The organism is Acinetobacter sp. JADD-222, from assembly GCF_049310645.1.
In genome coordinates this window covers 111364-169034 of record NZ_JBMOWI010000005.1, presented here as the reverse complement: position 1 = coordinate 169034, position 57671 = coordinate 111364, and the positions used below count along the sequence as shown (strand labels likewise).

At 39.0% G+C, this 57671-nt stretch carries 50 protein-coding genes and 2 pseudogenes (2 of these 52 only partly in view); 25 read left to right on the top strand and 27 right to left on the bottom strand.

Annotated features, from left to right (window positions below; translation table 11 throughout):
• From ACO6UW_RS06945 to ACO6UW_RS06930, 4 genes are all read left to right on the top strand, one after another.
• On the top strand, positions 1–80 hold the 3' end of the coding sequence (locus ACO6UW_RS06945) for an aromatic/alkene/methane monooxygenase hydroxylase/oxygenase subunit alpha (protein ID WP_057062321.1). 1447 nt of this gene lie to the left of the window's left edge; the window shows 80 of its 1527 coding nt (coding positions 1448–1527); the start codon falls outside the window, past its left edge; it ends in the stop codon at positions 78–80.
• A gap of 59 nt (positions 81–139) precedes the next feature.
• Entirely contained in the window at positions 140–502 is a 363-nt protein-coding gene (locus ACO6UW_RS06940) for a phenol hydroxylase subunit P4 (protein WP_057062320.1), read from the top strand.
• Between the two features lie 14 nt (positions 503–516).
• Positions 517–1578: an NADH:ubiquinone reductase (Na(+)-transporting) subunit F gene (locus ACO6UW_RS06935; RefSeq protein ID WP_057062319.1), complete on the top strand. Its 1062-nt coding sequence runs from the start codon at positions 517–519 to the stop codon at positions 1576–1578.
• A 184-nt stretch (positions 1579–1762) separates the two neighbouring features.
• On the top strand, positions 1763–2644 hold the full coding sequence (locus tag ACO6UW_RS06930; protein WP_065388102.1) for a SphA family protein: 882 nt from the start codon (positions 1763–1765) through the stop codon (positions 2642–2644).
• Between the two features lie 49 nt (positions 2645–2693).
• On the opposite strand, the gene ACO6UW_RS06925 is transcribed toward ACO6UW_RS06930, so the two are convergent.
• Both ACO6UW_RS06925 and ACO6UW_RS06920 read right to left on the bottom strand, forming a co-directional pair.
• Positions 2694–3653: a LysR family transcriptional regulator gene (locus ACO6UW_RS06925; RefSeq protein ID WP_017386346.1), complete on the bottom strand. Its 960-nt coding sequence runs from the start codon at positions 3651–3653 to the stop codon at positions 2694–2696.
• Between the two features lie 44 nt (positions 3654–3697).
• Positions 3698–3827: pseudogene (locus ACO6UW_RS06920) on the bottom strand (hypothetical protein).
• Between the two features lie 106 nt (positions 3828–3933).
• Here ACO6UW_RS06920 and benA point away from each other — a divergent pair.
• The 7 genes and pseudogenes from benA (at position 3934) to ACO6UW_RS06885 (ending at position 12095) form a co-directional block, all read left to right on the top strand.
• Entirely contained in the window at positions 3934–5316 is a 1383-nt protein-coding gene (gene benA / locus ACO6UW_RS06915) for a benzoate 1,2-dioxygenase large subunit (protein ID WP_057062317.1), read from the top strand.
• Positions 5313–5832: pseudogene (benB, locus tag ACO6UW_RS06910) on the top strand (benzoate 1,2-dioxygenase small subunit). Before benA ends, benB begins: the two are co-directional and overlap by 4 nt.
• Positions 5833–5884: 52 nt before the next feature.
• A complete protein-coding gene (gene benC / locus ACO6UW_RS06905) occupies positions 5885–6901 on the top strand; it encodes a benzoate 1,2-dioxygenase electron transfer component BenC (RefSeq protein ID WP_057062315.1) in 1017 nt (338 codons plus the stop codon).
• A gap of 18 nt (positions 6902–6919) precedes the next feature.
• Entirely contained in the window at positions 6920–7705 is a 786-nt protein-coding gene (locus tag ACO6UW_RS06900; RefSeq protein ID WP_057062314.1) for a 1,6-dihydroxycyclohexa-2,4-diene-1-carboxylate dehydrogenase, read from the top strand.
• 57 nt (positions 7706–7762) lie between these two features.
• Positions 7763–8956: a benzoate/H(+) symporter BenE gene (gene benE, locus ACO6UW_RS06895; protein ID WP_057062313.1), complete on the top strand. Its 1194-nt coding sequence runs from the start codon at positions 7763–7765 to the stop codon at positions 8954–8956.
• Positions 8957–9435: 479 nt separating this feature from the next.
• Positions 9436–10794 (top strand): aromatic acid/H+ symport family MFS transporter, encoded by a 1359-nt coding sequence (locus ACO6UW_RS06890; protein WP_057062312.1) that lies wholly within the window; start codon positions 9436–9438, stop codon positions 10792–10794.
• 44 nt (positions 10795–10838) lie between these two features.
• Entirely contained in the window at positions 10839–12095 is a 1257-nt protein-coding gene (locus ACO6UW_RS06885; protein ID WP_057062311.1) for an OprD family outer membrane porin, read from the top strand.
• Positions 12096–12200: 105 nt separating this feature from the next.
• Here the strand turns inward: ACO6UW_RS06885 and ACO6UW_RS06880 are convergent, their stop codons facing one another.
• Together ACO6UW_RS06880 and hrpA are read right to left on the bottom strand one after the other, a co-directional pair.
• Positions 12201–13307, bottom strand: coding sequence for a beta-ketoacyl-ACP synthase III (locus ACO6UW_RS06880; RefSeq protein ID WP_057062310.1), 1107 nt, complete (start codon positions 13305–13307; stop codon positions 12201–12203).
• A 95-nt stretch (positions 13308–13402) separates the two neighbouring features.
• Complete coding sequence (hrpA, locus tag ACO6UW_RS06875) at positions 13403–17260, bottom strand: ATP-dependent RNA helicase HrpA (RefSeq protein WP_057062309.1); 3858 nt, start codon at positions 17258–17260, stop codon at positions 13403–13405.
• A gap of 352 nt (positions 17261–17612) precedes the next feature.
• On the opposite strand from hrpA, the gene ahpC reads away from it, so the two are divergent.
• Entirely contained in the window at positions 17613–18176 is a 564-nt protein-coding gene (gene ahpC / locus ACO6UW_RS06870) for an alkyl hydroperoxide reductase subunit C (protein WP_003652649.1), read from the top strand.
• A gap of 194 nt (positions 18177–18370) precedes the next feature.
• Positions 18371–18586: a KTSC domain-containing protein gene (locus ACO6UW_RS06865; protein ID WP_005070287.1), complete on the top strand. Its 216-nt coding sequence runs from the start codon at positions 18371–18373 to the stop codon at positions 18584–18586.
• Between the two features lie 65 nt (positions 18587–18651).
• On the opposite strand, the gene ACO6UW_RS06860 is transcribed toward ACO6UW_RS06865, so the two are convergent.
• Positions 18652–19239: an O-methyltransferase gene (locus tag ACO6UW_RS06860; protein ID WP_032037833.1), complete on the bottom strand. Its 588-nt coding sequence runs from the start codon at positions 19237–19239 to the stop codon at positions 18652–18654.
• A gap of 45 nt (positions 19240–19284) precedes the next feature.
• Positions 19285–19503 (bottom strand): DUF1653 domain-containing protein, encoded by a 219-nt coding sequence (locus ACO6UW_RS06855; protein ID WP_032006575.1) that lies wholly within the window; start codon positions 19501–19503, stop codon positions 19285–19287.
• A 256-nt stretch (positions 19504–19759) separates the two neighbouring features.
• Here ACO6UW_RS06855 and ahpF point away from each other — a divergent pair, with 256 nt between their 5' ends.
• Both ahpF and ACO6UW_RS06845 read left to right on the top strand, forming a co-directional pair.
• Complete coding sequence (gene ahpF, locus ACO6UW_RS06850) at positions 19760–21325, top strand: alkyl hydroperoxide reductase subunit F (RefSeq protein ID WP_057062492.1); 1566 nt, start codon at positions 19760–19762, stop codon at positions 21323–21325.
• Positions 21326–21497: 172 nt separating this feature from the next.
• Positions 21498–21842, top strand: coding sequence for a hypothetical protein (locus tag ACO6UW_RS06845; RefSeq protein ID WP_002121546.1), 345 nt, complete (start codon positions 21498–21500; stop codon positions 21840–21842).
• A 60-nt stretch (positions 21843–21902) separates the two neighbouring features.
• Here the strand turns inward: ACO6UW_RS06845 and ACO6UW_RS06840 are convergent, their stop codons facing one another.
• Positions 21903–22514: a glutathione binding-like protein gene (locus ACO6UW_RS06840; protein ID WP_039757466.1), complete on the bottom strand. Its 612-nt coding sequence runs from the start codon at positions 22512–22514 to the stop codon at positions 21903–21905.
• A 206-nt stretch (positions 22515–22720) separates the two neighbouring features.
• Positions 22721–25159, bottom strand: a complete 2439-nt coding sequence (locus tag ACO6UW_RS06835) for an ExeM/NucH family extracellular endonuclease (RefSeq protein WP_057062491.1) — start codon at positions 25157–25159, stop codon at positions 22721–22723.
• Between the two features lie 145 nt (positions 25160–25304).
• Here ACO6UW_RS06835 and trmB point away from each other — a divergent pair, with 145 nt between their 5' ends.
• Positions 25305–26021 carry a tRNA (guanosine(46)-N7)-methyltransferase TrmB gene (gene trmB / locus ACO6UW_RS06830; RefSeq protein ID WP_032004018.1) on the top strand — a complete coding sequence of 239 codons (717 nt, stop codon included), beginning with the start codon at positions 25305–25307 and terminating at the stop codon, positions 26019–26021.
• A 59-nt stretch (positions 26022–26080) separates the two neighbouring features.
• On the opposite strand, the gene ACO6UW_RS06825 is transcribed toward trmB, so the two are convergent.
• Both ACO6UW_RS06825 and ACO6UW_RS06820 read right to left on the bottom strand, forming a co-directional pair.
• Positions 26081–26926: an ADP-ribosylglycohydrolase family protein gene (locus ACO6UW_RS06825; RefSeq protein ID WP_057062490.1), complete on the bottom strand. Its 846-nt coding sequence runs from the start codon at positions 26924–26926 to the stop codon at positions 26081–26083.
• Between the two features lie 5 nt (positions 26927–26931).
• On the bottom strand, positions 26932–27645 hold the full coding sequence (locus ACO6UW_RS06820) for a hypothetical protein (RefSeq protein ID WP_057062489.1): 714 nt from the start codon (positions 27643–27645) through the stop codon (positions 26932–26934).
• Between the two features lie 383 nt (positions 27646–28028).
• Between ACO6UW_RS06820 and ACO6UW_RS06815 the strand changes: the two genes are divergently transcribed.
• Positions 28029–28655, top strand: coding sequence for a glutathione S-transferase family protein (locus ACO6UW_RS06815; RefSeq protein ID WP_057062488.1), 627 nt, complete (start codon positions 28029–28031; stop codon positions 28653–28655).
• Between the two features lie 14 nt (positions 28656–28669).
• Here the strand turns inward: ACO6UW_RS06815 and ACO6UW_RS06810 are convergent, their stop codons facing one another.
• The 5 genes from ACO6UW_RS06810 to ACO6UW_RS06790 form a co-directional block, all read right to left on the bottom strand.
• Complete coding sequence (locus tag ACO6UW_RS06810) at positions 28670–29449, bottom strand: Rossmann-like and DUF2520 domain-containing protein (protein WP_057062487.1); 780 nt, start codon at positions 29447–29449, stop codon at positions 28670–28672.
• A gap of 93 nt (positions 29450–29542) precedes the next feature.
• Positions 29543–30970, bottom strand: a complete 1428-nt coding sequence (locus tag ACO6UW_RS06805; RefSeq protein WP_032056738.1) for an OmpA family protein — start codon at positions 30968–30970, stop codon at positions 29543–29545.
• A gap of 210 nt (positions 30971–31180) precedes the next feature.
• Positions 31181–32419: a dihydroorotase gene (locus ACO6UW_RS06800; RefSeq protein WP_057062486.1), complete on the bottom strand. Its 1239-nt coding sequence runs from the start codon at positions 32417–32419 to the stop codon at positions 31181–31183.
• A 12-nt stretch (positions 32420–32431) separates the two neighbouring features.
• Positions 32432–33448 carry an aspartate carbamoyltransferase catalytic subunit gene (locus tag ACO6UW_RS06795; protein WP_002121555.1) on the bottom strand — a complete coding sequence of 339 codons (1017 nt, stop codon included), beginning with the start codon at positions 33446–33448 and terminating at the stop codon, positions 32432–32434.
• A gap of 124 nt (positions 33449–33572) precedes the next feature.
• Positions 33573–33917 carry a hypothetical protein gene (locus ACO6UW_RS06790; protein WP_002121583.1) on the bottom strand — a complete coding sequence of 115 codons (345 nt, stop codon included), beginning with the start codon at positions 33915–33917 and terminating at the stop codon, positions 33573–33575.
• Between the two features lie 239 nt (positions 33918–34156).
• Here ACO6UW_RS06790 and rlmKL point away from each other — a divergent pair, with 239 nt between their 5' ends.
• Positions 34157–36367, top strand: coding sequence for a bifunctional 23S rRNA (guanine(2069)-N(7))-methyltransferase RlmK/23S rRNA (guanine(2445)-N(2))-methyltransferase RlmL (rlmKL, locus tag ACO6UW_RS06785; RefSeq protein WP_005076976.1), 2211 nt, complete (start codon positions 34157–34159; stop codon positions 36365–36367).
• An 18-nt stretch (positions 36368–36385) separates the two neighbouring features.
• Here rlmKL and ACO6UW_RS06780 read toward each other — a convergent pair whose 3' ends face one another.
• Positions 36386–36802 carry a hypothetical protein gene (locus ACO6UW_RS06780; protein ID WP_057062485.1) on the bottom strand — a complete coding sequence of 139 codons (417 nt, stop codon included), beginning with the start codon at positions 36800–36802 and terminating at the stop codon, positions 36386–36388.
• 268 nt (positions 36803–37070) lie between these two features.
• On the opposite strand from ACO6UW_RS06780, the gene ACO6UW_RS06775 reads away from it, so the two are divergent.
• Positions 37071–37565, top strand: coding sequence for a CinA family protein (locus ACO6UW_RS06775; protein ID WP_057062484.1), 495 nt, complete (start codon positions 37071–37073; stop codon positions 37563–37565).
• A 49-nt stretch (positions 37566–37614) separates the two neighbouring features.
• Here the strand turns inward: ACO6UW_RS06775 and clpB are convergent, their stop codons facing one another.
• Entirely contained in the window at positions 37615–40194 is a 2580-nt protein-coding gene (gene clpB, locus ACO6UW_RS06770; protein ID WP_017399356.1) for an ATP-dependent chaperone ClpB, read from the bottom strand.
• Positions 40195–40493: 299 nt separating this feature from the next.
• On the opposite strand from clpB, the gene ACO6UW_RS06765 reads away from it, so the two are divergent.
• Positions 40494–41303 (top strand): M23 family metallopeptidase, encoded by an 810-nt coding sequence (locus tag ACO6UW_RS06765; protein ID WP_057062483.1) that lies wholly within the window; start codon positions 40494–40496, stop codon positions 41301–41303.
• On the opposite strand, the gene ACO6UW_RS06760 is transcribed toward ACO6UW_RS06765, so the two are convergent.
• The 3 genes from ACO6UW_RS06760 to ACO6UW_RS06750 all read right to left on the bottom strand — a co-directional run bounded on the left by ACO6UW_RS06760 (position 41300) and on the right by ACO6UW_RS06750 (position 42443).
• Complete coding sequence (locus ACO6UW_RS06760) at positions 41300–41725, bottom strand: GNAT family N-acetyltransferase (protein WP_057062482.1); 426 nt, start codon at positions 41723–41725, stop codon at positions 41300–41302. The two genes, ACO6UW_RS06765 and ACO6UW_RS06760, sit on opposite strands and share 4 nt — an antisense overlap.
• Before the next feature lie 97 nt (positions 41726–41822).
• Positions 41823–42245, bottom strand: a complete 423-nt coding sequence (locus ACO6UW_RS06755) for an OsmC family protein (protein ID WP_002121528.1) — start codon at positions 42243–42245, stop codon at positions 41823–41825.
• A 78-nt stretch (positions 42246–42323) separates the two neighbouring features.
• Positions 42324–42443, bottom strand: coding sequence for a hypothetical protein (locus ACO6UW_RS06750; RefSeq protein ID WP_002121587.1), 120 nt, complete (start codon positions 42441–42443; stop codon positions 42324–42326).
• A gap of 240 nt (positions 42444–42683) precedes the next feature.
• On the opposite strand from ACO6UW_RS06750, the gene crp reads away from it, so the two are divergent.
• Together crp and ACO6UW_RS06740 are read left to right on the top strand one after the other, a co-directional pair.
• Positions 42684–43391, top strand: a complete 708-nt coding sequence (gene crp, locus ACO6UW_RS06745; protein WP_005070320.1) for a cAMP-activated global transcriptional regulator CRP — start codon at positions 42684–42686, stop codon at positions 43389–43391.
• A 159-nt stretch (positions 43392–43550) separates the two neighbouring features.
• Entirely contained in the window at positions 43551–44600 is a 1050-nt protein-coding gene (locus ACO6UW_RS06740) for an NADP(H)-dependent aldo-keto reductase (protein WP_057076950.1), read from the top strand.
• A 54-nt stretch (positions 44601–44654) separates the two neighbouring features.
• Here the strand turns inward: ACO6UW_RS06740 and ACO6UW_RS06735 are convergent, their stop codons facing one another.
• The 5 genes from ACO6UW_RS06735 to ACO6UW_RS06715 all read right to left on the bottom strand — a co-directional run bounded on the left by ACO6UW_RS06735 (position 44655) and on the right by ACO6UW_RS06715 (position 49870).
• A complete protein-coding gene (locus tag ACO6UW_RS06735; RefSeq protein ID WP_002121572.1) occupies positions 44655–45434 on the bottom strand; it encodes a M48 family metallopeptidase in 780 nt (259 codons plus the stop codon).
• A gap of 115 nt (positions 45435–45549) precedes the next feature.
• A complete protein-coding gene (locus ACO6UW_RS06730; RefSeq protein WP_057062480.1) occupies positions 45550–45867 on the bottom strand; it encodes a hypothetical protein in 318 nt (105 codons plus the stop codon).
• Positions 45868–45989: 122 nt separating this feature from the next.
• Complete coding sequence (locus ACO6UW_RS06725) at positions 45990–47309, bottom strand: adenylosuccinate synthase (protein ID WP_057062479.1); 1320 nt, start codon at positions 47307–47309, stop codon at positions 45990–45992.
• A 63-nt stretch (positions 47310–47372) separates the two neighbouring features.
• On the bottom strand, positions 47373–48539 hold the full coding sequence (locus tag ACO6UW_RS06720; RefSeq protein WP_057062478.1) for an ATP phosphoribosyltransferase regulatory subunit: 1167 nt from the start codon (positions 48537–48539) through the stop codon (positions 47373–47375).
• A gap of 311 nt (positions 48540–48850) precedes the next feature.
• On the bottom strand, positions 48851–49870 hold the full coding sequence (locus ACO6UW_RS06715; RefSeq protein WP_057062477.1) for a type I glyceraldehyde-3-phosphate dehydrogenase: 1020 nt from the start codon (positions 49868–49870) through the stop codon (positions 48851–48853).
• Positions 49871–50140: 270 nt separating this feature from the next.
• Between ACO6UW_RS06715 and alaS the strand changes: the two genes are divergently transcribed.
• Positions 50141–52777, top strand: coding sequence for an alanine--tRNA ligase (gene alaS / locus ACO6UW_RS06710; protein WP_057062476.1), 2637 nt, complete (start codon positions 50141–50143; stop codon positions 52775–52777).
• A gap of 286 nt (positions 52778–53063) precedes the next feature.
• The gene (locus ACO6UW_RS06705) at positions 53064–54266 is read left to right on the top strand and encodes a tyrosine-type recombinase/integrase (protein WP_068551110.1); all 1203 of its coding nucleotides are present in this window, start codon (positions 53064–53066) and stop codon (positions 54264–54266) included.
• Between the two features lie 258 nt (positions 54267–54524).
• On the opposite strand, the gene ACO6UW_RS06700 is transcribed toward ACO6UW_RS06705, so the two are convergent.
• A complete protein-coding gene (locus ACO6UW_RS06700; protein ID WP_348891843.1) occupies positions 54525–56171 on the bottom strand; it encodes a phosphoethanolamine--lipid A transferase in 1647 nt (548 codons plus the stop codon).
• A gap of 178 nt (positions 56172–56349) precedes the next feature.
• Here ACO6UW_RS06700 and ACO6UW_RS06695 point away from each other — a divergent pair, with 178 nt between their 5' ends.
• A complete protein-coding gene (locus ACO6UW_RS06695; RefSeq protein ID WP_068551112.1) occupies positions 56350–57123 on the top strand; it encodes a hypothetical protein in 774 nt (257 codons plus the stop codon).
• Between the two features lie 114 nt (positions 57124–57237).
• Here ACO6UW_RS06695 and ACO6UW_RS06690 read toward each other — a convergent pair whose 3' ends face one another.
• Positions 57238–57671, bottom strand: the 3' portion of a protein-coding gene (locus ACO6UW_RS06690; RefSeq protein ID WP_068551113.1) for a hypothetical protein. It continues 64 nt past the right edge of the window; only the last 434 of its 498 coding nucleotides appear in the window; its start codon lies off the right edge, out of view; the stop codon is at positions 57238–57240.

The window sequence follows — 57671 nt, the reverse complement described above, 5'->3', positions numbered from 1 at the left end:
ATGTCGGTGCCGACAATCTGGATATTGAAGGTTCACCAGACCAACAGCGCTGGAAAAAATGGAAAGGCAACGCAGCTTAAACACAAGGAATTGTTCAGGCAGTCATCAAGCTGCCTGATAGGAAATAAGGAGATTGAACATGACTGTTCGCGCGATACACAACAACTATCAATTTGAACCGCTTGATCTGCAAAAAAATTATGGTGATCAATTCTTACTTTACGTGGGTTGGGATCATCACACCCTTTTTTGCTCAGCACATGCCATGCTGGCCTCACCTCAACAAACTTTTGGACAGTTGATTGAGCAACAAATTACAGGTGGTTTTGCCCAACATCCAGATTTTGCCAAAATTGATTGGTCAAAAGTGCAATACACTTTAGATGGTCAAACAATTAGCCCAGAGAGTACACAAAGCTTGGCAGAGCTTGGTTTTGGTCATAAGTCATTACTTCGTTTCGTTACGCCAGAATTAAATGGCTATAACGACAGCTACGTTTAATTCGGAGGTGTGTCATGAGTTATCAAGTCACTATTGAACCGATCGGAACAACGATTGAAGTGGAAGAAGACCAGACCATTTTAAATGCCGCTTTACGCCAAGGCGTTTGGTTGCCCTTTGCCTGTGGACATGGCACTTGCGGGACATGTAAGGTTCAAGTCACCGATGGTTTTTATGATGTCGGTGAAGCTTCTCCCTTTGCGCTCATGGATATTGAACGTGATGAAAATAAGGTGCTTGCCTGCTGCTGCAAACCACAATCCGACATGGTTATTGAAGCCGATGTTGATGAAGACCCAGATTTCTTAGGTCATTTGGTTCAAGACTATCAAGCGACAGTCATTGAAATAAAAGACCTGTCACCAACCATCAAAGGAATCCGACTACAGCTAGATCGCCCAATCGAATTCCAAGCTGGCCAATATATCAATATCCAGTTTCCAGATATTGAAGGAACTCGTGCGTTTTCAATTGCCAATTCACCAAGTGAAGTCGGCATCGTTGAGCTGCATATTCGTAAAGTTGAAGGCGGTGCAGCGACGACTTATGTGCATGAACAACTTGCCACAGGTGATCAGCTTGATATTTCAGGCCCATATGGTCAATTTTTTGTACGCAAGTCAGATAATCAAAATGCTATTTTCATTGCAGGTGGTTCAGGTCTTTCAAGTCCACAATCGATGATTTTAGATTTGCTTGAGTCTGGAGATAGTCGCACGATTTACCTCTTCCAAGGAGCACGAGACTTGGCAGAGCTATACAATCGAGAATTGTTTGAACAACTCGTGAAAGACTATCCGAACTTCCGCTATATCCCTGCTCTCAATGCACCAAAAGTAGAAGATCAATGGACTGGATTTACCGGATTTGTGCATGAGGCTGTTGCCGATTACTTTGAAAATCGATGTGGTGGACACAAAGCGTATTTGTGCGGCCCACCCATTATGATCGACTCGGCAATTTCAACGCTCATGCAAAGTCGCTTATTCGAACGGGACATTCACACTGAACGCTTCTTAAGTGCAGCCGATGGTGCTGCCGGACAATCGCGTTCGGCCTTATTCAAACATATTTAAAGATAAACCTTTAAGCACTCGGCTTTTTCAAATGAGCTTTGTATTTGTAATTTAGAAAGAAAATACAAGGCTCACAGGAGTTCTGCATCCCAAATTTTTAGATTAAACAGACTTAAGTTTTTAAAGACCGTTAAGGAATAACGTTTTTTAGTGACAAGCCAAACAACACAGAATAGGACATTCTATGAATAACAAAATTGCTGCAATCATATGTGGTGTAATCAGCGCCCTTTACTTTCCTTCTGCATTTGCGACAGAAAATGGCTCAGACTCTTTTGCATTAGGTGCCGAAGGTATGATGGCGGGTGCCTTACCACCTGCTGGGGTCTATCTACTCAGTTATTATCAAAATTACCACGCATCAGAGTTTCAAAATGGTCCCGATCAGTTCCATGTTGATGTCAACGCCGTGGTTCCTCGTTTAGTCTGGATGACCGATAAAAAAATTATGGATGGACAACTCGGGTTTTATGCAGCCCAGCCATTGGTTGATCTAAGACTCAAAGTAAATGGAATGGCTGACTCAAACCAAGGTCTCGGAGACTTGATTTTGGGTGGCATGCTCGGCTGGCATCAAGGAAATCATCACTGGATTGCAGCCCTAGAAACTGTGCTCGGGACAGGAGAATACGACACTCCAAGTACGACACATCCAGTTGAAGCTAATCTCGGGAAAAACTATCACACCATTCGACCGATTATTGCCTATAGTTATGCCAACGCAGCAGGTTTAGACCTTTCTACTAAACTGTCTTATAGCTGGAATACGCGTAACGACGCGACTGACTACCAGTCTGGACAATACATTGCGGGTGACTATAGTTTGGGTTATCGCATTAACCCAAAACTCAAAGTTGCAGTTGAAGGCTATGCCTTTAGACAAACCACAGATGACAAAGTAAACGAAAGTGACATTGGGTTTAAAGGACAGGCTTTTGCAATTGGTCCAGGCATTCAATATGCCGATAAGAACTGGTCTATTGAAGCCAAATTTCTAAAAGAAACCGAAGTCGAATATCGTCCCGAAGGCCATACCAGCTGGCTAAAACTGATTTGGGCTTTCTAAAACACATCAACGCATAGCTTCAACTTTTGAGGCTATGCACTTCTCTTATTTAAAAATCGATACCGTTTGAATCATCTATCGGGTTTTGATCGAGTGTAAAGACAGTCCGTTGATAAGGTATCCCTTCTAAGTCATAAACCTGATAAATACAATCAAATAGTGACTGTAAATCTTCACTTCGGTCCATTGCCCGTGCTGTAATAAAAATTGGGCTGACCGCGCCGTTATCTAAAATCGGAATATAGTTTAGGTGTGGAAATCGAATGGTATCGGCACTTGCTGGAATAATGCAGATCCCTTCTCCCGCTGCAACTAAGCCCAAAGCCAGTTGAATTTCTCGTATTTCATGCATATTTTTTGGAACCAAACTATGCTCGGCAAAAATATTCAAAAGCTGAGTTGAAAAATTAGGCTTTGGCGAAGTAGGATACATAAACATCTTTTCATCAATGAGATCGGCCAGATATACCCCTTCCGTACGCTGTGCAATAGGATGACTCGTATGCGCAGCAACCACCAAGCGTTCTTTACGTAGCAAAATACGTCTCACAGCAGGATCACTAATTCTTAAACGTCCAAAACCGACATCAATACGTCCTTCTTTTAATGCCTGTAGCTGTTCAGTAGTACTTAACTCCATAAGCTGAATATTCAAATGGGGTTGCTGCTGGCGAAATAAATAAATAATTCGAGGTAACAAACCATAGAGTAAAGACCCAACAAAACCAATGGTCATACTTCTTTCGATGAGACCAATACGCTTGGTCATACTTTTTATTTCTTCAGCATTCGACAAAAGTTTAACGGCGTGCTGGTAAAAGAAATGCCCTGCTTGTGTAGTTTGTAAAGGACGACTTCCACGCTCAAACAGTTGAATGCCAAGCTCGCTTTCCAGATTTTGAATCTGTCTACTCAAAGGTGGTTGAGCAATAAATAGTTTTTCGGCTGCCTTTGTAAAGCTCTGTTCTTCAACAACAGCCACAAAATACCGTAAATGTCTTAGTTCCATAAGGTTTCCATACCTTTAAGATATAAAAAAATGCAAATTCAGTCTTAGACACAGTTTAACCATTCTTTTAAGGTATATACAAGCAACAAACCGATGAAGTGATGAATTGCTTTGTGAACAAGCCTTCTTGCCAATCTTCCAGTGATTCATCTTCATCAATTCACGGTTAAACACCTAGCGCACTCATGCGCTTCATTGACAATATTAGGATATCAAGACCTTGTAGATCGTAGCTAAGGCCTTGGTGACTTCCACACTTTTGGAAAGTCGGAGAACGGACATGCCACGTATTCCTGTAATCAATACTAGCCATCTTGACCGTATTGATGAATTACTTGTCGACAACATCGATACAGGTGAATTTAAACTTCATCGCTCAGTGTTTACTGACGAAGCTCTTTTTGACCTCGAAATGAAATATATCTTCGAAGGCAATTGGGTTTACTTAGCGCACGAAAGCCAAATTCCAAACAATAATGACTACTACACCACTTACATTGGTCGTCAGCCGGTCATTATTGCCCGCAACCGTAACGGTGAATTGAATGCCATGATCAATGCGTGTTCACACCGCGGAGCACAACTTTGCCGTTACAAACGTGGTAATAAAGCAACATATACTTGCCCTTTCCACGGCTGGACTTTTAACAACTCAGGTAAATTGCTTAAGGTTAAAGATCCAAGTGAAGCAGGCTATTCTGACTGTTTTAACCAAGATGGCTCACACGACCTTAAAAAAGTGGCTCGTTTTGAGAGTTACAAAGGTTTCTTATTTGGTAGCTTAAATCCAGATGTTCCTTCACTTGAAGAGTTCTTGGGTGAAACCACCAAAATCATCGATATGATTGTTGACCAGTCTGAACATGGTTTAGAAGTTTTACGTGGTTCATCTACCTATACCTATGAAGGCAACTGGAAACTCACTGCTGAAAATGGTGCAGATGGTTATCACGTTTCTGCTGTTCACTGGAACTATGCAGCAACGACTCAACACCGTAAAGAAACTCAAGCTGCTGATAACATTCGTGCCATGAGTGCAGGTTCGTGGGGTAAACAAGGCGGTGGCTCGTATGGCTTTGAAAATGGCCACATGTTGCTTTGGACACAGTGGGCAAACCCAGAAGACCGTCCAAACTTCCCGAAAGCAGACGAATACACCGAAAAATACGGTGAAGCGATGTCGAAATGGATGATTGAGCGTTCACGTAACTTGTGTCTTTATCCAAACGTTTATTTGATGGATCAGTTTGGTTCGCAAATTCGTGTACTTCGCCCACTTTCGGTTAATCGAACTGAAGTCACCATTTACTGTATCGCGCCTAAAGGTGAAGCACCTGAAGCTCGTGCACGTCGTATCCGTCAATATGAAGATTTCTTTAATGCCTCAGGCATGGCAACACCAGACGATTTAGAAGAATTCCGTGCTTGTCAGGCAGGCTATGCAGGGATTGCACTTGAATGGAATGACATGTGCCGTGGTTCAAAACATTGGATTTATGGACCAGACGATGCAGCGAACGAAATCGGTTTAAAACCAATGTTAAGTGGGATTAAAACTGAAGATGAAGGCCTGTATCTTGCCCAACATCAATATTGGTTACACACCATGAAACATGCGATTGCATTAGAGAAAGAAATTGCTGATCAGGGAGAAACAGCATGAGCACTCAAGACAAAGCAACTTTAGAAAATATTGCTCAGTTTCTCTATCGTGAAGCTCGCTTTTTAGATGATGAACAATGGGATGACTGGCTTGAATGCTATGCGCCAGAAGCTTCTTTCTGGATGCCAGCTTGGGACGACGACGATAGATTAACTGAAGATCCACAATCTGAAATTTCACTTATTTATTATCCAGACCGTCAAGGTTTAGAAGATCGTGTGTTTCGTATTAAAACTGAACGCTCATCTGCAACCATGCCAGACACACGCACAAGCCACAATATTGCCAACGTTGAAGTTGTTGAGCGCGATGGCGACAAAGTTACTGTTCGCTTTAACTGGAATACCTTGAGTTTCCGTTACAAGACAAATTACAGCTATTTCGGTATGTCACGTTATGTGATCGATTTTTCAGGTGATCAACCAAAAATCTTGAGTAAGTATGTCGTTTTGAAAAATGACTACATCAATCAAGTGATTGATATCTACCACCTTTAAGACATACCCCCTCAGTTAAACGGACTGTTGGCTGAGGGTAAAAGTTTCAAATATTTTGTAGGATACATGCCATGTCAAACCACAATGTTGCACTTCAATTTGAAGATGGTGTTACACGTTTCATTAACGTAGCTCAAGGCGAAACCCTATCTGACGCAGCCTATCGCCAAAAAATTAATATTCCTTTGGATTGCCGTGATGGTGCATGTGGAACTTGCCGCGCATTTTGCGAGTCCGGTAGTTATGACATGCCAGAAGAAACCTATATTGAAGATGCATTAACCCCTGAAGAAGCTGAGCAAGGTTATATTCTTGCTTGCCAATGTCGACCAACTTCCGATGCGGTATTCCAGATTCAAGCCTCATCAGATGTCTGTAAAACAGAAATTCATAGTTTCCAAGGTACATTAGCCCGCGTTGAAAACTTATCAGATTCAACCATCACTTTTGATATTCAACTTGATGAAGGCCAACCGGACATTCATTTTCTTGCAGGTCAATACGTCAACGTTGCTATTCCTGAAACTGGCGAAACACGTTCATATTCATTTAGCTCAAAACCAGGCAATCGCTTAACGGGCTTTGTGGTCCGTAACGTGCCGAACGGCAAAATGAGTGAATTCTTAAGTAAGAATGCTAAAGCTGGTGACAAAATGACATTTACCGGTCCATTCGGTAGCTTCTATTTGCGTAATGTAGCGCGTCCTGTGCTTATGCTAGCAGGCGGTACTGGCATTGCCCCATTTATGTCGATGTTACAAGTGCTTAAAGAAAAAGGTTCAGAACAACCTGTTCGTTTAGTCTTTGGCGTAACCAATGACTTTGATTTGGTTGCTTTAGATAAACTTAATGAATTGCAGACGAAATTCCCATGGTTCGAATACCGCACTGTGGTAGCAAGCCCTGAAAGTAACCATGAACGCAAAGGCTATGTCACTGGTCATATTGAAAGTGAATGGTTAAACGGTGGCGATGTTGATGTTTATCTATGTGGCCCGGTACCAATGGTAGAAGCTGTACGTGGCTGGTTAGAAACTGAAAATATCAAACCTGCTAATTTCTTGTTTGAAAAATTCTCTGCGAATTAACAGGTGGAGAAGTTATCTATGTCAAACCGTCAAAGATTTACCGATAAGGTCGTGATTGTTACGGGTAGTGCTCAAGGCATTGGTCGTGGCGTGGCATTACAAGTCGCGACTGAGGGTGGACAAGTCGTCATGGCTGACCGCTCTGAATATGTTGAAGAAGTTCTCAAAGAAATTCAGAGTTCAGGTGGCGATGCTGTCACGATTAATGCTGACCTTGAAACCTATGCAGGTGCACAAGCGGTTGTTGCAAAAGCCATTGAACACTATGGTCGGGTAGATATCCTGATTAATAATGTAGGTGGCGCGATCTGGATGAAACCTTTTGAAGAGTTTTCCGAAGAAGAGATCATTAAGGAAGTCAATCGCTCATTGTTTCCAACTTTATGGTGTTGCCGCGCTGTGCTACCCGCCATGATTAAGCAACAAGCGGGTGCAATAGTAAATGTATCTTCAATTGCAACCCGTGGCATTAACCGTATTCCCTACTCGGCATCTAAAGGTGGTGTAAATGCTTTAACGGCATCACTTGCTTTTGAACATGCCAAAGACGGAATTCGTGTCAATGCTGTTGCAACTGGTGGAACCGAAGCACCACCTCGGAAAGTACCACGCAATGCCAATCCATTAAGTCAAAATGAAAAAGACTGGATGCAGCAAGTAGTTGATCAAACAATAGATCGAACATTTATGAGCCGTTATGGCACAATTCAAGAACAAGTCAATGCAATTTTATTTCTTGCATCAGATGACGCATCGTATATGACGGGATCGGTCATTCCGGTCGGAGGTGGAGATCAGGGTTAACCCTGATCTTTTTGCATGATTGGGTAAATAACATGATTTGCATGGAGGCAATCACACATGGCAACCCTGTTAAAGACGTTAAAAAATGACTGGTCCATATCAGCAACAGTTGCTGGCTTTCTTGCGGTTTTAATTTCTTACTCAGGCCCACTGATTATTTTTTTCCAAGCTGCTCAGCGCGCCCATGTGTCCACCGATATGATGGTGTCATGGATTTGGGGAATTTCAATTGGTGCCGCCGTTTCAGGTATTTATCTTTCAATTAAATATAAAACGCCTGTCATAACCGCATGGTCTGCACCGGGTACTGCCCTGTTAGTTACCCTATTTCCAAATGTCTCGTTGAATGAAGCGGTAGCCGCCTATATTACTTCTGCCATCGTTATTTTTTTAATTGGCGTTACAGGTTACTTCGACAAATTACTAAAGTGGATTCCGCAAGATGTCGCAGCGGGCATGATGGCTGGTATTCTTTTTCAATTTGGCATTGGTCTATTTACCGCATCTGATAGCATGCCTTTTATTGTTTTTAGCATGCTCATTGTCTTTTTAATTGCCAAGCGTTTAATGCCACGCTACACCATGATTTGGGTGTTAGCTGCCGGAGTTTTATTAAGCCTCATTTTGGGCAAAATGAATCCGGTTGATGTGAGTTTTAATTTAGCTATTCCACAGTGGATTAGCCCAGAATGGACATGGAACTCAACATTAAACCTCGCCGTTCCTCTCATTTTAGTCAGTCTAACCGGCCAATTTTTACCGGGTATGGCGATTATGAAACTCAGCGGTTACGATACCCCAGCCAAACCCATTATTACTGTCACTAGTATTGCCTCTTTAGCTGTTGCCTGCGTCGGTGGTATTACGATTGTGCTTGCCTCAATTACCGCAGCTTTATGTATGGGCAAAGATGCACATGAACTTAAAGAAAAACGTTACATCGCTGGAATCGCCAACGGAATTTTTTATATTTTAGGTGGTTTATTTGCTGGCAGTATTGTCATGCTATTTAGCTTACTTCCTAAAGAGTTGGTTGCAGCACTGGCAGGTTTAGCCTTGCTTGGAGCGATTGCCACCAATATTTCTGTTGCCATGAAAAATGACAGTCAACGTGATGCCGCACTTATTACCTTTTTAGCGACAGCATCAGGCATGCATTTCCTTGGATTAAGCTCAGTCTTTTGGGGTATTTGTATTGGTGTAATCGCCCATTTCATTCTTACACCACGATCAGCTCCAACCCCGAATTAAGTTTTTTATCTAAATACTCTCACCTAAAATAAAGCTTAAATCGCCAAATCAGGATGCAAATAATGTGCTAATTCTGATTTGGCGATTTTTTATTGGATATAGATTAAATTTCATTTTTAAGATAAATCTCTAAAATAATTAAATAATAGACTTTAGTATTTTGTTTTTATATTTTCACTTCAATTTATAATATAAATTTAGCAATATTTTTAGCTGTGATTCTCATCAATAAAATCTATAAAAAAGTATCTATAAAATCCTTAAAATTCTCACTATACAATATTTAACCCTATTTTAAAGACCCAATAAAGTCAGCTAAATCAAAAAAAATAAATACATACTTTTCAGATATTTAAATCAATAAAAGCACAATACCTTAAAGACATAAAGATATATCAATTAGGTTTTTGACTCTAATCCAATAACAAAATAGTTTATTAAAAAATAACGCGATGCTTCACAAATTGGAGGTGAAGAAAATGGATACGAGCAAAGTTAATATTAATGAGTTAATTGATAAAGCCGGTTTTACATCTTTTCATTGGAAAGTTTTAATCTGGTGCTTACTTATTATTATTTTTGATGGATATGATTTAGTTATTTATGGGGTTGCTCTTCCTCTGTTAATGCAGCAATGGTCATTAACTGCGGTAGAAGCTGGTTTACTCGCCAGTGCTGCTTTATTCGGTATGATGTTTGGTGCCATGATTTTCGGCACCCTTTCAGACAAACTGGGACGAAAAAAAACCATCCTGATTTGTGTCACCTTATTTAGCGGATTTACCTTTATGGGTGCCTTTGCCAAAGGACCAACAGAGTTTGCTATTTTGCGCTTTATCGCAGGTCTTGGGATTGGTGGCGTTATGCCAAATGTGGTCGCACTTATGACTGAATACGCACCAAAAAAAATCCGCAGTACATTAGTCGCAATCATGTTTAGTGGCTATGCAATTGGTGGCATGACCTCTGCACTACTCGGCGCATGGCTTGTGAAAGATATGGGCTGGCAAATCATGTTTTTAATTGCGGGTATTCCCCTGTTGCTGCTCCCAATCATCTGGAAATTTTTGCCAGAATCTCTCGCCTTTTTAGTGAAATCTAACCATGGCGAACAGGCAAAAAGTATTGTGAGTAAAATTGCACCTCAAACTCAGGTAAACGCCAATACTCAACTGGTATTAAACGAAAGCACAACAACAGATGCACCTGTCCGTGCGCTTTTCCAGCAAGGCCGTACCTTCAGCACATTTATGTTCTGGATTGCTTTCTTTATGTGCCTACTCATGGTGTATGCCTTAGGAAGTTGGTTACCTAAACTCATGCTCCAAGCGGGCTACTCATTAGGTGCAAGCATGTTGTTCCTGTTTGCACTCAATATTGGCGGCATGGTCGGTGCAATTGGTGGTGGTGCTTTAGCAGATAAATTCCATTTAAAACCTGTTATTACCATTATGTTTATTGTGGGATCAGCAGCTTTAATTCTGCTTGGCATTAATAGTCCACAATTTATTTTATATAGCCTAATTGCGATTGCTGGTGCTGCCACCATTGGCTCACAAATCTTACTCTACACGTTTGTTGCGCAGTTCTATCCAACCGCACTTCGTTCAACTGGCATGGGCTGGGCATCTGGAATTGGTCGTATTGGCGCGATTATTGGACCAGTTTTAACTGGCGCCTTACTCACACTTGAGCTTCCTCACCAAATGAATTTCTTAGCGATTGCAATTCCAGGTGTGATTGCTGCACTTGCAATATTTATGGTCAATCTCAAAGCCTCTGTTGCCGCACAAACGCCATCAACTTTTAATCCTCAAAACACGCTTACCCAGCAGTAAAAATACATGCGCCGAGGACTGGCGCATCTTTTTGGAAATGGATTATGGAATTATTTCACCGTTTTAAACCACACACTTTAGCCGTTGCCACTTTATTACTGATGTGCAGTAACTCATGGGCCGCAAATCCAAATCAGCAAACTGAAGATGAATGGAAATTCACTTTAAAAAATGCCTATATCAACCGTAATTTTGATAATGATGCACTTAAAGATACTGGCAGTTGGTCTCAGGCAGCATCGCTATTTTATAAGTCGAAAATGCATGACACCCCTCTGCAAATTGCAAACAAGCCTATTACCATTGGTGCCGATGCTTCTGTTCAATACGCCGTTCGCTTGAGTTCAGACAAACACGTTGCGGACACAGTTTTGCCTTTTAATAAAGAAACACAATCTCAAGCATCTGACTTTTTAAAATACGGTGCAACTTTAAAACTGGGCTACGACAAAACCCTTTTAAGTGTCGGTGAACTCTGGCTAGATTTACCCGTAACGGCTGTTGATGCCAGCCGACAATTGCTTGCCTCTTATTGGGGAACCAATCTTAAGTCGCAACTTTCAGATCAGCTCTATGCTGAAATTGGTCGGGTTGAAAAAGTCTCACCACGAAATGAAGAAGATTTTAAAAAGTTTTCTTTCACGGCAAATGGAATCACTAAAGAATCTGATGGTTTAAATTATATTGACCTGCGCTATCAATTTACGGCGTCTTTAAAGGGCGAATACTACTTTGGTAATTTAGAAGATCTATATAACAAACACTATGTTGGACTTGAGCATAATTGGAAACAGCCTAACTTTGCCCTCACCTCTAAGTTTAAATACTTCAATGCAAAAGATGACGGCAATACTTTTGATATTGATGCACAAAACATTGGGGTGTTAGAAACTCTCAAAGTAAAAAATCACACCTTTGGCTTGGGCTATCAGCAGATTATGGGTGAGTCGGCTTACCCTCTACCGGATGGCTTTTTGCCAGAGACATATTTCATTAACTGGAATACCACCGGATTCTTTAAAGAAGACGAAAAGTCTTATCATGTGATGTATGGCTATGACTTTAAAGACTATGTACCAGGCTTAAATGCGATAGTGAAATATGTTTACGGTCATGACTTTAAAGCAGCCAATGGTGAGAAAAACCATGAAACCGAGTCCAATGTGATTTTAAATTATGCGTTTCAGCAGCCATTCTTAAAAGGCGTGGCCCTGCAATATATTCGTATTGATTACAACGTTAAACATGGCAATGATTTTGGTGAGGATCGCTTGTTTGTAAACTACACCAAAAAGTTTTAATGATTTTTGATTTAATCTAAGCGGGCTAATTTTGGTCCGCTTTTTTATATTATTTCGCTCATAAAAAAAACGCTCTTACGAGCGTTTTTTAATTAATCTTGTAGCTTAAGCAACATGCTTTTGTACAACAATCGAACCCACTGAATAACCAGCGCCAAAAGATGAAATCACGCCATACTCGCCATTATCTACTTCGTGGCCTGTACGGTGTAAAGCAATAATAACGCCTGCTGAAGAGGTATTGGCAAACTCATCTAGAATAATTGGGGCACGGCTTAAATCAGTTTCTTTACCAGCAACATATTTCAAGATTAGTTCATTCATGTTGGCATTGGCTTGGTGTAACCAGAAACGCTTAATATCGTTTGCAGTTAACTGCATTTTTTCCAACTGCGCATTAATGATTTTTGCCACTAACGGACAAACATCTTTAAAGACTTTGCGACCATCTTGACGGAATAACTTGTCGTCAACTACGGCATCTTCACTACGGTTTAAGAAACCGAAGTTATTGCGAATGTTGTTTGAAAATTGAGTAAATAAATGAATATCTAAGATTTCAAAACCAGTCTTAGTCGTGGTTTCTTCAATAATAGAAGCTGTAGCAACATCACCAAAAATGAAGTGGCAATCACGGTTACGATAGTCTAGGTGACCCGATGTAATCTCGACATTTACCAATAAAACACGACGAGCGCCTGAACGAATTGCATCTGCCGCTTGTTTCAAACCAAAAGTGGCAGCTGAACATGCAACGTTCATGTCGTAGGCATACCCTTGAATGCCAAGTGCTGACTGGATTTCAATTGCAACTGCTGGATAAGCACGCTGCATGTTTGAACATGCTAAAATTACAACATCGATATCTTCAGCAGTTACACCTGCATTTTCCATTGCCTGTTTCGCAGCAATCACGCCCCACTCTGCTTGAAGTGAAAGTTCATCATTTGAGCGTTCAGACAAACGAGGACGCAAGCGATTTGGATCAAGAATACCTGACTTCTCAATCACGTAACGACGCTTAATACCAGACGCTTTTTCAATAAATTCAGCACTTGAACCACGTAGCTCTTCTAGCTCACCTGCTGCAATTTTCTCTGCATTCTCTTGGTTATATTGTTCCACATAAGCATTTAAACTGTCGGCCAGTTCTTCATTAGAAATGATTTCTGTTGGGTGAAATAACCCAGTACCTGTGATACGAATGCCCATGTAAAACTCCTAAAAAAATGAATAGGGTCTGTTAATCTTTCATTTATAAATTGCGTTGTAGGCTAAACAACAACATAAACAGACCCCGATCTATCTTAACTGATTCCCAAACGATCCCATAACTTTTGCAGTCGAGTTGGCGAAATAGGCATCTTGGTTTTCATCGGCTGAGAAAATAAAGAAATGCGGAATTCTTCCAACATCAAATACAATTCTTTGATTTTGGGATTGTTTTTGAATTTAAATACCTTGTCCATCCATGGATCGACATCATCAATAGCGGCATGATCTCGCTGTAGATTATTTGGCAATCGATCTAAACGCAATAGCAGTGCTTTTAAATAACGCGGGTATTCCTGCCAAAGATCGACGGGTTGGCAATAAACAAAATTGCTAAGTGACATTAAATCTAACTGATCTTCAATATCATCAATACTGCGTCCAAACACGCCTGAATCAAGTACTAAAAGCTGACGACGGATTTGCTGCCACTGAATATAAATATCACTTAATTGCTCAAGTGCTTGCTGACCATAACTCAAAAATTGCTTTTTGACCTGATCTAGCAGCTTATTAAATTCATCAGCGTTAATTGGCAAAGTCGTAATTGCCATCTGCAACGTTGCATAGATCAACATCTGCTCAAGCTTAGCTTTATCGCCCAAAGGTGAATAAGCCAACGCGAGCGGCTTTGAAATCTGCTTTTTCAACTGGCGAATCAAGTCCCCTAGTTGCATATGGACCAGACGAATAATCCCTTCACGATGTTGTTTAATCGCCTCAGCTTGATCGTTAAACGTTTGAATAACAATGCCTGACTCATCTTTAGCTTCGAGGTCAGCAAAAGCCTTGGTCGGAACTAAAGCCTGATATTGTTTAACTACAACGCCCGTGACTTTATGAGAGGCCTCAAAAGTAAAGTTTTCAGGAAAGTTTTTAAACTCACCTTTTTGCTGTTTAACTGGACGATGTGTTTCTACGCGGCAACGTGCTTTTAACTCAGGTAAATCACGCCCTTTCGCAATCAGCTTACCTTTTTCATCAATCACTTTAATGAAAGGTACCAAATATGGATCAATACGTTCAAACGAGAAATCTTTTTCAGTAATTTGCTCACCACGCAAGGCAAAAGCTAAATAACTAAAAATATGTTCACGTAAATGTACCGCATCAACCCCTTGCATGAGCTTACGAGCTGTATCAGGAATTGGCACCACATTACGACGCTTGTCTTTAGGTAAAGCTTTGAGTAAAGCCTCAATTAAATCTTGGCGCCAACCCGGAATTCCCCATGACCAGATATTTTCATCCACTTGAGGCAGCGCCTGTACAGGAATTTGAACAGTAGCACCATCTTCGTCATGGCTCGGGTCAAAATGATATGTGGTTGCTAAACGCAGCTGCCCATTGTGTAAATGATCTGGGAATTGCTGCGTAGTTGGCCGATCATTGAGCCAGAGCGCATCATCGTCAATAAATAAATAACGAGGATTATTTGCTTCTACCGTTGCACGCCAGTCTTCAAAACTACGGCGACTCGCAATTTCTTCTGGAATTTTCGACGCATAAAACTGATAAATTGTTTCTTCATCCACCACCAAATCACGACGACGCAATTTATCTTCAACTCGCTCTACTTCTTCAAGCTTAAGTAAGTTGTGTTTTAAAAATGGTGGAACTGTACCCAAGTTCCCAGTAGTTAATGCATCGCGTAAGAAAATCTCATGAGCAGCAGGTTGGTCAACTTTCTCAAAATTAATTAACCGCTTTGGCTCAATAATTAAACCAAACAGGGAAATTTGCGCATATGCATTGACGATCCCAGCTTTCTTAGACCAATGTGGCTCGAAATAGTGATATTTCAACAAGTCGCGTGCAGCAAGTAAAATCCATTCAGGGTCAATTTTGGCTAAAGTACGTAAGTACACTTGAGAGGTTTCGACCATCTCAAAAGCCATCACCCATGCAGTATTGGTTTTATGCAACGTACTCGCAGGGAAAACTTTAGCCTTTTGCTGACGCACTGCCATAAAGGTATTACGTTCATCAGTTTTATTGGCAATAAAAGACAACAAACCTGTCAGCAATGCACGATGCAAGTTTTCATAATTCGCAGGTTTTTCATTAAAACTGAGTTTTAAGCCTTCGGCTAACTCAACCAATTGCTGGTGTGTCTGTTTCCATTCACGTAAACGCAACCAGCTTAAGAAATGCTGCTTGGCAAATTGACGCCGTTTATTTTCAGACATTCCTGCTTCGCCTTTAGGATTTAAAGTCTCCCAAAGCTTCAAATAAAACAGAAAATCTGAATCCGCTTCTTTGAATAATGCATGCTTTTGGTCAGCCTGCATTTGTTTATCGGCTGGGCGCTCACGCGGATCTTGAACCGCTAAAGCACTTACCACAATTAAGATTTCTTTGAGTACGCCAAAATGAGCACCGCCCACGATCATACGTGCCAAACGTGGGTCAATTGGCATACGTGCCATCATTTGCCCGACTTTAGTCAGCTCATTTTTCTTCTCGTTAAGTGCGCCTAACTCAATCAGCAATTTACGACCATCATTTACAAGGCGGAAATCTGGCGGCTCAATAAAATCGAAGTTTTCTAACTCACCTAACCCTAAACTCTGCATTTGCAAAATAACAGATGCTAAGTTGGTTCTTTTAATTTCAGGTTCGGTAAATTCAGGACGACTTAAAAAGTCTTCTTCGCTATATAAACGGATACACACACCCGGAGCAATACGGCCACAACGCCCTTTACGCTGATTGGCTGCGGCTTGAGAAATTGCTTCAATTGGTAAGCGTTGTACACGTGAACGATAGTTATAACGCGATATACGAGCAAAACCGCTATCAATCACATAACGAATGTTTGGAACCGTAAGTGCAGTTTCGGCTACGTTCGTCGCAATAATAATACGACGGCCTTTTCCACCCGGACTAAAAATCTTTTGTTGTTCAGAAACAGCTAAACGCGCATACAAAGGTAAAATTTCGGTATGTCTAGGCCCGTACTTTTGCAAGGTTTCCTGCAACTCACGAATTTCTTGTTCTGTGCTTGAGAAAATTAAAATGTCGGCATGTTCAGGATGACCTTTTGCTTCTGCGTCAGCAAAGCATTCTTCTACAGCCTGTACAACTGCACGAGGAAGGTTTTCTTCAAAATCATCAAACTCATCGTCATCACTGCCGCCAATATTCATTTCTGAAATTGGGCGATAAAGTACTTCGACAGGATAACTACGCCCTTCTACTTCAAAAATAGGTGCGTCATTAAAGTAATTACTAAAGCGATTTACATCTAAAGTTGCCGAAGTCACAATAACTTTTAGATCTGGGCGTTTTGGCAGTAACTGCTTTAAATAGCCCATAATAAAATCGATATTGAGTGAGCGTTCATGCGCTTCATCAATAATGATCGTGTCATATTTAGACAAATAACGGTCATTACCTAACTCGGCAAGCAAAATACCGTCGGTCATTAACCGTACAATTGAATCTTGCGAACCTTGTTCATTAAAGCGGATTTTAAAACCAATAGACTCGCCAAGCTTTTCGCCGACTTCTTCTGCAATACGCTGAGAAACACTACGTGCAGCTAAACGACGTGGCTGAGTATGACCAATCATTCCCGTTAAGCCACGTCCCGCTAACATTGCAATCTGAGGAAGCTGTGTGGTTTTACCTGAACCTGTCTCACCTGCCACAATAATTACCTGATGCTTTTGAATCGCATCAATTAAGCGGTCTGCATATTGAGAAACAGGTAAATCCTGATTCAGTTTAATTTTAGGGAGACGTTCAAATCGCTGCCTTACTTTGGCATTAGATTGTTCAAATAATTTTTCAATCTCTGCTGTATTGGCTTTTTTATCTTTACGCAAACGATTTAAACGGTAACGATCTCTTGCCATCACCCACTGATCAATATTTAAATCATTCTGCACAGACAAATTTTCCTGAAAATACAACAATCCTCTATTTTACGCTCTAATGACCATAAGGTAAAACAGTTGGGTTTTTATATATTTTTAATTTTTTAAAATTTTACCCTTGAATTTTGTCTCACTAGACTTCATGTTGTTAGGCAAGTTTCTTTTACGATAACTGTCATTTGATTTACATGTTTTTGCAGTCAAATCGAATACAGTGTTTGGGGACTTAAAAATCGTAAATTTATCACTTATTCGATTTTCCGATTTTAGTCATGTAAAAATACTATTTCCCCAATAAAGAATTTTTATTTATTCTACATCTCGTAAACAAGTTTAAATATAAACCTCAATCATGGAGACAATGATGAGCTTGATTAATACTGAAGTTAAACCATTCCAAGCAACTGCTTACCACAACGGCCAATTTGTTGAAGTTAACGAAACTAACCTTAAAGGTAAATGGTCTGTTGTATTCTTCTATCCAGCTGACTTCACTTTCGTTTGCCCAACTGAACTTGGTGACTTAGCTGACAACTACGCTGAATTCCAAAAACTTGGTGTTGAAATTTATGCTGTATCTACTGATACACACTTCACTCACAAAGCTTGGCACGACACTTCTGAAGAAATCAAAAAAATTCAATATCCATTAGTTGGTGACCCAACTTGGACTCTTTCTAAAAACTTCGACGTTCTTATCGAATCTGAAGGTTTAGCTGACCGTGGTACTTTCGTTATCGATCCAGAAGGTAAAATCCAAATCGTTGAACTCAACGCTGGTGGTATCGGCCGTGACGCATCTGAACTTCTTCGTAAAGTAAAAGCTGCTCAATACGTACACGCTCACCCAGGTGAAGTTTGCCCAGCTAAATGGAAAGAAGGCGAAGCTACTCTTGCTCCATCTATCGACCTAGTTGGTAAAATCTAATCTCTTATTAGATTTTAAAAACTCAAAGAACCATCCTTCATCGGATGGTTCTTTTGTTTTGAATAAGCACATCACATTTTCTACTGATACTTTTACAATTATGTCCTTCCCCATTACATGAAGTTTGAGTAATGTCGAATAAATAACCGATGTTTTTTGAGCTTAAATCATATGAAATAAAAGGGGAAAAATTTATGGCGAATACTGTGGCAGTCACTTCATGGAAATACAATGCGACTTCACGTCATCTAAAAATATTTTATAGCGATGGTTCAGGCGAACTTTATCATCCTGTACCAGAATTTATTTATGACAACTTATTACGATCAACAGACAAAGCTGCTTTTGTACATAAATATTTAGAATTCGACTTACACTTTACTCGCCTATCTTTAGTGAATGCTTCATAACATAATGAAATAAGGCCTGCTTTGAACAGGCCTTTATGAATGAATAAATCAGATTTTTAAATGGCTTACCTTGCCACTACAATGCATAAACCAGCGCCTACAGGCAAAATACTGCTCATAAAATTTTCATCTTTTTTAATTAAAGCTAAGAATGAGCTGACTTCAGCCGCATGTGAAATAACATTATCAATAATGAGTACGCCACCTTTTGGCTTCATCAGCCGTTTTAAATCTGGCCAATAATTCTCATACGCAGGACGCTCAGCATCTAACAAAATAAAATCGAAAGTTTCATGAGTTTCTTTTAAATAGTCGGCTGCATCTCCAACCCAAAAATCTACCAATTCATCTAATGCCAGTTCAGTCGCATGGCGTTTAGCTTCATTACTACGATTGGCATCAATTTCAAGCGTGGTTACTTTTCCATGAGTAGCTTGAGCAGCCTCAGCAAGCCATAAAGTAGAGTAACCTGTTGAAGTCCCAATTTCTAAAATTGATTTAGCTTGCTGCATCCGAATAAATTGCGATAGTAATTTTGCAGACTCCGCCTCAATATTACGATACCGCAGCAAACGATCTGTCTGCTGTGCATCATGTCGTTTAAAGGTGTCATATAAATCGGCAACTCTTTGTAAGAAAAAAGTATTTGGCATATATTCACCCTTTAAAATCGTTATTTTATATAAAAGTCGTTTGAGTTAAGTGCTTTGAATTAACTTGAAACGCGGCACGATGCTTCCATCAGCCATTTGCACCGTTTCAGTAAACATATTTAGCGGACGTACCCAAGTTGAATAGTCACCGTAAAGACACTGATAAACGACTAACTCTTCTTCAGTCTCGCTGTGTTTTGCCACAGAAAAAACTTGATAGAGATTACCTTTATAATGCTGATAAATGCCGCGTTGCAATGACATGAAAGTACCTTTTAATGTTATGACATAAAATCTTTACAGCCATATAACATATATAAATTTTTAAATACTTTCACTTTAAAACACTACAAAACATAAAAAAGAACATTTTAGAGATAAATTATTGATCTTACTTATTAATAGCCTCAATAATTCAAAAAACCGATTAAATATATAAAAACATACTGTTTTACCTATTTTATGTTTTCACGTACTATGCATCTATTGAAAGAATTTGGATGCATTGGAGTAAAAACAGATGTTAGATCAAAACATTAAAACTCAATTAAAAGCTTACTTAGAACGTCTAGAAAGTCCAATCGAATTAGTTGCTGCTTTAGATGAATCAGATAAAGCAGCTCAAATTAAAGAGTTGGTAAGTGAAATTGCTGAGCTTTCTGACAAAGTGACTGCCCGTTTTGACGGTAACAATACACGTCGTCCAAGCTTTGGTGTCGCTAAAGTAGGTGAACAGCCTCGTGTGTTTTTTGCAGGCTTACCTATGGGTCATGAGTTTACGTCTTTGATCTTGGCACTGTTGCAGGTTTCTGGCTATGCACCTAAAGTGTCAAATGAAGTGCTCAACCAGATTAAAGGTTTAAACCTCAAAGCAAACTTCGATGTGTTTGTATCCTTAAGCTGTCATAACTGTCCGGATGTAGTACAGGCACTTAACCTGATTGCCATTTACAACCCGAACACCACGGCAACCATGATTGATGGTTCATTCTTCCAAGACGAAGTGGAACAACGCAAAATCATGGCTGTGCCAATGGTATTCCAAGACAACGAGCACATTGGTCAAGGTCGTATGACCCTTGAAGAGATTGTGGCAAAACTTGACACCAACTCAGCTGAAAAAGATGCAGCAGCACTCAATGCTAAAGATGCTTTTGATGTATTGGTGATTGGTGGTGGTCCTGCAGGTGCGACAGCTGCAATCTATGCTGCACGTAAAGGTATTAATACCGGTATCGTGGCTGAACGCTTTGGTGGTCAGGTCATGGATACCATGGACATTGAAAACTTCACGTCTGTGCAAAAGACTCAAGGCCCTAAGTTTGCTGCCGAGATGGAAGCACATGTTCGTGAATACGATGTCGATATCATGAACCTGCAACGTGTCAGCAAAATCACGGGTGCCAACCAGACTGCAAATGGTTTGGTTGAAGTTGAACTTGAAAACGGTGCAAAACTTGAATCGAAAACAGTAATCCTTTCTACAGGTGCACGTTGGAGAGAAATGAATGTACCGGGTGAGCAAGAATACCGTACCCGTGGTGTTGCGTACTGCCCACACTGTGATGGCCCATTGTTCAAAGGTAAACGTGTTGCTGTGATTGGTGGCGGTAACTCTGGTGTTGAAGCTGCGATTGACCTTGCAGGGATTGTTGAGCATGTCACTTTAGTTGAGTTTGATACTAAACTTCGTGCTGACCAAGTGTTGCAAAACAAATTGCATAGCTTGCCAAACACAACGGTGATTATGAATGCGTTAAGTACCGAAGTATTAGGCGATGGTTCACAAGTGACTGGTCTTAAATATAAAGACCGTGCGACTGATGAAGAGCATGTGGTCGAGCTTGCAGGGATCTTTGTACAGATTGGTTTACTGCCAAACACTGACTTCTTGAAAGACAGTGAAGTTGAGTTAACCAACCGTGGCGAGATCATTGTGAATGACCGCAACGAAACCAATGTGCAAGGTGTATTTGCTGCGGGTGACTGTACGACTGTACCTTACAAGCAAATCATTATTGCTACAGGTGAAGGTGCTAAAGCATCGCTCTCAGCGTTTGATTACATCATCCGTTCTGGGCAGTAAAATCGGTCAAAATCATTATTATTTATTTCAAGCCTAGCATTACAAAATGCTAGGCTTTTTTAATACTAGAGTTACAACTTTTTAACAATTTTCGATCTTTATTAATCATTTACTTTATGTTTATATTTTAGACATCCATATTTGGATGCCATGAATTAGAAGGAAAAACACAATGAATAAATTACTTGTTGCTTTAGGTCTTGCTGCGACTGTTGCCCTTGTTGGTTGTAATAAAGATAAAGCTCCAGAAACTGGCGCGACTACAGGTGAACACTTAGAAAATGCTGCTCAACAAGCAAGTGCTGATATCAAATCTGCTGGTGATAAAGCTGCTGATGATATTGCAACTGCAACTGATAATGCTGCTGAGAAGATTGATGCTGCAACCGATCACGCTGCTGATGCGACTGCTAAAGCTGCAGCTGAAACAGAAGCTACTGCACGTAAAGCGACTGCTGATACAGCTCAAGCTGTTGAAAATACCGCTGCTGAAGTGAAAAAAGACGCTCAACACTAATCTTCTTTAGTATAAAAAAGCCCCTATTGATTAGGGGCTTTTTTAAGCTCTTAAAATCTTTTATGAAATTAAGCCTTCATCACGCATCGCAATTTGTACAGATTGACGCTCTGCAACTTTATTACGTAATGCAATAATGTGCTTATACGGTGTTAAGTCGTGCTCAATTGAGTTTGACCAATTTGTTAAAACAAATAGATAAGCATCTGCTGGACCAAAATTATCATTTACCAAATAATCGTAATCAGATTCAGACAAATAGTTATCGATATATTTTAAAAGACGGTCGATTTCAGCATAAGCTTTGGTTTTTTCATCATTTGTTAGAGGTGCCCCAAAGAAAACTGCATAAGCATCATGCAATTCAGAGTTCAAATAACCCAACCATTCCAATACTTTCGCACGGCCCATACCCGATGGCGGAATTAAATCCTGCTTAGGATCGTGCTGAGCAAGGAAAGGTAAAATCGCAACGTTCTCAGTTAACATTAAACCAGGGTTAATTTCTAAAGCTGGTACATATCCTTTTGGATTAATCTCGTAATAATCTGCACCTTTTTCTGTTTTATGTGTTTTTAAATTTACTCGTTCTAAGTCAAAATCAACATTAATTTCATTTAAAATAATATGTGCAGCTAAAGAACATGCGCCTGGCGAATAATATAATTTCATATCTGATCCTTGTTATCTCATATTAACGTTTTAAATTGCTTCTAGAAAACCTGCAAGGTTTGCACAATTCTTTAATTGTAAAAAAGCGTAAACTTATAAAATACTTACACCATCTAATATTCTTGAAAAATTTATTCCTTGCAAGTTGTCTTGCGTGACGATTGTTTAAAATATGATAAAACACATTTACGTCACGCAATTTTCCATTAATTACGTTTAAAAAGCTGGCTAATCCAATTCATTAATTCAGTTAAGAAATCAAAAATACCGTTTTTCTTATCATCATCAGGCTGGCTTGAATCTTTACCATTTAAATCCAGATCAACAATTACTGGATCATGATCCGAAGAACGATAAGCATCTTCACCATAGAACAATGCCTTTTGCTCATCAGTTTTATATTCTTCGTTGTAATCTAAAACGGTTGGCTCATCTGCATTGATATGCCATGCAAAGGTTCTGACTACTTTTGGATATAGAGCTGCATCAGCAATTGCATGGTCTAAGTTACCTGCTCCACCATTGCCGTTGGTATCACTCGCAACACCAAACACATAGCTATATGCCTCTGCACCCTGTCCTACCTTAGCGTCGTTCAACAAAACTTTGTAGTTCGCTTTTTCAAATGACAAAATAGGTTCTTCTTTTGCGTAGCTATTCATATCCCCTACAAGTAAAGCATTTTGCTTAGGCACTTGAGTTGGATTTTTCGCTAACCACTGCACAATTTGATCAACTGCTTTCACACGAGTCGGGTTCCAGCAACCTTGACCATCTTTTTGGTCTGCATCAGTAGAGCTAGCATCCACCCCACTACAGCTTTTCGATTTCAAATGGTTTGGAATAACGGTAAACGTTTTATTACCACGAACGGCTTGGAAACTTTGCGCCAATGTTGTTCGGTTCTTGTCACCCAAATCAAGCACAACGGGTTTATTCAAAGGCTTAACACGCTTGCTGTTATAAATAATAGCAACCGCAATCGCATCACCACCTAAACGGTCTAAGTTTTCAGGAACAACGTATTTCCAATCACTACCTAAAGCACTGGTTAAATGAGCAATTGCACTGTTCGGACCATAACCATTGTTCGCAATTTCCATTAAACCATACACATCAGCATCAATCGCTTTTAATGCACTCACAATTTTACGATGCTGTTTATCAAACTCAGCTTGTGTCGTTGCACCGCGCTCCGTTGGGAAACCCGTTGCGCCATTGTCATAGTTCAAAACGTTAAATGAAGCTACGCGAATGTGATTAGCATTTTTGGTAATGACACTTTGACGCGGGTTTGTTTGAGTAATTACTTCAGGTTGATTACGTCCAAGCACTGGTTGCACACGCCAACCATTAAAACGGTATTCCAAAATACCTTCAGCATTCTTAAGTTGATAACCCGAACGTAGCGTATTGGCAGCGCTAAAATTTGTCGGTAACCATGGAGTACGGTTTTGGTTGTTATAGCCGTCATCAAAAATAATTTTCGACAATAAATTTTTCTGAGCAAGAGCTTTAGCTTCAGGAGATAACGCTGGATATAAATTGGTTGGAATATATAAGCGACCTAAGCTTAGAGATAATTCACCATAACGGCCATAATTGTAGTTCTCGCTTACCGTTAAAGTCTGAGGTAATTTAACCAACATACCTTGATAACGCTGTGGAGAATGGGTCGAACCACCTGTTAAGCTAGCAAATGGAAGTTCAAGGCTAATCGGCTGCACCTGATTTGCCATATTGCTATTACAAGTTTGAATATCTTGTTGTAATTGATCTAATTGCAATTGGTTTTGATAAGTTGTTAAGCGACCACGCAAAATAACTTCATCGCCAACTTGCCCACCTTTTACAGCACTACTATTTGGGATATAAACAAAAATAGCATTGCTAATATTTGCACGTGCTTTCGTATCTGGTGTCTGAACATAGAAGCCAGAAAAACCATTGGCATAACGATAGTCAGCAGTTATCACACCACGCACTGTATAGGTCTGGTTTTGTGCTGCAGTTGATAAATCAGCAATTGGTGTATCGGAGCTTGAACAACTCACCGTTTCAACAGGTGGCTGTGTTATTGAGCCAGATAAATTTGAAAAGTCATTTCGGTTTGTCCAAGCTGACCATGAACGGTCCAAATCAAATGCTGCAGTTGCATCAATACTTAAAGCTGGGTTCTCAGTTTCAATACGCTTAAAACTATTTCCTAAGCTCGAAACGGCTGTTCCCCATCCTGTTTCTGGTCGCTCACCAATACGCCCAAAACGGTCTACAGGCGTACCTTTATAAACAAGTACAACCGCATCATCTCCATTAAAAGATAATGCAGCGATCTGATTTACTTTACTGCCAAGTTCAGCCTGCAACTCAGAACGACCTACTAAAAACTTCTGCTTACTGGTTAACGATCCTTGTAAACGGAAAGTCGCTGTTTTTGCGGTTCCGCCATTATTAAATTGTTGAATTTCATAGTCGGCTAAATTAACTGTAGTCCCATCTGGATTATAAATTTCCAAACCTTTGCGGTTACTACTGCCGTCAACATATTGACTAAACATGAGCTGTGCTTGTGCCCAAGGACTATATGTAAAAGCACCAAGTGCCCCTAATAGCACAGAAAGTGTGCGTAATTGAAAAGTTTTCATGAGTAAATATGTTCATTTGAAATTTATATAGATTCTTAGATTAAATATTGAACATGACATCTACATGAAGAAAAACACCGAAACATTTGACTTGACCACATGAAGACTTAAAATACCGCATTTGAATTTCAATATTGCCAAGGTTATGTCGATCGATCAGTTAGAAACGCAAATTGCAGACTTAGACAATTTGCCTGAACACCGTGAAATTGTGACGTTTATGCGTCGTTCAGCACCACTTAATACGTCTCAACGCACGGCATTAGAACAACATCGCGATTTAATTTTGGAATATCCTGTTGGCGACTTACGCCAACACTTCGAACATCCAGAACGTCCTTTAACTGTTGAAATCGGTTTTGGTATGGGTCGTTCGTTAGTGCTTATGGCAAAAGCAAACCCTGAACGTAACTATGTGGGTATTGAAGTCCACGTACCTGGCATTGCTCAATGCCTATATGAAGCAGGTATAGCAGAAGTTAAAAACTTACGTGTACTTGATGCAGACGCGATTCAGGTTTTACGTGAAATGCCAGACAACAGCATTAACTGCGTACAACTTTACTTCCCAGACCCTTGGCAAAAGAAACGTCATTTCAAACGTCGTTTTGTTATTCACGAGCGTATGCAATTGGTTGAACAAAAACTTGAGCTGGGTGGTACATTCCACGCAGCAACAGACTGGGAACCGTATGCTGAATGGATGCTTGATATTTTAGACAACCGTCCAGACCTTGAAAACTTGGCGGGTAAAGGCAATAGCTATCCACGTCCAGAGTGGCGCCCAGTGACTAAGTTTGAACGCCGTGGTATTGAGTCAGGTCATAAGATTAATGACTTTATTTTTAAAAAGATTAAGTAAAGAGTATATTATTTTTACTTAAAAATATGGCATTAAGTTTTGATGACTTAGTGCCATAATTAATTATCTAAATTGCATTTTTTCAGAAACTTACTCTCTAAATCTAATAAAAAAGGTATTCCATATTTATCTTCATTTAAATTATTATAAAGTTGAATAGGTAAATCTTTTTTGTATTCTATAAAACATGTAGCTAAACCAACAGCTATCGCTGCAACGCTATCAGTATCTCCACCTAAATTAATACATGACTTTAGAAGCTCACTTAAACAACTATGTTGCAATAAACATGTTAATGCAGCACTGACCGTATCATATGCATTTAAAGATACTCTATCTTTCCAATTATAATCCCAGTTTCCATATTGCTCTGATTTTAGAAACCTCTCTAAATCCTTAATAGAACCTTTTTGGTAAGTTCCAAAATGGGCAGCTAAAGCGACAGCACAGCTGGATTGAATTCCTATGGGTGAATCATGTGTAATTTGTGCTTGTAACTTTGCTAAAGCAACTACATCTTCTTTATTTTTTAGAAAACCAATAGGAACTGAACGCATCGCAGCCCCATTTCTCTCACTTGTTGGTATTATTAGTTCAAGTAACTCTTTGCTAGACTCAACTTTACTTAACAAATTAAAGAAACCTTCTGAATACCCTAATCGCACATCTCTTTTAAAGCATTCTATAAATTTTGAGGCTATATTTTCTTTAGTCCATTCTTGACCTGATAATATAAACTCCACTATCGCAATCGACATCTGTGTGTCATCTGTATACTTGCCTAAGATATCGTATAGCTCATGTTTGCTGTATAATTCTAATTTATTCTGTGAAATAATCTTATCTTGGCTGCAAAATTCAAAACCTGCACCATAAGCATCTGCAATAGCAATTTCAGTCAACATCAGAATTAAGCCTCTTTACAACAAACATAGTGTTTAATTAAATTATCAAAAACCACGGATGCTGGCTCATTTGTCGCGCTTTCTTCAAGTCTTAAAACTTCCAAAAGTGCTGTTCTAAACTCACTGTCATTATCAAGCGATTCAAATAACTCCTGAGGTAAAAAATACTCAGGTGGATAGTAACCTATCTCGCAATTCGTTCTAAAGTTAGTTCTAAATATTTGTCTTAATTTTGAGATTTTTTCTTCAAAAGATAAATCAATAAATTCTTTAAAAAAATTTTCTCTACTTTTCTGAATAACTTTTAAGTTGGACTGAACATTCAAATATTTTTCATATGTGGATTGTTTTGGTAAAGAAGAATATCTTACCTTCAAAGACTTGAATATTTGTTGCTCATTTCTAAAAACAGCACCGAATAAATATTCGGCCATTGTTCCAGTCTCAATACTTACAGTAGTTACCACTGTTAAATCATCAATTGTCTCTATAAATGCTTTTCCATTCTCTTGGTTATATCTTTTAAAGGGATCAATCCTTTCTAAAGTATGCAAATTAAAAAATGTATCACACATTTTCCCACTCCAAATCTCCTTCACAACAATCAAATTCTCCTCATGAATTACAATTAGTTCATCTAAAGACCGGAAGGATTCTGGATAAAACATATCCAAAGATATCTCATCATCCAAATTAGATCCTTCAATTAAAAATGCCATGAACATTTATCCTTAATAATCAATATTATTACTTCATCATTATCTAACAATTTATACTTGTTATTAGTTTTTATCACAAATTCATATTCGATAGAGATTTATTAATATATTAAGAAAAATTTTAATCCACAACCAACAATATCAAATAATTAAGTATTAAATTAAATAAAAAGGCTATGTTATAGAATTTATTCCTAGTCCTTTATTAATCCAAATATTAAGTTATCTAAAATTTTATATGCTAGCTTATTCATTAAAAGAAAGAACTCTCATTCACTCAAAAAAACAAACACTACCGCCCAATTAATGATTGCCAATCGAGCCAAATCTAGCTATTTATAGAAACTGGTACTTGCCATACTAAAAATTGCTAAGGACAACCCATGTTAAAAATTTTAGGGCGCGATAACTCCATTAATGTTCGCAAAGTCTTATGGCTGTGTGAAGAACTAAATCTTGAATATAAAAGAGAAGATTGGGGACGAGGCTTTCGCTCTGCTCAATCACCTGAATATTTACAATTAAACCCAAATGGTCAAATTCCTGTTGTTTTAGATGGCGATTTAGTCCTTTGGCAATCCAATAGTATTATCCGTTATTTGGCAAATGCTTACGATAAAGAGCAGCAGCTTTACCCTACTCAAGCGAAAGAAAGATTCTTTGTTGATCAGTGGATTGATTGGCAAGCGATCGAGCTGAATAATAGCTGGACTTATACCATTATGTCTCTGTTGAGACATTCACCAGATCATCAAGATCCGAATTTGTTGCAACAAGGTATTGATGACTGGAATCATCATATGCAGATTCTCGATCAACAACTAGCAAAAACTCAGGCCTATGTTGCTGGTTCACAATTTAGCTTGGCCGATATTCCAATTGGTCTATCTGTACAGCGCTGGAAGGCCACTCCTTTTGACCATCCTACGCTTAAGCATGTCGACCAATATTTTGAACGTTTAAATCAACGTGCTGGTTTCTTAAAATGGGGGAATAACGGCGAACCTTAATTTTTGAATAAACTTTAGTCCGAGTGATGGCGCTTCACGATGCCATCACTTAAAAGTTGATAGACCTGTTTTAAGTCATGCTGATTTGCTTGAGCCAATAAGTCTTGATGCATTGCCAAGATATTCTGATCTCCCCTTACCGCAGGCCCAGTTTGCATTTGCTTTGGATCATTTTCAGTCGCTTTTTTTGCTGTTTCTATAATTAAAGGATAGAGCAAACTAAAGTCGACCTGCTCTTTATCTACTACCTGCTTTGCCATATCAAAACAATAGTTACTAAAATTACAGGCAAATACTGCTGCTAAATGCAAACTTAAACGCTGTTTTGAGGTGTATTGATATACTCGATTACTTAGGCTATTTGCTAAATCTGAAAGTAGTTCTTGATCAGTATCTGTTGCCGCTTCCACAAATAATGGTGTTGCAGACCAGTCAACGTCTCGCTCAAGGCTAAATGTTTGTAATGGATAAAATACCCCTGCTTTTTCATGTACCTGACTGATAACTTCAATATCTGTGCTACCAGAAGTATGAACCATAAGTGTTTCAGGAAAAAAATCATGAATCTGCTTTGCAAGGTCAGCAATAGCACTATCTGAAACCGCTAAAATGATAAGATCGGTCGGTTGAAATTCGCGAAGAGACTGACATGATTTTGACTGGAATTGCTCTGCAAACTTTTGGGTTTTCTCAAAATCACGCGCATACACTTGTACGATGTGATGACCTTGGCCCAATAAAGCCTTTGCCAAATGAAAGGCAACTCGCCCACTTCCAACCAAACTGATTTTCATATCAATCCAACACTATTTATTTCAACAAAAAAGCTTCTCAAAATGAGAAGCTTTTTTCAAATTAAAATAACTAATTTTTAATTCATCAGAGCATTATTGAGCTACTGAAAACTCGATACGACGGTTTTTAAAACGTCCTTCTTCTGTCGTGTTCTCTGCAACTGGTTGATCAGAGCCATGACCTTGTGCAACTAATTTAGACCCGTCTACACCTTTAGATGTTAAATAGTCGACTACTGCTTGAGCACGGCGCTGTGATAAAGCTTTATTTGCTGCTGCATTACCCGTCGAGTCAGTGTGACCACCCACATTTAATTTCACACCACTGACTTTATTTAAAAGTGTTGCAGCTTGATCAAGAATAGCTTTATTGTCTGCTGGAATATCGCTTGAGCCACTCGCAAAGTTAATGATTTGCAAGTTAAGTGCTTTTACTAATGCATTTACATCGACATTATTCGGATCAATTGAGCCTAGAGCAGTTTGCGAAGCAGTTAAGCTATTGCTTACAGATTGCTCAGCTGTTTCTGGTGCAGTAGAAACAACTTCAGTGTGAGGAACAAGAGCTTTTACTTTTGCGGTTAATGCTGCTAACGCTGCCGCATCACCTGCTTTCAAAGTAATTTTGTCACCTATCCATTCTAAAGATGCATTTGGCACACCTTTTAAGGCACCAAGCACGCCAGCAAGTGCATCTTTATCTGTAAATCCAGCTGCATATGTTTGACTAGTATCAACGTTACAATCTTGAGTTGATGAGAAAACCTGTTTAACTTGAGTTTGTAGGGTTGCTAAGAATCCTTGATCGCCAATACCTGCCTGACACTGGCTAACAGCACCTTTATCATCTGTGCTTAAGGTTAAACTCGCAGGTGCAGCTGCGGTAGTAGCCTCAACACCACTGGCAGCCGTTGGTTCAGGTGCTGGTACAGCTTCTTTATGCTGGCAAGAACGCCATAACCAAGCAATGATAAGACCCAAAATAATTAAGGCAATAATAGGGAGGAACCCACGAGATTTGCCTGTTTTTTCACTGGCTGCAGCTAATGGTGGGGCTGCTGAAGTTGCATGTGGAACTGAAGATAAACCTGCACCAAGTCCTAAAGGAGCTAATAGACCTACTGCCCATCCCGGTAAATGCGAACGAATAGTATCTGCATGCTGACGTAAATAATTTACAATACTCTGTTGATCATTTCCGGCAACGTCCGAAATTGCATTAAGACTAGGTTTAATTGCACTGTTGAGTGTGCTTTCGATTTCATTATTTGGTGCTGTACCACTTAAATGAGTCAGTACAGTATTCTTGATTTGGTCATTATGAGAAAAAAGGTCTGATAATGAGGGAGCCAAACTGTTTTTTAATTGTCCAATAAGATCAGGTTTAGCAGCTAATAGTGAAAGCAAAATTGGATAAAACTTAGATAAAGCATTCGATTTTTCGCCTAGGTATCCATCCTGATTATCTAATATTGTTGATGATACTTTTTCTTTAAGCAGTTCTATAGGGTTTATCGACATTGGTTATTCTCCCGAATTTTATACGTCGTAACCAGCAACTTTTGATTATTCAAATACTTCTCTTTGCTGATAGTTTTTTATTCTAATGTGCGCTCAATCATTTGTTGTTTTTTAAATAATTTATATACAAATTTCCATCTAGTATTTACAAAACAGGTAAATCTTATTGATCTACCTGTTTATATTTTAAATTTACTTTAAATAACCGTTTTATAAGTTAGCAAAAGTTTGAAGTACTTTACCGGTAAGGTTTTGACCTAGCAAAGGAGTATTTTTCCCTTGTGATAAAATCGTGTCTTTGCTTACTGTCCAGTTTAATTCAGGATCAACTAATACCCATCCTGCTTCATCTTCCCAACGCGAGGTCATATTGGCAACCTGCGCAGGTACGCTAGTCACTTTTTCAACCCACTCTAAAGGCTCGAATAAACCCTCATTAATGAGCTGAATGCCTAAAGATACATAAGTATCAAAAGCAGTAATGCCCGGTTGAGTTTCAGCAAATGGTGCCATTTTTGCTGAACTGCTTAAAGGCTCATGATGCGTACAAATTGCATCAATCACGCCTTCTTTTAAACCTTGACGTAAAAGTTCTTTATCTTGCTCAGAACGCAATGGTGGACGAACATGTGCTAGCGAATTGAAACCATCAGTTAAGTGTTCAGTTAAATGCAACTGATGCATTGCTACATCGGCAGTCACAGGTAAACCTTTTGCTTTTGCTGCGCGAATTAATTCAACCGATGCACCACAAGATAACAAACCAAAGTGAGCTTTTACGCCAGTTGCTTCAATCATAAGCAGATACTTTGCAATCGCCACAGTTTCAGCAATTGCCGGAATCATTGGCAAACCTTGGCGAGAAGCAATAAATCCTTCGTGTGCACATCCGTCTTTAGCAATCTGTGGCTCTTCAGCGTAAAACACAACCGTTAGACCAAGACCCGCTGCATATTCCAAGGTACGAATAACTACATCGTCATTTTCAAAAGCAGCATTCGCATTAGAAACAGCAGTACAACCACCTTTTTTCAAGCCCGCCATGTTTGCTGGTTGCTTACCATTTAAACCTTGGGTTTGAGCACCAATGATATGCATGTGAATGCCCCCATCATGCCATGCCTTTTCAATCAAGCCATGAATAAGAGCACCGTTGTCTTGTACAATCGGCTTTGAATCAGGTGGTGTAATCACATGCAAAATACCATTGGCACGTGCTGCCTTACCTTCCGATTTCAATGTCCCATGTTGCTGTTGACCTGGTTCACGCAAACGCGCGCATAAATCAACCATGGTTGGCATTAACCATTTACCTTGGCCATCAATGGTTTGCTCAACTTGCTCAACTGGAGCAACCAACTTGCCATTTTCAATATATACAGTTTGTACGCTGTCTGTTTTTTGGATTGGGTCTAACACACGTACATTTTCAATTTTTACAATACTCATGTGATCCATTCCTTACAACGTAATCGCTTCAATTAAACCTTGCTCTTGGAGTTGGCCTTGCATCGATAACGCCAATACGGCCATACGAACTGCAATACCATTGGTTACTTGTTTTAAAATAACCGACTGATCTCCATCAGCAACACTTGAATCAATTTCTACACCACGGTTCATTGGTCCCGGATGCATCACAATGCAATCTGGTTTAGCTAAACCAAGACGTTCTTTGTTTAAACCATACATTCTGTAGAATTCAGACTGTGAAGATAACGCTGGAGAGTCAATACGTTCGTTTTGAATACGTAAAGCAATAATGACATCACAATCGGTAATGCCTTCATCCATCTTGTTAAACAAACGAACGTGCTCGCCATATTCCGAAAAGCCCACTGGCAATAATGTATTCGGTGCAATCACACGAATGTCTTTACAACCTAGAGTTTGTAATGCAGCTACATCCGAACGTGCTACACGAGAGTGTTTAATGTCCCCGATAATAGCAACGCTTAAATCTTCAAATGGTTTTTTTGTTTCACGGCGAATGGTGAGCATATCAAGCATCGCCTGCGTCGGATGCGCGTGACGCCCATCCCCTGCATTAATAATCGCGACCTTTGGACATACATCTTTAGCAATGAAATGTGCAGCACCCGAAGATGAATGGCGAACAACAAAGATATCCGCTGCCATTGCTTCAAGGTTCCAGAGCGTATCGCGCAGAGTTTCTCCTTTTGAAGTACTTGAACGTGCAATATCAATGTTCAGTACATTGGCAGACAAACGTTTTGCTGCTGCTTCAAAAGTAGTACGGGTACGTGTGGAGTTTTCAAAGAAGAGATTCATAACCGTCAATCCCTCTAAGAGCGGACGGTTAATTAAATTATTATTATCATCTAAAAAGCTTTGTGCGGTATCTAAAATCTTGGTGAGGTTTTCTTTTGAAAGTCCCTCAATCGTTAAAAAATGTTTTAAATTTCCGTCTTGATTGAGCTGAACCTGGCTCGGTTGATGCAACGCTGCAATATGCATAATGGATTCCTATGGGTCGAATCGCGAAAACGTGCATAGTGTAGCTGAATTCCGCTCTTTTCGCAGAAGAACTTTACAGAATAAGGCCCTAAATTGACCAGAAAATTTAGAACCTTATTGGCAATTACCTTAATGCACCAATGTAATGGTGCGGAACTTGTGCCCGATAAATATCCTCGGCGGTAATTTCCGACTCTTCATCGACTTTAACAACAGCAATTTTTTCTTTTTGAGAAGGCTCAGGTATTGTATCAACCAACGATTTCAATCGTTCAACACATCGTTTTAATTCGTCATCCTCTGATTCTAGTGCCAGCGCAATGACATATTTTGCATAATCTTTATTTTGGACAACGTACATTGCATCTATTACCCGCCCCGTCACCCTACGCATGCGTACATATATTTGTGTAGATACTGAGAAAGCATCTGCATTAGCAATAAAACCATTCCCCATCATGTCTTTCATTTATAATTACCCCATCAATTTAAAATAATAAAGTGGTTAAAAACTGGCTATGTTTGTTAATTAAATAACCCTTGATAGGATTGAGTTAGCAAAATACATACCACTTTAATTGTTTTAATCTTTAAAAATCAGTTTATTGGTTGGATTATGATAGGTTGCAATAATTTAAAAACCTTTACACATCAAAATAAGTTAAACTTTGCATCGTTAATATTTATATGTTTTGGTCAATCGAGTTTATGAATACCTCTTTACGTTTAAACCACTATTGGATTACTTGTGCTGATGGTTTAGAAGCCCTCTTACAAGAAGAAATAGAACAGCTTGGCACCAAAGTGACAGAACGTAAAGCAGGACGTTTAATCATTGAAGGGACGCTTGAACATGCTTACCGCATCTGTATGTGGTCGCGCCTTGCTTCTCGTGTTTTATTGCCTATTCATACTTATGAACTTGAACATACACACGATGCACGTGATGTAGCAGAAGAGCTTTATGAAGGTGCGATTAGTTTTGACTGGTCACTTATTTTTGCACCACAAAGTACCTTCGCTATTCGCTTACATGCAGAACGTGAAATTAAGGTTAACACCCAATTTGCAACGCTTAGAGCAAAAGATGGTGTTGTAGATTCCTTTATGGAAGCTGTAGGTCGTCGTCCGAGCATTGATACTAAACAACCAGAAATTACGTTATATGTTTTAGCAGGTAAAACTGAGCATACATATTGCCTAGATTTATCAGGTGATTCATTACATAAACGTGGTTACCGTCGTTATATGACGGATGCGCCAATTAAAGAAAACCTTGCTGCGGCAATCTTACAGAAAGCTCAGCTTCAACAACGTAAGCCAGAGATTGTGCTCGACCCGATGTGTGGTTCAGGTACATTTATTATTGAAGCATTAATGATTTTAACTGACCGTGCACCAGGCCTTGTTCGCCGTTTTGGTTTTAATGGTTGGCATGGTCATGACCGTGAACTTTGGCTTTCACTTAAAGCTGAAGCAGCAGAACGTCACGAAAAGGCGCTTGAATTACCTTTACCTAAGTTTTATGCCTACGATGCAGACTGGGAAGCTGTAAAAGCCACTCGTGAAAATATTATTGCGGCAGGCTTTGAAAAACAGTTAGGCCAAATTCAAATTGAAGAACGGACTTTAGCTGACTGGCCTGATTTTTCAGCTGAAGGCAAAACTGCATTTATTGTGACTAACCCTCCATATGGTGAACGTTTAGGTGATAAAGCATCTAACCGCTCTCTTTACTTAGGTTTATCTGCGCTTTTACAAAAACATTTCCCGAATCAATATGCCGCAATTATTGCAGCGCAAATTGAACAAGCCGATGTTTTAGCGTTTGAAGCACCTGAAACCTTACGTTTAATGAATGGTAAGTTGCCGATTTACATTCGCTTTGGTTCAATTAAGCCTGAAAAAGTAACTCAGCCATTCTTAGCAACTTGGCAAGCTCAACCTATTGAAATGGAAGAAGCTCAAGATTTTGCTAACCGTTTGCAAAAAAATATGACTGCCTTGAAAAAATGGGCAACGAAAGAAAATGTTTATTGCTTACGTTTGTATGATGCAGATTTACCTGACTTTAACGTCGCTGTTGACTTATACGGCGATCGCTTACATGTTCAGGAATATGCACCACCAAAAACAATAGATCCTGAAAAAGCAAAAAAACGTTTTAATTTAGCACTCGCTGCAATTCGTGCTGTTACCGGTTTAAACCGCGATGCCATCTTTATTAAGACACGTGCGCGCCAAACAGGTACAAATCAATATACGAAACAAAGTACAGCTTCAAAACGTTTTATCGTTCAGGAAGGTAAAGCTAAAATTTTAGTGAACCTGACAGATTACCTAGATACAGGTTTATTCCTTGACCACCGTCAAATGCGTTTACGTATTGCTCAAGAAGCTCGTGGTAAGCACTTCTTGAATTTATATAGTTATACTTCTACAGCCAGCCTACATGCTGCTTTAGGCGGTGCTGCAAGTACGACAAGTGTAGACTTATCCAATACTTACTTAAGCTGGTCAAAAGAAAACTTCGTTTTAAATGGCCTGACTGTAGATCACGCAGATGAACAGCACATGTTCTTTGCGAGTGACTGTTTTGAGTGGTTAAAAGAAGGTCATGAACAATACGATCTTATTTTTATTGATCCACCGACATTCTCAAACTCTAAAAAGTTCTACGGTACTTTCGACGTCCAACGCGACCATGTTTCACTCATTAAACGTGCAATGAACCGTTTAAATAGTGAAGGAACGCTATATTTCTCAAACAACTATCGTGGTTTTGAAATGGACGAAGAGATCGAAGCTATTTTTCAGGTTGAAGAAATCACTTCTGAAACCATTGGCCCTGATTTTAAACGTAATCAAAAAATCCACCGTGCATGGAAAATCCAGCATCCTGGCCTAGATCAATATTAATAAGATTAGAGGTTATTATTACTTCACGGTAATAATAACCTCACCATGAACATTTTTTGATTCAAAATCATATTTGGTAAATCGGTCTGCTCTTTCAGGTAATGCCATCATTTCCAGTTTTTTCTTTTCCTTACTATCGATAACATGGTTTTGTTTTTGTTCTTGATAAGGTGAAAGTACACTTGTTCTAAGTGCATCCCATCGAACTTGTTGTAAATAATTATCCCCTAACACCTGACGTGCTTGTTGTTGTTCTATCATTGGTTTCTTAGCATCGTCTTGAGCTTTCGCAATAATCACAGGTAAAGCTGCATTTATTGCTCCTGTTTGCGTTGCTAAGGCCCCTTCACTTAGAGGCTGCGCAGCCCATACATTGATGGGTATTAGCGAAATAAAACCTAAAATACACAGCGCAGGTCCTTGTTTATTGTTCATTGCATTTATCCTAAATTGTTATTGTTCGTTATATCGAACAAAATTAACAATTTTTTAAACATCTCGCAATGTTATAAATAGACTTCCCGACAATTAACATTGATCATTTTAAAACCTGAAATATTTCACAAGCATTTAGTGAATATTCAAGTTGTTTTATAGATTTTTATCTCAGACTTGTACGACACTGCTAAATCACTTACTGTAATTTTAAAATTTATCTGTAAATTGATTTTATTTATAAATAAACACCATTCGAGGTGAAATAATGCTTCAGCAGTGCTGCCAACTATTAGAAGATCAACAGCTCAAAATTGCTTTTATTGAGAGTGCGAGTTCTGGTTATTTAACAAGTCAGTTTTCTATTCATAAAAATAGTGGTGCAGATATTTTACTGGGTGGTTTAGTTAGCTACGACCCAAGCATTAAAATTAGTATTTTAAATATCGATCCAAAGTTAATAGAGACTTACACAGCAGAGTCACCGCAAGTCACAGAGGAAATGTGTAGGCTGGGTCAAAGCTTATTTCAACAAGCTGATATTATTGTCAGTTGTACTGGGCTATTAAAATCTGGAGGAAGTGAAACCCCAGAAAAACCTGTGGGCACCTTTTTTATTTGCATTTCTTACCAACATCATATTTATCATTATCGTTATTTTTTATCTAGTCACTCAGAACAAAAGTTAAAGACATTAACTCAGAAAGTTTCAGATGCCATAATTGCTTTACTCACATCAACCCTAAAAACTGATTCACCATAAAAAAGAGAATATGTTTCCATATTCTCTTTTCGGTTTTAGCAGACAAAGCTTAGCTGAGTTTCATCTTATCGAAGACTAAATGCCCATTTTCGCCTTTAACTAGAATAGTATCACCTGCGACAAAATCACCCGACAAGATTTTTTGTGCTAATGTGTTTTCAATCTGTTGTTGAATAGCACGTTTTAATGGACGCGCGCCATAGACAGGATCGAAACCAGCATCAATCAATAAATCAAAAGCGGTATCATCTACAGTTAGACTCATGTCACGATCAACAAGACGCGAACGTAATCGATCCAACTGAATATCGGCAATACCACGAATTTGTGCTTTTTTGAGTGAATGGAAAATCACAAGCTCATCAATCCGGTTAATAAATTCCGGACGGAAATGCTGACTTACCGCATTCATTACAATGGTACGCACTTCATCATCAGTTGCACCTTCGCCAAGCTCACGTACATCTTGTGAACCCAAGTTCGAAGTCATCACAATTACCGTATTTTTAAAGTCCACTACTCGACCTTGTGAATCGGTTAAGCGGCCATCGTCCAATACCTGGAGCAAGATATTGAATACATCTGGATGTGCTTTTTCAACCTCATCAAACAACACCACGCTATATGGCTTACGGCGAACAGCTTCGGTTAAAACACCGCCTTCTTCATAACCAACATATCCTGGAGGTGCACCAACCAAACGGCTAACAGAGTGTTTTTCCATGAATTCACTCATGTCGATACGAATCATGGCATCATCACTGTCAAACAAGAAGTTAGCAAGTGCTTTAGTCAACTCAGTTTTACCAACACCTGTTGGACCCAAGAACAAGAATGATCCACTAGGTCGATTCGGGTCAGACAAACCAGCACGTGAACGGCGAACAGCATTCGACACCGCAACAACAGCTTCATCTTGCCCAACTACGCGGTCATGTAAAAACTCTTCCATATGAAGAAGTTTTTCACGCTCACCTTGCATCATTTTAGCAACCGGGATACCTGTTGCAGCACTTACAACTTCGGCAATTTCATTTTCTGTCACTTTAGTACGAATGAGTTTTGGCTCTTCGTTCTCTTCTGCAACTTCATCTTGCTCCAGTTGTTTTTGCAACTCTGGAATTACGCCATACTGTAAACGTGCTGCCTCAGCCAAATCCCCTTCACGCTGAGCTTTCTCAAAAGCAATACGCGCTTTATCAAGTTCCACCTGAGCCTGTTTAGTACCTTCTACCAAAGTTTTTTCAGACTTCCAGATTTCTTCAAGATCGTTGTATTCTTTCTCGACTTCAGCAATCTGTTTTTCAAGATGAGTGACTTCAGCTTTACTGCCTACATCTTCATCTTTTTTCACAGCTTCCAATTGCATTTTCAACTGGATTAAACGGCGATCGAGCTTATCAAGTGCTTCAGGTTTAGAGTCAATCTCCATTTTAATACGAGAAGCTGCCTCATCAATCAAATCAATTGCCTTGTCTGGTAATTGACGATCAGTGATGTAACGATGAGACATTTTCGCCGCAGCAATAATCGCAGAGTCTAAAATTTGCACACCATGGTGAGTGGCATATTTTTCTTTGAGTCCACGTAAAATTGCAATCGTATCTTCAACACTTGGCTCATCAACTAGCACTTTTTGGAAACGACGCTCTAAAGCTGCATCTTTTTCAATATATTGACGATATTCATCTAAGGTCGTCGCACCCACACAGCGCAATTCACCACGAGCCAACGCAGGTTTTAACATATTACCTGCATCCATCGCGCCATCGCCTTTACCTGCACCTACGAGTGTATGTAACTCATCAATAAACAGGATGATTTCGCCTTCGTGCTTTGCCAAGTCTTTTAAAACGGCTTTTAAACGTTCTTCAAACTCACCACGATATTTAGCACCAGCCAGTAATGAACCTAAATCGAGGGATAAAACACGTTTATTTTTTAATCCCTCTGGCACTTCACCATTCACAATACGCTGTGCCAAACCTTCAACAATAGCGGTTTTACCTACACCCGGCTCACCAATAAGAACAGGGTTGTTTTTGGTACGACGCGATAAAACCTGAATGGTACGGCGAATTTCATCGTCACGCCCAATGACAGGATCAAGTTTTCCAGATAAAGCACGCTCTGTTAAATCAATCGTATATTTATTAAGTGAGTCACGTTGGTCTTCGTGATTATTACTCATGACTTTGTCATTACCTCGAATATGTTCAATTACTTTGCGTAAGCTGTCGGGAGTTACACCTACCGCACTTAAAATATTTTTAGTTTCGCCTGTCTCTGCCAAACCTAATAAAACCCAGTCAGTTGATAAAAATTCATCACCTGCCTTTTGCGCATATCTGTCTGCCAGATTAAGTGCTTTCACAGCTTCTGGGTTTAAGTTGACATCACCCGTTGGATTGGCAATTGTCGGCGCATCTTTTATAGCCTGTTCAAGTTTTTGTTTAAGTTCAGGTAACCGTGCACCTGCTTGTTGCAACAAACTAATATTTGATGGCTCTTCTAACAAGGTAGACAAAATATGAATACCTGCGATAGCGGTATGGTCTTTACCCATCGCTAAAGATTGAGCATCTGAGAGGGCTTGCTGCAAGCGGTTTGTAAATTTCTCAAAACGCATTCTTGTTATTCCTCACAACAAATTTGTACTTGTCTAATAGATGGGAACACTTCTTCGGATTTCAAATAAATTTTTATATATTTTTCATAATGTTATAAAAATAACAATGAGTAAAACTCCATTATAATATGGGATTGTTTTGTATATATTTCAAGTACAGTTCAGCTACATTTTATTAAAATGCTTTAATATTTAGATTCATGCTTATTCTTCATACGCTTTTCACAAAGTCTTCATTGAGAATTTAGTAATTAAGCTTTAGTTTATCTTGCTAGTTTCCTACTCGTTTTGAAATGAAAATGCACTTTAAACATATTATATTAACAACAACTTGTCTTTTTACTTCGGCACTGGCAATCGCTCAGCTTCCACAAGACTCTAGACGACCTGGTGGAATTGCAGTTATTCCTCTAAGTACTGATATTACTCAGGTCACTTTTCAACAAAAGCCTGTTTTAATTAGCCAAGAAGGTCAGCAGCGTTATGCCGTACTTGGCATTCCATTATCTACTCCAATCGGCAGTATTCAACTCGACACAAATAAAGCCCCGATTCAAATAGAAGTTAAGTCTTATCCTTACGCAGAACAACGGATTAAAGTCACGAACCAAGATTATGTGAACCCTAACCAAAGTCAATTAGACCGCTACGCTCAAGAAGCAAAAGAACAAAATGATGTGTATACCTCATTTACACAGAGCTCATGGCAAACCCTACCTACATTTATACGCCCGACTTCAGGGAAATTTAGCAACTCTTTTGGAAGAAAACGCTTCTTTAACGGCGAGGAACGCGCGCCTCACTCAGGTCTAGATATTCCTGCGCCAGTAGGACAAAAAGTTGTTGCTCCCGCAGATGGTGTGGTTATCCAAACTGGATCTTATTTTTTTAATGGACAAACCGTGTTGATTGATCATGGCCAAGGCTTAGTCAGCATGTTCTGCCATTTAAGCGCAATTAAGGTAGAGAAAGGCCAACATATCCGCCAAGGAGAAACACTAGGTTTAGTAGGCAAAACAGGACGCGTGACAGGCCCTCATCTGCATTGGGGCATGAGCCTTAATAATGCTCGGGTAGATCCTCAGCTTTTTCTAAATACAGCTCGTTAATTTAAAGCTTTACGAAAATACTTTGGCGCTTCGACATAGCCTTCTCTTAGGTAAAATTGATGTGCCAAAGGTCTTTGCATTCCTGAATGCAGTTCCATTCGATCACACCCTCGGCGTCTGGCTTGTTGCTCAGCCTCCTTTACGAGTAAATGCCCTACACCTTTGCTACGCATATTCTCATCAACACACAGATAGCATATTTTGGCAAAGTCACCTTGTAAGGCAATTTGCGGAATAAAGTAGAGAGATAAAAAACCATAAATTTTACCCCTCTCTTCAGCAATCAAAATTTGTGAATTAGAGTCATTATGGAGTATCTCAAATTTTTCTTGAATAAGAGCAAGAGGCTGTGGGTATCCCATCTGTTTAAGTAGATCACATATGGCTTGAGTATCTTCTGATTTAGTAGAACGAATATTCACCTTTCTTCTCTCTATTATTTTTTAGTTATTTTTGACAATAAAAAAAGCCAACTCTCATGTCAGCTTTTTTTTTAATTTCTAGCTATCAAAAAATGCCTTATTCCGCTTCAATAATTTCGAAGTCATGTGTAATTTCTACACCACCATCGGAAAGCATTTTACTCGCTGAACAATATTTCTCGGCAGACAATTCAACTGCTTTTGCAACCTGCTTTTCTTTCACAGCTTTACCAGTTACCACAAAATGTAAGTGGATTTTAGTAAAGACAGCCGGAATTGCGTCAGCGCGCTCAGCTTTTAAATTACATACAACATTCGTCACATCTTGGCGAGATTTCTTTAAAATAGTCACAATATCAAACGAAGCACACCCACCAAGTCCCATTAATATCAGTTCCATAGGACGTGGACCACGGTTTTCACCACCATACTCAGGTGAGCCGTCCATGATGACACTATGCCCACTATCCGATTTCGCTTCAAAAGCAACATTCTCTAGCCAATGTACACTTGTTTGCATTGCAACTACCCAAAAAAAATTATAAATTTAAGCAGGGTCTGTTGACATTTCATCTATGGATTGCGTTATAGCTAAAAATTAATCCAAATAAGACGCAAAACCCAGACAATGGCAATCCTTTGTCCAGTTTTGTAATAAAGTTTGTGAAATTTCAGCCATAATCTGAGTTGCAATTAAAGCAGCGCAGGCATAGCGCAAGACCAAGTTATTTTGTACGTTCCGTTGTTAAGATCTATTTATTTAGAATGGCTAAATTTCATAGTTCTTATTTGGTACGTCTAAAAGAATTGTCTTATGTTGCAACCATCTGTGAAATGTCAACAGGCCCTTGTTTTGTACACTAACATAAAATGAGTTGATAAGGAATTTCATCTCTTCTGTGTAATAGCTCATCTCGAGCTTGTGTGAATTGTTTACCCTATTCGGAACATATTAAGCATGACTTCAAATTTTTCACAACTCAGCACAGATGCTTTATCTCCGGGGCAACTACCTGAATCCGTTAAAGCATTGTTAAAACGTGCTCACATCAACAGATATCCAAAACGAACCACAATTGTTGATGCCGGAACAGAGTCAAAATCTTTATATTTAATTTTAAAAGGCTCAGTTTCAATTATTTTACGTGAAGATGATGAACGTGAAATTGTTGTTGCGTATTTAAATCCGGGCGATTTCTTTGGGGAAATGGGGCTTTTCGAACCGAACCCTCAACGTACAGCCGAAGTTCGTACTCGCGATGTCTGTGAAATTGCAGAGATCTCTTATGACAACTTCCACGAACTTAGCAAACAATACCCAGACTTAAGCTATGCTGTTTTTGCACAATTAGTTCGCCGTCTAAAAAATACGACTCGTAAAATGACAGATCTTGCGTTCATTGATGTGTCTGGTCGTATTGCACGTTGCTTAATCGATCTATCTTCTCAACCAGAAGCAATGATTTTGCCGAATGGTCGTCAAATTCGTATTACTCGTCAAGAAATTGGCCGTATTGTTGGATGTTCACGTGAGATGGTTGGCCGTGTACTCAAAACCTTAGAAGATCAAGGTATGATCCAAACTGATGGTAAAGCCATTCTTATTTTTGATGCATCATTAGAAGAAAACACTGTTTCTGATGATGACTACGACGATGAAGAATAATATTCATTAAATTTTTAATAAAAAGCAAACTTCGGTTTGCTTTTTTTATATGCAACAATGAGTTAATACACAAAACTTACAAACTATTCTAATTTTATGATTTAAGTTGAATACATATTCTCCGTTAGGCTAACTCAAAATTTCCAAGGATTCCGCTGTATGCAATTTAACCCACTTAGTCGCACAGGCCTTAAACTTCCAGAAATTTGTTTAGGTACCATGACATTTGGTGAGCAAAACTCCCAACAAGAAGCTTTTGAACAACTCAATTACGCCTTGGCCAATGGTTTATATTTTTGGGATACGGCAGAGATGTATTCCGTTCCACCAAAACCTGAAACTTATGGCGCAACTGAAACAATTATTGGCAATTGGTTTGCCCAAAATGGACAACGTGACAAAGTCTTTCTCGCATCTAAAATTGCAGGTCTGGGCTTTGGAGGAACACACATCCGAGAAGGCAATACACGCTTTAACAGTGACCATATTGCTAAAGCTCTAGATGGATCACTTAAACGCCTCCAAACGGACTATATCGACCTTTATCAACTGCATTGGCCTGAACGTCATACCAACTTTTTTGGTACGCTCGCTTATGGCAATCAGCAAGCTGAAAATGATTACGACACAACACCTCTAGAAGAAACCTTACTTGCTCTACAAGAAGAGATTAATCGCGGGCGCATTCGCTATATTGGTTTATCAAATGAAACCCCGTGGGGCACCATGAAGTTTTTACATTTGGCCGAAAAGCTAGGTGTCAGTAAATTCGTAAGTGTTCAAAACCCTTATAGTCTTCTTAACCGTACTTATGAAATAGGTATGTCAGAGATTGCTAAATATGAGGATGTCGGCTTGCTCGCCTATTCTCCTCTGGCTTTTGGTTACCTAACTGGCAAGTTTAGAAATGGTGCACGTCCCGCTAATGCTCGTGTGACACTATTCCCTCGCTTTAGCCGCTACAGTAACCCTCAAAGTGAGTGGGCAACTGAACAATATGCACAGCTAGCAGAAAAGCATGGACTAAGCTTAACTCAGATGGCCTTAGCTTTTATTAAACAACAGTTCTTTGTGACCAGCACAATTATTGGTGCCACTAATTTAGATCAACTCAAAGAAAATATTCAGGCATTTGAGATTGAATTACCAAGTGAAGTTCTAAAAGGTATTGAGGCCATCCATACTCAACAGCCCAACCCTGCTCCTTAAATAAAAAACGGATGCTTAAGCATCCGTTTTCTTTATCTATATAAAATTTACATCTTATTTACGGCTATTATAAACTGCCATTGCCGCAGGTAAGTTTTTACGCATATCACCAATACGTTGTGAGTTAGATGGGTGAGTAGACAAGAAGGATGAACCACCGCCACCTTCAAGCTTATTCATTTTTTCCCAAAGCGTAATCGCTGCATTTGGATTATAGCCTGCACGCGCCATCAACATTAAACCACCTTGGTCAGCACGACTTTCCAAGCTACGAGAATATGGTAAACCCACACCCACTTGTGTACCTAACTGAGCAGCAGCAGTACCGAGTTGGCCTACATTATTACCCGCATAGCTTAAACCGATACCTAGAGCTAAATCAGTTAAAGCTTGTGCACCAATTTTACTTTTCGCATGCTCTTCTAAAGCATGTGTCATTTCATGTCCCATAACAGCTGCAATTTCAGCATCTGTCAGGTTCAATTTATTCACAATACCTGTATAGAACACTACCTTGCCACCAGGTGCAACGTAAGCATTAATCGTATCTGATTTCAACACCGCTAACTGCCAGCTAAATGGTTGACCAGTCTGATTCATCTGGTTAGCATATGGTTTTAAACGGTTGAATACAGCATTAATACGGTTATATGTACTAGAGCTTGTATCGAGAGCACCCTTACCACGTGCTTCCTGCACCATCTTATTAAAACCTTGAGCAGATTGAGCATTTAAGGTTGCAGTATCTGCACCAGCCATGTCCGCTACTGTTGCACAGCCAGAAATGGTCATCACACTTGCTGCACACAAGCTTAAAAAGAGTTTTTTATTCATAACACGGATCACCTAAATCGATAAAAAGCTGTTTATTCTTTTGCACTTATTATAAGAAATACCACTCATGCTTTGAATGTCTCATTTCTTCATGATCATAGTATTTATGTAACGATCAAGTAGATAAAGTCATCAAATAAATCCAGAAAATTAAACAGATTACATTTAAACCCAGATAAACATGACTTAAGGTTTTAACTTTCTCTTCAAGATTAGGACTTTCCCGTTTCCAGAGTAAATAACTATTTTGTATGAGTACAACAGGAATTAACACACATGCGAACAAAACCGACAAGCTCATAAAAGCAGTCATAAAGAAATCTTCATGATATTCCTGTCCATAAATAATCAACATCGCCAGCGTGGGTGAACCACCAATAGCAAATAAAAAAGAATAAAAAATTGTTTTTGAAATAGTTGGTTGCAGCTTCATCCTGAGCCCATCCTTCCTTATCTATATATAACGTTTTAATCTGAATCTAATAAAACGAAAACTGCACTTTAGTCGGGTATAAAAAAAGCCCCCTTTCAGGAGGCCTTTTTAATCTTTGCTAATTAAGCAGAGAATGGATGACGTAAAACAATTGTTTCTGCACGATCTGGACCAGTTGAAACGATATCAATCGGACATTCGATTAATTGTTCAATACGCTTAACATAAGCCAAAGCATTTGCTGGTAATTGATCGATACTCGTTAAACCAACAGTCGACTCGCTCCAACCAGGCATAGTTTCATAGATTGGCTTCAAGTATTCAAAAGAAACTGCATCTGAAGAACCTACACAACCTGAATCTGTATTTTCATAACCTACACAGATTTTTACTTCTTCCAAACCATCTAAAACGTCAAGTTTAGTTAAGCAAATACCTGAAAGTGAGTTTACATCTACAGAACGGCGAAGAATTTCAGCATCAAACCAACCACAACGACGTTGACGGCCAGTAGAAGCACCAAATTCATGACCAACTGTACCTAGGTGTTTACCAATCGGATCACCAGAATCAGCCGCTGCGTCGTAAACTAATTCAGTTGGGAATGGACCAGCACCTACACGTGTTGTATAAGCTTTAGTAATACCTAATACATAATCAAGATGTAAAGGTCCCATACCTGAACCAGAGCTTACGCCACCAGCAGTTGTATTTGAACTTGTAACATACGGATAAGTACCGTGGTCGATGTCTAGAAGTGAGCCTTGAGCTCCTTCAAACATTACAGCCTTACCTTCTTTGCGATAGTCATGCAATACTTTAGTCACATCAATCACTAATGGAGCAAGCACTTCACGCCATTGGTTGCAAAGAGCCAATACATCTTCAAATTTAACAGCTTCTACACCGTAGAACTGAGTTAACTGGAAGTTATGTAACTCAAGCATTTCTTGGAGTTTTTCTTCAAGCGCTGCACCACCACGAACAAGGTCAGCAACACGCACTGCACGGCGAGCCACTTTATCTTCGTATGCAGGACCAATACCACGACCTGTAGTACCGATTTTAGCATTACCACGTTTCTTCTCACGTGCCTGATCAAGTGCAATGTGGTTAGGCAAAATGAGTGGACAGTTTGGAGAAATACGCAGACGTTCTTTAACAGGAACACCTTCCGCTTCCAAAATTCCCATTTCTTCAATTAACGCGGCTGGTGAAAGTACTACACCATTACCAATTAAGCACAATACGTTTTCACGTAAAATGCCTGATGGAATGAGGTGCAATACAGTCTTTTTACCACCTACGACAAGAGTATGACCTGCGTTATGTCCGCCTTGATAACGTACTACCGCAGCCGCCTGATCTGTGAGCAGGTCGACGATTTTACCTTTACCTTCGTCGCCCCATTGGGTACCAAGTACCACAACATTTTTGCCCATAATAGCCTCATTACATCATGCTGTTAAAATTGGAAACCACCAGTAAAAATTTACCGTTGGCGATTAAATCTTTTCAATATTCCATTGTCCATTTTGCGACACGAGTTGATGGGTCGCATATGGAATAGAACTTAAATCATCATTACCTAACAATTGAACGACACGTAAACCTTGAGCACGTGCATTCGAAATTGCTGAGAGTAAATCCTGTTCTGAGCCTTTTGGAGCAACAACAGTTTCGATTTCAGCGAACTGATTTGCACCTAGGGCATATAAATCACAACTAAAGCCAGTAGCAGGACGTGCGCGGCCAAAGTGCTCACCAATACCATCATAACGACCACCCTGCGCTAAAGGCGCAGCACGGTTCGGTGCATAGACCGCATACATTAAGCCAGTGTGATAGTGATAACTACGGAGCTCCACAACATCAATACCGATATTGAGATTTGGCCAACGGCCTTTAATTTGCGCAAGTGTTGTTTTAAGTGCATCTAATGCTGACTTAAATTCAGCATCTTGTAAGATGTTTGCACTTAAATTCACCTGTAATGCTTCTAGATCACTAGAATAACGGCCAAGTGCATAGAAATCAGAACCCATATTGAGGTTTTGAGTAAATTCAGCTAACTCTGGTAACGCTTTTCTTTGATAAAGATCTGAAAGCTCATGCTCTTCATTTTTTGACAGTCCAGCACATTTTACTAAACTGCGGAACAACCCTACATGGCCCAAATCTAAATGCGCGCCTTGTAAAGTATAGATGTTTTCGATCAACCCCAGCATAACATCGACCATTTCGACATCAGCTTCGATACTGTCATGCCCGTATAACTCTGCACCTAATTGTAGAGGTGCACGTGTGGCATTAAAATTTTGTGGTTTAGTATGTAATACAGTCCCTGAATAACAGTAACGTGCAACACCTTCAACTGGTCTTACATGTGCATCGATACGTGCAACTTGTGGCGTCATATCAGCACGAACACCGAGTAAACGGCCTGAGAGCTGATCAATGACCTTAAAAGTTACTAAATCTAAGTCTTGATTTGATTCTGATAATGAAGACAACGATTCGATGTATTCGATAAATGGTGTATATACCAATTGATAACCTCGTACCGCGAGGAAATCTAAAGCTTCACGGCGAAGTTTTTCAATGACTTGCGCCTGTTCCGGCAATACATCTGCTACCCCGTCAGGCAGCAACCATGTCTCTGAAATGGTCATATTTCAAGCCTAAAATCTGATCAACGTGGAACGACCCCACATAAAAAAATCGGGAACACACCCGATTTCTCTTAGTGTAGCATGATACTTTGTGCCATGCACCTGACAATTTGCATAAATCTTTCTTAATAAACTCTAAAGTCAAAAAGAAGATTTTATGAATTAATAATAATATTCAATACTTTATTCTCATTCACTCATATCATAGACAAAAGTTCTTCGACCAAAGAGTGGGCCAATATCTGAGCTATCTCCTTGTTGCCAGTTAACCAGATTTAATCTTTGAATAGCTTTCTTAAGGTATTTTAAATTTAGAAAGAATCACACAGATCCAATAAACGATTTGCATAGCCCCATTCATTATCGTACCAAGCGAATACTTTAGCTTGATGCCCTACAACCATAGTTTGAGTTAAATCAACAATGAGTGAATAAGGTGAATGATTGAAATCACTCGAAACTAATGGCTCATCTGTTACCGCCATAATTTCCGCATAATCTGTTTGAGAAGCTTTAATCAGCAATTCATTAATGCGATGCACAGTAATTGGAGATTGCGCGATAAAAGTTAAGTCAATTGCCGCCACATTAATAGTTGGTACCCGAATTGAATAACCATCAATACGGTCTTCCATTTTAGGCATAACACGTTTTAATGCACCGAGTGCACTAGATGTGGTCGGGATAATATTTTGCCCTGAAGCTCGAGCACGACGTAAATCACGATGTGCGTGGTCAAGAACAGATTGATCTGCTGTCACTGCATGAATTTCTGTCATAAGCGCAGTTTCAATACCGAAAGCATCATCAATAATTTTTACTAATGGAACCAAAGCCTGCGTAGTACATGAAACACTTGATATGATCTGATCAGTCACTTTGACTTCATTGTGGTTCACACCATAAACAATGGCTGCGTCAACATGATCAAAAGGTGCTGCCCCAATAATAACCCGCTTCGCCCCTGCTTGTAGATGACGTGTTGCATCCGCATGAGAACGGAACAGTCCTGTACACTCAAGTACCACATCAATATCTAAACTAGACCATGGTAAAAGTTCAGGTTGTTTCTGCTTTAAAACCTCAACTTTTAGCGTTCGTTGATTTGACTGAATATTCAAAAAAACTTTTTCATTTTCAATGAATATATCTACATTTCCATTGAAGCGGCCGTGCGTAGAATCATATTTAAATAAATGCACTAATGTCTGGACATCTGCTATATCGTTAATCGCCACGATTTCAAAATGAAATTGTTTTGGGCTTTCGAACCAGGCGCGTAAAACATTACGTCCAATCCGACCAAACCCATTAATGGCGATACGTTGCATGACCTATCCTTATCAACAAAACTACAAACTAAAGAAGGCATATAGTAAAGCACGTCAAGGCCAATTGAATATAGATTTTTAGCCAAATCACAGTTTTGTAAGATATTCCTTTTAAAATCGTTGGTTCGGTGGGGTTTTTCCGCTACAATTTAGCGTTTTTAAAAAATAAGCCCCGTATCACATGCTAAGGTTTGGCATAAAACAAACAGGCATTGATACATTTAGCCAAATTCGAAAATATGGAGTGACTTGGTTGTGAGTACTCGTTTAATGACATCTGCTGAAATTCGTGAAGCATTTTTGCGCTACTTTGAAACGCAAGGGCATACACGTGTCGCGTCGAGTTCTCTTGTTCCTGCCAACGACCCAACTTTATTATTTACAAATGCTGGGATGAACCAGTTTAAAGACTGCTTTTTAGGTCTTGAGAAACGTGACTATGTGCGTGCAACTACATCTCAAAAATGTGTACGCGCTGGCGGTAAACACAATGACTTAGACAACGTTGGCTACACTGCACGTCACCATACATTCTTTGAAATGTTAGGTAATTTCTCATTCGGTGATTATTTCAAACGTGATGCGCTTAAATTCGCATGGGAATTTTTAACCAGCGAACAATGGCTTGCTTTACCAAAAGATAAACTTTATGCCACGGTTTACCACACCGATGACGAAGCTTACGACATCTGGAACAAAGAAATCGGTTTAGCGCCAGAACGTATTATCCGTATTGGTGATAATAAAGGCGAAAAATACGCATCTGATAACTTCTGGGCAATGGGTGATACTGGCCCATGCGGTCCATGTTCTGAGATTTTCTTTGACCATGGTGATCACATCTGGGGTGGTTTACCAGGCTCACCTGAAGAAGACGGTGACCGTTTCATTGAAATCTGGAACAACGTTTTCATGCAGTTTAACCGTACTGCTGACGGCGTGCTTCACCCTCTCCCTGCTCCGTCTGTTGATACAGGTATGGGCTTAGAGCGTATCTCTGCTGTATTGCAACATGTTAATTCAAACTATGATATTGACCTGTTCCAACACCTATTAAAAGCTGCTGCCAACATTATCGGTATTGAAGACCAAGGTCAGCCTTCTTTACGTGTTGTTGCAGACCATGCACGTTCATGCTGTTTCCTCATTGCTGACGGTGTAAATCCAAGTAATGAAGGTCGCGGTTATGTACTTCGCCGTATTATCCGTCGCGCTGTTCGTCACGGAAATAAACTTGGTGCAACTGGTACGTTCTTCTACAAAATGTTGCAACCTTTAATTGAAGTTATGGGTGATGCATATCCAGAGCTTGCAGCTCGTAAAGATGTGATTGAAGCAACTTTAATTCGTGAAGAAGAACAGTTTGCAAAAACACTTGAGCAAGGCTTGAAACTACTCGAAGGTGAGCTTGCTCAATTAAAAGATAAAACGATTCCTGGTGCGACTGTATTTAAACTTTACGACACCTATGGTTTCCCGACAGACTTAACTGCTGATATTGCACGTGAACGTGACTTTATTATTGATGAAGCTGGTTTTGAAGTAGAAATGGCAGCACAACGTCAACGTGCTCGTGATGCTGGTAAGTTTGCTGTTGACTATAACAACATTGTAAAAGTTGAAGGCGAAACTCAGTTTGACGGTTACATCAATACCACTGGTCAAGGTCAAATTGTAGCGATCTATAAAGATGGTGTACAAGTTGACGAAGTTTCTGAAGGTGATGAAGCGCTTATCGTTTTAAACCAAACTCCTTTCTATGCTGAAAGTGGTGGTCAAATTGGCGATACTGGTATTTTCAAAAATGAAACTGGTATTTTTGAAGTTCAAGATACTAAAAAGTCAGGCGGTGCCTTTGTTCATCAAGGTATTGTGACCGTTGGTAGCCTTAAAGCAGATCAAAATGTTGAAGCGATTGTTAAAGCAGACATTCGTGAAGCAACTGCACGTAACCACTCTGCAACTCATCTATTACATGCTGCCCTTCGTCAAATCTTAGGTTCACATGTACAACAAAAAGGTTCTTTAGTTGCAAGCGATATCTTACGTTTCGACTTTGCTAATGACCAACCTGTAACTTTTGAACAGTTACAACAAGTTGAGCGCTTAGTGAATGCAGAAATTATTGCAAATAGTGCTGTAACAACCGAACTTCTTGATATCGAGGCTGCAAAAGCTAAAGGTGCCATGATGTTGTTCGGTGAAAAATATGGTGATGAAGTACGTGTACTTTCTATGGGTTCAATTATTGATGAGAAAAACTTCTCAATTGAACTTTGTGGTGGTATCCACGTTAAACGTACAGGTGATATTGGTTTATTCAAAATCACTTCTGAAGGTGGTGTAGCTGCTGGTGTACGTCGTATTGAAGCTGTTACAGGTACTAAAGCGCTAGATGTAGTACAAAAAACTGATGCTGATATCCAGCACATTAATAGCTTATTAAAAGCACAGAAAGACCAAACTGTTGAGCGTGTACAAGCCAATGTTGAATTGGTTTCTGCATTACAAAAGCAGATTGAACAGCTCAATCAGAAATTGGCAAACTTCCAAGCGTCAGAATTGATTGATCAGGTACAAACCATTGCTGGTCGTCAAACGCTTATTACCACTGTTCAAGGTGTAGATGCAAAATCACTTCGCAACTTACACGACAGTGTTAAATCGAAATTAGAGAATGCAGTTATTGTTTTAGCTGGTGTAGAGGGTGACAAAGTTAGCCTACTTGCTTCAGTTGCATCACAATACACTGCAACTCTAAAAGCAGGTGACATCATCAAACATCTAGCAACAGAGTTAGGTGGTAAAGGTGGTGGTAAACCTGACTTAGCACAAGGTGGCGCGCCACTTAACGAGAAGTTTGGACAAGTTATCGCAGCATTACCTGCATGGCTTGAACAAAAATAAGACTTCACTTTTTGTGTAACTGACCCTGAAAAGCCTCTCAGGGTCATGGCTTATATGGAACAACTATGGCATTAATCGTTCAAAAGAATTAATGCCATTTAGCCACTCTAAGACACACCAAGACAAAAACAACAATAAAAGCCTTATTTCTCAATATTTCCATCGTTTTTAATATAGACATACTAAGACATTTTAGGACAGAATAAGTCTCATTAATTATGTACACATTGGTGTACATATTCGCACTTATCTCTTGCTCAACTAAAATTATGTACACAGGTGGACTATGGCTTTAACTGAGGTGTGGCTGAAAGCTAATAACGGCAAGGCACGTGATAAGGTTGAAGAAATAGCAGATCGAGACTCAATGAGTGTCAGAGTCTCACCTAAAGGTAAAATTGTTTTTCAGCTTCGGTACCGTTTTGCTGGAAAAGCCGAACGTTTAGACCTTGGTACCTACCCTCATATCTCTCTCAAAGATGCACGTATAAAAGCTAGTGAAATGCGTTCACTATTAGATAAGGGAATGAATCCTAAAGTTGAGGTTCGTGTACAGCAGCAAAAATACATCGATGCAAGCACATTTGAAGATGTCTTTAATGACTGGTATGAAAGTTATTGTCTAAAGAAAAAGACTTCTGCACAGCAAATTAAAAACACCTTTGAACAACATGTCATCCCTGAAATTGGTGATTTACCAGTTGACCGCATTACTCTGCAACAATGGTTGGCCTTACTTGAAGAATTAGCTGATGATGTACCTTCGATCGCAGATCGGGTATTAACGAATGCAAAACAGGTTCTAAAATGGTCTAAAAAAAGACAATTGCTTGAAGTGAATGTCTTATCCGATATCTATGCTAAAGAAGATCTAGGAATTGAAAGAAATAGAGGTACCAGATTTCTTTCGGATGAAGAAATTAAAATGGTATGGCTGGCTATTGAAGAATCAAACATTTTGCCTAAAAACAAAATTTTCTTAAAACTATGTTTAATGTTTGGTTGTAGAAATGGCGAACTCAGAAAAGCTAAAAAGACTGATTTTGATTTAAATAGAAAAGTCTGGATCGTACCAGTAATCAACAACAAGACTGGTAAGAAAACTGGCCGTGAAATTATTCGCCCTATTTTGCCTGAAATGGAGGGATTAATTGTCGAAGCTTTCGACTATAGCTCATGTGAGTACTTCTTAACAAATGATAGTGAAGAAACTCCGATGAGTCATGGATCATCTAATTCATTGCCTGGTTATTTAATGGAGCGCCTAAGAAGACATCATGACTATTTTATGAAGCATTGGTCCCTTCATGACCTACGAAGAACAGCACGAACTAACTTCAGTGCATTTACATCGCGTGATGTGGCTCAACTCATGATTGGCCATGTAATGTCTGGCGAACAAGGCACATATGATTATTATGAGTACCTACCCCAGCAAACTGAAGCATATGCAAAATGGTTAGAAAAAATTAAATTACTTACTAAATAATTGAGAATTAAGAAATGAAATATTGGGTTTACTTTTATATCGAGCATACAATTAAATATGGTGAACCTTTCTATAAAGAATCTGGGTGGTCTTTGGGTTTTAAGAATAATTATATTGTTGTAAGTTTGATGCATAGCTGACGAAGGTTTATTAAATAATTTTAGAGGGATCTTAAAATGTGTGCTAATTACGAACCAATACATTTTATAAAACGAAACAAGTCTATTTTGCTTCGTTTTATATAAATTAAAAATATATTTATTTACATTGGCTCAACATATCAAGTTTGTTATTTACTACCTTAGTTTTTACATCCAGCAAACTTAACAAACTTGGGAATAAATTATCCTGACTTAACTTTTGTTTAGTTTTTTGGCTTAAACAATTCACTTGAGCAAGATTATGTTGTTTCCAACTTTCAGAGAACCACATAATCATTGGTACATGTGTTTGTTGGCTCGGTGCGATTGCATAAGGTGAACCATGTAAATATAAACCATGTTCTCCGGTTGATTCGCCATGATCAGATAAATACCATAAACCTGTCTGATACTTTGATATTTCTTTTAGAGTATTAATCATTTGGCTTAATACATGGTCTGTATATACAATTGTATTATCATAACTATTTAGCAATTCAGTATGCGAACAGCCCTGTATCGCATTAGTATCACAAGTCGGTTTAAAAGGTTGATATGCCTCAGGTGCACGCTTGTAATATGCAGGTCCATGACTACCCACTTGATGCAGAACAATCAAACGCGGACGATCATCATCTTTGGCAATAGTAGCCAAATACTGCTTTAAGCTGTCAATGAGAATGTCATCATAACATTCGCCATCTTTACACCATTTTTTCTTTAAGTTTTCTGGAATCTGGTATTGTTCAACGCGATCACATACACCTTTACAACCCGAGTTATTATCAATCCAAGTCACTTGGTAACCCGCACGTTTTGCAATATCTAATAAACCTTCGCGGTGACTAGCTAATTGCTCATCATAATCTACACGTGGCATACCCGAGAACATACATGGCACAGAAACGGCTGTCGCCGTACCGCATGAGCTCACTTGCGAAAAGTTGAAAATATCTTGTTTAGAAAGCTCCGGATTCGTATTTTTTGCATACCCATTTAGAGAGAAACTTTCGGCACGTGCCGTTTCACCGACAACAAGTATCATTAACTTAGGGAGGTTCTTTTGTACTTGCTGAACTTGATGAGCATCTTGTCCATATATCACAAGAGGCAGATTTTTCTTCGGAGCCTTCTTATGATAGTAAGACATAAGCGATGAAATACTATTTTGCGGTGAAATCATCCCTTTTAAATCACGATGCTCACGAAATATTGCAGCGAAATCGACATAGTAAGTAAAAAGTAAAACACCGACCACTGCAAATGAAGCTACCAGTGAGAATACTTTCTTCAATAACAACCGTGATGCTTTTTCTTGTTTAAATTTAACTTGAGTAATTAAAAAAATGGGCAAAATAACAAAAAAAACTGTCCATAAAACAAAGCGTAAAGAGATTAGATCGGTAACTTCCGAAACATCGGTCTGCACCATATTTTGAATTTGGTCGGGTGAAATAATGACACCCAATGTATTTACAAAATAAGAGCTAAAACCACCAATAAATATCAATAAAATTGCAAAGATTTTGGCAGTCCATTTCCAATTTATTAATTGAAAAATTAAATTATATGCCGCTATTAAAATAACTAATGTCGCCCCTAAGAAAAGAACTGACTTAATACCATTATAAGGTGTAAGTTGATGGATTTTTTTAAAAAAACCTATATTCAGAAATAAAACTAGCCAGATAGATAAAAGCAAATTAAAATTTAATAGTGTAATATTATTACATATCTCTTTGAATTTTAAAAAATTTACTAGCATTTAAAAACCACTAAATATTAAAAACTCGAAATCTTAGCTAGTAAAACTTAAATAGAAATTAAAAAATGAGCTTAGTAGCCAATAAGAATACAAAGCTATATTATTAAAAACAAATCTTTAAGCTCATCTTAATTTTAAAAATTTATTGTTTGATAAATTTATCATTTGAGACTCTTAGATGAATAATTCAAGTCATGAAATGAGTGAGTATGTAACTAAAGTCCCCCAAGTTACCCTTCTATTCTGGATTACTAAAATCTTCGCAACTACTTTTGGTGAAACTGGCGGAGATAGTTTTTCAATGTCATTGAAACTTGGGTATTTAACTAGTACTTTTATTTTTGCCATAGTTTTTATTATCTTATTGATCTGTCAAATTAAGGCAAAAAGTTATAAACCATATTTATATTGGTTTACCATTATTGCGAGTACAACTGTTGGTACAACATTAGCAGACTTTGTCACTCGATCTTTAGGTATTGGTTATAGTGGAGGAAGTAGCTTACTCCTCGGCTTAGTCATCTTCTCATTATTGGGTTGGTATAAAGTTGAAGGCAGCGTCTCCCCTCATACCGTTAATAAACCTAAATCAGAAGTCTTTTATTGGTTAACAATTACCTTTAGCCAAACTTTGGGTACAGCTCTTGGTGACTGGTCAGCAGATACGATTGGATTAGGCTATAGTGGCGGGATTGCTCTTTTCTCAGCACTCATTTTATTGATGGTGTTTTTGTATAAATTCACTTCTGTTTCACGAACATTTTTATTCTGGAGCACTTTTATTTTAACTCGTCCTTTGGGTGCTGTAGTTGGAGACTTTCTAGATAAGCCCCTTTCCGCTGGAGGTTTAGACTTAAGCCGTTTTGCAGCATCAGGAGTAATATTAGTTGCTATTTTAATATGTATTTATTTTAGTAAAAATAATCAGTTAGGTAATGTAAAAAATGCATAAATTGTAAAAGCTCTCCTCAGAGGGCTTTCACACAAATTCCTACATTCACATTACTGTTGATCGTATGTGCTGTACATCCTAACATTAGAATATACAGCTAGCGAAAACTTAACGTTAACTATATTTACCATTTGGTCCTCTTTTTCCAAAAGCTGGTTTTAGCTCATAAGCTAGATTATCTTCAATCAATTGAAGAATATCTCTACTGACATCATATTCTTTAATATGAATTTGATATTCTCCTTTAAACCAGTTATTTAATCTCAAAGCATAAGTTTTTAAACTACTCACTTTTGTTGTATGTTCTCTTAAACGATTTATTAGATCGTTTATCGAGGAACCTACGTATAAGATTTCTGAAGGACTATTTGGCTTTGCACACCTCATTCGATTTTCACCTTTTAGCCCCTCCTCCTCTCTAAAGGAGATAAAATCATTAAATGTTTTTAAGGGATTACCTCCAATTTCTCGGATAATATATATCGCAGACTTAAAATCCTTAACTTTTTCTATATCAGCTATATTGTCTATAGTTATTTCGCGACTAG

What these genes read in the sequence shown, in the direction of transcription:
- ACO6UW_RS06940 (WP_057062320.1), top strand. Translation starts at nt 140, where the DNA reads ATGACTGTTCGCGCGATACACAACAACTATCAATTTGAACCGCTTGAT.
- ACO6UW_RS06935 (WP_057062319.1), top strand. Translation starts at nt 517, where the DNA reads ATGAGTTATCAAGTCACTATTGAACCGATCGGAACAACGATTGAAGTG.
- ACO6UW_RS06930 (WP_065388102.1), top strand. Translation starts at nt 1,763, where the DNA reads ATGAATAACAAAATTGCTGCAATCATATGTGGTGTAATCAGCGCCCTT.
- ACO6UW_RS06925 (WP_017386346.1), bottom strand. Translation starts at nt 3,653, where the DNA reads ATGGAACTAAGACATTTACGGTATTTTGTGGCTGTTGTTGAAGAACAG.
- benA (WP_057062317.1), top strand. Translation starts at nt 3,934, where the DNA reads ATGCCACGTATTCCTGTAATCAATACTAGCCATCTTGACCGTATTGAT.
- benC (WP_057062315.1), top strand. Translation starts at nt 5,885, where the DNA reads ATGTCAAACCACAATGTTGCACTTCAATTTGAAGATGGTGTTACACGT.
- ACO6UW_RS06900 (WP_057062314.1), top strand. Translation starts at nt 6,920, where the DNA reads ATGTCAAACCGTCAAAGATTTACCGATAAGGTCGTGATTGTTACGGGT.
- benE (WP_057062313.1), top strand. Translation starts at nt 7,763, where the DNA reads ATGGCAACCCTGTTAAAGACGTTAAAAAATGACTGGTCCATATCAGCA.
- ACO6UW_RS06890 (WP_057062312.1), top strand. Translation starts at nt 9,436, where the DNA reads ATGGATACGAGCAAAGTTAATATTAATGAGTTAATTGATAAAGCCGGT.
- ACO6UW_RS06885 (WP_057062311.1), top strand. Translation starts at nt 10,839, where the DNA reads ATGGAATTATTTCACCGTTTTAAACCACACACTTTAGCCGTTGCCACT.
- ACO6UW_RS06880 (WP_057062310.1), bottom strand. Translation starts at nt 13,307, where the DNA reads ATGGGCATTCGTATCACAGGTACTGGGTTATTTCACCCAACAGAAATC.
- ahpC (WP_003652649.1), top strand. Translation starts at nt 17,613, where the DNA reads ATGAGCTTGATTAATACTGAAGTTAAACCATTCCAAGCAACTGCTTAC.
- ACO6UW_RS06865 (WP_005070287.1), top strand. Translation starts at nt 18,371, where the DNA reads ATGGCGAATACTGTGGCAGTCACTTCATGGAAATACAATGCGACTTCA.
- ACO6UW_RS06860 (WP_032037833.1), bottom strand. Translation starts at nt 19,239, where the DNA reads ATGCCAAATACTTTTTTCTTACAAAGAGTTGCCGATTTATATGACACC.
- ACO6UW_RS06855 (WP_032006575.1), bottom strand. Translation starts at nt 19,503, where the DNA reads ATGTCATTGCAACGCGGCATTTATCAGCATTATAAAGGTAATCTCTAT.
- ahpF (WP_057062492.1), top strand. Translation starts at nt 19,760, where the DNA reads ATGTTAGATCAAAACATTAAAACTCAATTAAAAGCTTACTTAGAACGT.
- ACO6UW_RS06845 (WP_002121546.1), top strand. Translation starts at nt 21,498, where the DNA reads ATGAATAAATTACTTGTTGCTTTAGGTCTTGCTGCGACTGTTGCCCTT.
- ACO6UW_RS06840 (WP_039757466.1), bottom strand. Translation starts at nt 22,514, where the DNA reads ATGAAATTATATTATTCGCCAGGCGCATGTTCTTTAGCTGCACATATT.
- ACO6UW_RS06835 (WP_057062491.1), bottom strand. Translation starts at nt 25,159, where the DNA reads ATGAAAACTTTTCAATTACGCACACTTTCTGTGCTATTAGGGGCACTT.
- trmB (WP_032004018.1), top strand. Translation starts at nt 25,305, where the DNA reads ATGTCGATCGATCAGTTAGAAACGCAAATTGCAGACTTAGACAATTTG.
- ACO6UW_RS06825 (WP_057062490.1), bottom strand. Translation starts at nt 26,926, where the DNA reads ATGTTGACTGAAATTGCTATTGCAGATGCTTATGGTGCAGGTTTTGAA.
- ACO6UW_RS06820 (WP_057062489.1), bottom strand. Translation starts at nt 27,645, where the DNA reads ATGGCATTTTTAATTGAAGGATCTAATTTGGATGATGAGATATCTTTG.
- ACO6UW_RS06815 (WP_057062488.1), top strand. Translation starts at nt 28,029, where the DNA reads ATGTTAAAAATTTTAGGGCGCGATAACTCCATTAATGTTCGCAAAGTC.
- ACO6UW_RS06810 (WP_057062487.1), bottom strand. Translation starts at nt 29,449, where the DNA reads ATGAAAATCAGTTTGGTTGGAAGTGGGCGAGTTGCCTTTCATTTGGCA.
- ACO6UW_RS06805 (WP_032056738.1), bottom strand. Translation starts at nt 30,970, where the DNA reads ATGTCGATAAACCCTATAGAACTGCTTAAAGAAAAAGTATCATCAACA.
- ACO6UW_RS06800 (WP_057062486.1), bottom strand. Translation starts at nt 32,419, where the DNA reads ATGAGTATTGTAAAAATTGAAAATGTACGTGTGTTAGACCCAATCCAA.
- ACO6UW_RS06795 (WP_002121555.1), bottom strand. Translation starts at nt 33,448, where the DNA reads ATGCATATTGCAGCGTTGCATCAACCGAGCCAGGTTCAGCTCAATCAA.
- ACO6UW_RS06790 (WP_002121583.1), bottom strand. Translation starts at nt 33,917, where the DNA reads ATGAAAGACATGATGGGGAATGGTTTTATTGCTAATGCAGATGCTTTC.
- rlmKL (WP_005076976.1), top strand. Translation starts at nt 34,157, where the DNA reads ATGAATACCTCTTTACGTTTAAACCACTATTGGATTACTTGTGCTGAT.
- ACO6UW_RS06780 (WP_057062485.1), bottom strand. Translation starts at nt 36,802, where the DNA reads ATGAACAATAAACAAGGACCTGCGCTGTGTATTTTAGGTTTTATTTCG.
- ACO6UW_RS06775 (WP_057062484.1), top strand. Translation starts at nt 37,071, where the DNA reads ATGCTTCAGCAGTGCTGCCAACTATTAGAAGATCAACAGCTCAAAATT.
- clpB (WP_017399356.1), bottom strand. Translation starts at nt 40,194, where the DNA reads ATGCGTTTTGAGAAATTTACAAACCGCTTGCAGCAAGCCCTCTCAGAT.
- ACO6UW_RS06765 (WP_057062483.1), top strand. Translation starts at nt 40,494, where the DNA reads ATGCACTTTAAACATATTATATTAACAACAACTTGTCTTTTTACTTCG.
- ACO6UW_RS06755 (WP_002121528.1), bottom strand. Translation starts at nt 42,245, where the DNA reads ATGCAAACAAGTGTACATTGGCTAGAGAATGTTGCTTTTGAAGCGAAA.
- crp (WP_005070320.1), top strand. Translation starts at nt 42,684, where the DNA reads ATGACTTCAAATTTTTCACAACTCAGCACAGATGCTTTATCTCCGGGG.
- ACO6UW_RS06740 (WP_057076950.1), top strand. Translation starts at nt 43,551, where the DNA reads ATGCAATTTAACCCACTTAGTCGCACAGGCCTTAAACTTCCAGAAATT.
- ACO6UW_RS06735 (WP_002121572.1), bottom strand. Translation starts at nt 45,434, where the DNA reads ATGAATAAAAAACTCTTTTTAAGCTTGTGTGCAGCAAGTGTGATGACC.
- ACO6UW_RS06730 (WP_057062480.1), bottom strand. Translation starts at nt 45,867, where the DNA reads ATGAAGCTGCAACCAACTATTTCAAAAACAATTTTTTATTCTTTTTTA.
- ACO6UW_RS06725 (WP_057062479.1), bottom strand. Translation starts at nt 47,309, where the DNA reads ATGGGCAAAAATGTTGTGGTACTTGGTACCCAATGGGGCGACGAAGGT.
- ACO6UW_RS06720 (WP_057062478.1), bottom strand. Translation starts at nt 48,539, where the DNA reads ATGACCATTTCAGAGACATGGTTGCTGCCTGACGGGGTAGCAGATGTA.
- ACO6UW_RS06715 (WP_057062477.1), bottom strand. Translation starts at nt 49,870, where the DNA reads ATGCAACGTATCGCCATTAATGGGTTTGGTCGGATTGGACGTAATGTT.
- alaS (WP_057062476.1), top strand. Translation starts at nt 50,141, where the DNA reads ATGACATCTGCTGAAATTCGTGAAGCATTTTTGCGCTACTTTGAAACG.
- ACO6UW_RS06705 (WP_068551110.1), top strand. Translation starts at nt 53,064, where the DNA reads ATGGCTTTAACTGAGGTGTGGCTGAAAGCTAATAACGGCAAGGCACGT.
- ACO6UW_RS06700 (WP_348891843.1), bottom strand. Translation starts at nt 56,171, where the DNA reads ATGCTAGTAAATTTTTTAAAATTCAAAGAGATATGTAATAATATTACA.
- ACO6UW_RS06695 (WP_068551112.1), top strand. Translation starts at nt 56,350, where the DNA reads ATGAATAATTCAAGTCATGAAATGAGTGAGTATGTAACTAAAGTCCCC.